At 72.1% G+C, this 57,671-nt stretch carries 37 protein-coding genes (1 of these 37 running past the window's edge); 26 read left to right on the top strand and 11 right to left on the bottom strand.

What is annotated here, in order from left to right; all coding sequences use genetic code 11:
* On the bottom strand, positions 1-393 hold the 5' portion of the coding sequence (locus tag M1203_RS12325; protein WP_249949667.1) for a DUF6368 family protein. The gene continues 240 nt to the left of window position 1, outside the view; only the first 393 of its 633 coding nucleotides appear in the window; the start codon lies at positions 391-393; its stop codon lies off the left edge, out of view.
* Between the two features lie 111 nt (positions 394-504).
* Positions 505-702 carry a hypothetical protein gene (locus M1203_RS12320; RefSeq protein ID WP_249949666.1) on the bottom strand — a complete coding sequence of 66 codons (198 nt, stop codon included), beginning with the start codon at positions 700-702 and terminating at the stop codon, positions 505-507.
* A gap of 404 nt (positions 703-1,106) precedes the next feature.
* Here M1203_RS12320 and M1203_RS12315 point away from each other — a divergent pair, with 404 nt between their 5' ends.
* Positions 1,107-2,183: a glycoside hydrolase family 5 protein gene (locus tag M1203_RS12315; protein ID WP_249949665.1), complete on the top strand. Its 1,077-nt coding sequence runs from the start codon at positions 1,107-1,109 to the stop codon at positions 2,181-2,183.
* Positions 2,184-2,462: 279 nt separating this feature from the next.
* Positions 2,463-4,388 carry a glycoside hydrolase family 76 protein gene (locus tag M1203_RS12310; RefSeq protein ID WP_249949664.1) on the top strand — a complete coding sequence of 642 codons (1,926 nt, stop codon included), beginning with the start codon at positions 2,463-2,465 and terminating at the stop codon, positions 4,386-4,388.
* Positions 4,389-4,409: 21 nt separating this feature from the next.
* On the opposite strand, the gene M1203_RS12305 is transcribed toward M1203_RS12310, so the two are convergent.
* Complete coding sequence (locus M1203_RS12305) at positions 4,410-4,928, bottom strand: MarR family winged helix-turn-helix transcriptional regulator (protein WP_249949663.1); 519 nt, start codon at positions 4,926-4,928, stop codon at positions 4,410-4,412.
* Positions 4,929-5,021: 93 nt separating this feature from the next.
* On the opposite strand from M1203_RS12305, the gene M1203_RS12300 reads away from it, so the two are divergent.
* Positions 5,022-5,444: a Rid family hydrolase gene (locus M1203_RS12300; RefSeq protein WP_249949662.1), complete on the top strand. Its 423-nt coding sequence runs from the start codon at positions 5,022-5,024 to the stop codon at positions 5,442-5,444.
* 88 nt (positions 5,445-5,532) lie between these two features.
* Here M1203_RS12300 and M1203_RS12295 read toward each other — a convergent pair whose 3' ends face one another.
* The gene (locus tag M1203_RS12295) at positions 5,533-6,858 is read right to left on the bottom strand and encodes an aspartate aminotransferase family protein (RefSeq protein WP_249949661.1); all 1,326 of its coding nucleotides are present in this window, start codon (positions 6,856-6,858) and stop codon (positions 5,533-5,535) included.
* Positions 6,859-6,947: 89 nt separating this feature from the next.
* On the opposite strand from M1203_RS12295, the gene M1203_RS12290 reads away from it, so the two are divergent.
* The gene (locus tag M1203_RS12290; protein WP_249950019.1) at positions 6,948-7,862 is read left to right on the top strand and encodes a LysR family transcriptional regulator; all 915 of its coding nucleotides are present in this window, start codon (positions 6,948-6,950) and stop codon (positions 7,860-7,862) included.
* Between the two features lie 62 nt (positions 7,863-7,924).
* Here M1203_RS12290 and M1203_RS12285 read toward each other — a convergent pair whose 3' ends face one another.
* Together M1203_RS12285 and M1203_RS12280 are read right to left on the bottom strand one after the other, a co-directional pair.
* A complete protein-coding gene (locus M1203_RS12285; RefSeq protein WP_249949660.1) occupies positions 7,925-9,337 on the bottom strand; it encodes a hypothetical protein in 1,413 nt (470 codons plus the stop codon).
* Positions 9,338-9,382: 45 nt separating this feature from the next.
* A complete protein-coding gene (locus tag M1203_RS12280) occupies positions 9,383-13,903 on the bottom strand; it encodes a peptidase C14 caspase catalytic subunit p20 (protein ID WP_249949659.1) in 4,521 nt (1,506 codons plus the stop codon).
* A gap of 77 nt (positions 13,904-13,980) precedes the next feature.
* Here M1203_RS12280 and M1203_RS12275 point away from each other — a divergent pair, with 77 nt between their 5' ends.
* Positions 13,981-14,985, top strand: coding sequence for a translation initiation factor 2 (locus tag M1203_RS12275; protein WP_249949658.1), 1,005 nt, complete (start codon positions 13,981-13,983; stop codon positions 14,983-14,985).
* An 18-nt stretch (positions 14,986-15,003) separates the two neighbouring features.
* Here the strand turns inward: M1203_RS12275 and M1203_RS12270 are convergent, their stop codons facing one another.
* Entirely contained in the window at positions 15,004-15,744 is a 741-nt protein-coding gene (locus M1203_RS12270; protein ID WP_249949657.1) for an NIPSNAP family protein, read from the bottom strand.
* Between the two features lie 128 nt (positions 15,745-15,872).
* On the opposite strand from M1203_RS12270, the gene M1203_RS12265 reads away from it, so the two are divergent.
* From M1203_RS12265 to M1203_RS12255, 3 genes are all read left to right on the top strand, one after another.
* Positions 15,873-16,850: a YafY family protein gene (locus tag M1203_RS12265; RefSeq protein WP_249949656.1), complete on the top strand. Its 978-nt coding sequence runs from the start codon at positions 15,873-15,875 to the stop codon at positions 16,848-16,850.
* A 133-nt stretch (positions 16,851-16,983) separates the two neighbouring features.
* A complete protein-coding gene (cynS, locus tag M1203_RS12260; protein WP_249949655.1) occupies positions 16,984-17,430 on the top strand; it encodes a cyanase in 447 nt (148 codons plus the stop codon).
* Positions 17,431-17,503: 73 nt separating this feature from the next.
* Positions 17,504-17,914, top strand: coding sequence for a VOC family protein (locus M1203_RS12255; RefSeq protein WP_249949654.1), 411 nt, complete (start codon positions 17,504-17,506; stop codon positions 17,912-17,914).
* A 169-nt stretch (positions 17,915-18,083) separates the two neighbouring features.
* Here M1203_RS12255 and M1203_RS12245 read toward each other — a convergent pair whose 3' ends face one another.
* Entirely contained in the window at positions 18,084-18,611 is a 528-nt protein-coding gene (locus tag M1203_RS12245; RefSeq protein WP_249949653.1) for an NUDIX hydrolase, read from the bottom strand.
* 162 nt (positions 18,612-18,773) lie between these two features.
* Between M1203_RS12245 and M1203_RS12240 the strand changes: the two genes are divergently transcribed.
* The gene (locus M1203_RS12240; RefSeq protein WP_249949652.1) at positions 18,774-19,376 is read left to right on the top strand and encodes a TetR/AcrR family transcriptional regulator; all 603 of its coding nucleotides are present in this window, start codon (positions 18,774-18,776) and stop codon (positions 19,374-19,376) included.
* A 128-nt stretch (positions 19,377-19,504) separates the two neighbouring features.
* Here the strand turns inward: M1203_RS12240 and M1203_RS12235 are convergent, their stop codons facing one another.
* The gene (locus tag M1203_RS12235; protein WP_249949651.1) at positions 19,505-20,299 is read right to left on the bottom strand and encodes an SDR family NAD(P)-dependent oxidoreductase; all 795 of its coding nucleotides are present in this window, start codon (positions 20,297-20,299) and stop codon (positions 19,505-19,507) included.
* A 360-nt stretch (positions 20,300-20,659) separates the two neighbouring features.
* On the opposite strand from M1203_RS12235, the gene M1203_RS12230 reads away from it, so the two are divergent.
* From M1203_RS12230 to M1203_RS12215, 4 genes are all read left to right on the top strand, one after another.
* The gene (locus M1203_RS12230) at positions 20,660-22,759 is read left to right on the top strand and encodes a SpoIIE family protein phosphatase (RefSeq protein WP_249949650.1); all 2,100 of its coding nucleotides are present in this window, start codon (positions 20,660-20,662) and stop codon (positions 22,757-22,759) included.
* A 23-nt stretch (positions 22,760-22,782) separates the two neighbouring features.
* Positions 22,783-23,595, top strand: coding sequence for an MIP/aquaporin family protein (locus M1203_RS12225; RefSeq protein WP_249949649.1), 813 nt, complete (start codon positions 22,783-22,785; stop codon positions 23,593-23,595).
* A 128-nt stretch (positions 23,596-23,723) separates the two neighbouring features.
* A complete protein-coding gene (locus M1203_RS12220) occupies positions 23,724-24,560 on the top strand; it encodes an alpha/beta fold hydrolase (RefSeq protein WP_249949648.1) in 837 nt (278 codons plus the stop codon).
* Positions 24,547-25,146, top strand: coding sequence for a TetR-like C-terminal domain-containing protein (locus M1203_RS12215; RefSeq protein WP_249949647.1), 600 nt, complete (start codon positions 24,547-24,549; stop codon positions 25,144-25,146). The genes M1203_RS12220 and M1203_RS12215 overlap by 14 nt, the downstream gene beginning before the upstream one ends.
* Before the next feature lie 95 nt (positions 25,147-25,241).
* Here the strand turns inward: M1203_RS12215 and M1203_RS12210 are convergent, their stop codons facing one another.
* Positions 25,242-26,495 (bottom strand): hypothetical protein, encoded by a 1,254-nt coding sequence (locus tag M1203_RS12210; RefSeq protein ID WP_249949646.1) that lies wholly within the window; start codon positions 26,493-26,495, stop codon positions 25,242-25,244.
* A 198-nt stretch (positions 26,496-26,693) separates the two neighbouring features.
* On the opposite strand from M1203_RS12210, the gene M1203_RS12205 reads away from it, so the two are divergent.
* The 11 genes from M1203_RS12205 to M1203_RS12155 all read left to right on the top strand — a co-directional run bounded on the left by M1203_RS12205 (position 26,694) and on the right by M1203_RS12155 (position 39,980).
* Positions 26,694-27,680 carry an ABC transporter substrate-binding protein gene (locus tag M1203_RS12205; RefSeq protein ID WP_249949645.1) on the top strand — a complete coding sequence of 329 codons (987 nt, stop codon included), beginning with the start codon at positions 26,694-26,696 and terminating at the stop codon, positions 27,678-27,680.
* Positions 27,677-28,753, top strand: coding sequence for an iron ABC transporter permease (locus M1203_RS12200; RefSeq protein WP_249949644.1), 1,077 nt, complete (start codon positions 27,677-27,679; stop codon positions 28,751-28,753). The genes M1203_RS12205 and M1203_RS12200 overlap by 4 nt, the downstream gene beginning before the upstream one ends.
* Positions 28,750-29,805, top strand: a complete 1,056-nt coding sequence (locus M1203_RS12195; protein WP_249949643.1) for an iron ABC transporter permease — start codon at positions 28,750-28,752, stop codon at positions 29,803-29,805. Before M1203_RS12200 ends, M1203_RS12195 begins: the two co-directional genes overlap by 4 nt.
* 68 nt (positions 29,806-29,873) lie before the next feature.
* A complete protein-coding gene (locus tag M1203_RS12190; protein WP_249949642.1) occupies positions 29,874-30,710 on the top strand; it encodes an ABC transporter ATP-binding protein in 837 nt (278 codons plus the stop codon).
* A gap of 64 nt (positions 30,711-30,774) precedes the next feature.
* On the top strand, positions 30,775-30,909 hold the full coding sequence (gene amiA, locus M1203_RS12185; protein ID WP_249949641.1) for a streptamidine family RiPP: 135 nt from the start codon (positions 30,775-30,777) through the stop codon (positions 30,907-30,909).
* Between the two features lie 117 nt (positions 30,910-31,026).
* Positions 31,027-31,902 carry a hypothetical protein gene (locus M1203_RS12180; RefSeq protein WP_249949640.1) on the top strand — a complete coding sequence of 292 codons (876 nt, stop codon included), beginning with the start codon at positions 31,027-31,029 and terminating at the stop codon, positions 31,900-31,902.
* Complete coding sequence (locus tag M1203_RS12175; RefSeq protein ID WP_249949639.1) at positions 31,899-33,449, top strand: CocE/NonD family hydrolase; 1,551 nt, start codon at positions 31,899-31,901, stop codon at positions 33,447-33,449. Before M1203_RS12180 ends, M1203_RS12175 begins: the two co-directional genes overlap by 4 nt.
* A 14-nt stretch (positions 33,450-33,463) precedes the next feature.
* The gene (locus M1203_RS12170; RefSeq protein ID WP_249949638.1) at positions 33,464-34,831 is read left to right on the top strand and encodes a YcaO-like family protein; all 1,368 of its coding nucleotides are present in this window, start codon (positions 33,464-33,466) and stop codon (positions 34,829-34,831) included.
* Between the two features lie 12 nt (positions 34,832-34,843).
* A complete protein-coding gene (locus M1203_RS12165) occupies positions 34,844-36,310 on the top strand; it encodes a nitroreductase (RefSeq protein ID WP_249949637.1) in 1,467 nt (488 codons plus the stop codon).
* Positions 36,307-38,049 carry an ABC transporter ATP-binding protein/permease gene (locus tag M1203_RS12160; protein ID WP_249949636.1) on the top strand — a complete coding sequence of 581 codons (1,743 nt, stop codon included), beginning with the start codon at positions 36,307-36,309 and terminating at the stop codon, positions 38,047-38,049. Before M1203_RS12165 ends, M1203_RS12160 begins: the two co-directional genes overlap by 4 nt.
* Positions 38,050-38,225: 176 nt before the next feature.
* The gene (locus M1203_RS12155; protein ID WP_249950018.1) at positions 38,226-39,980 is read left to right on the top strand and encodes an ABC transporter ATP-binding protein; all 1,755 of its coding nucleotides are present in this window, start codon (positions 38,226-38,228) and stop codon (positions 39,978-39,980) included.
* 57 nt (positions 39,981-40,037) lie between these two features.
* On the opposite strand, the gene M1203_RS12150 is transcribed toward M1203_RS12155, so the two are convergent.
* Complete coding sequence (locus tag M1203_RS12150) at positions 40,038-40,607, bottom strand: GNAT family N-acetyltransferase (RefSeq protein WP_249949635.1); 570 nt, start codon at positions 40,605-40,607, stop codon at positions 40,038-40,040.
* Between the two features lie 1,983 nt (positions 40,608-42,590).
* Here M1203_RS12150 and M1203_RS12145 point away from each other — a divergent pair.
* Together M1203_RS12145 and M1203_RS12140 are read left to right on the top strand one after the other, a co-directional pair.
* On the top strand, positions 42,591-55,595 hold the full coding sequence (locus M1203_RS12145) for a type I polyketide synthase (protein WP_249949634.1): 13,005 nt from the start codon (positions 42,591-42,593) through the stop codon (positions 55,593-55,595).
* Between the two features lie 53 nt (positions 55,596-55,648).
* On the top strand, positions 55,649-57,671 hold a 2,023-nt coding region (locus M1203_RS12140), incomplete at its 3' end, for a type I polyketide synthase (protein ID WP_249949633.1).

The raw sequence follows: 57,671 nt of genomic DNA, 5'->3' as shown, positions 1-57,671 counted from the left end.
GGCATGGGTCGGCCTGAAGCCGAGGATGGCCTCCACCTCGGGCTCGTCCGCGTGCTCAGCCTCGAAGAGGCTCTCATCGCCGACACCCGGCCCCATCAAGTAGACCAGGAAGGGCCGACGCCATTCCTCGCGCTGCGGATTGAATCCCACCAGGGCCGTGAGCTCCTCGTCCGTGGAGTGGCTGCCGAGGAGTGGAAGCGGGAACGGCTTTCGCCAGTCCTCCTCTCGCCTGTCCTCGACGCCCAGTCGTTCTGCGGGCACGTTGACGTCGAAGAACCCGGGCCGCATCTCAGCGAAGTGGGAGGAGAGCCCCACCATCAACGCGCGGAACTCCCGCAGCGCAGCCGGGAAGAGCGGCTCCGCCAACTCGATCACCAACGTCGGACCAGACATGCTGGGAGCCTAGTTTGATCGGCTCCGCGACCGCTCAAATTGTTCCCACACCGAGCCCAGCCGGTCCGAGCACCGACGCCGCCCACCCGGCGAACCTGTGCGGTCAGAGCACTAGCCGTCCGAATCGCCGAGTTGGTTCGAGTTCCGGCTCCGGCTCGTACGGCTCGCCCGGCGCACCGACTCCCCCGCCGCCAGGGTCGCGGCGGACACCGCGCGTACCCAGCGCGGGCCACCCCGTGCCGCCCACACGACGCAGACGCACCCTCCGAGGGCGAGCACGAGAACGCCGGACAAGATGAGCACGGTCATGCGCATCCCCTTTCCTCTGTTGCGGTGTCCGCGTCATCCTCTCAGTCCGTGAAACGGGGCCCCGGAGTGGCCCAGGAATCCGGCGCTCCCTCCCCTGATCCGCGATGCGGAGGGCTGCGCGGCCGACGGTGCCGACAGGAGGTGAAGGGGATCGTCGCAGGTCGGGTCCTGTGCGCGGGTTGTGGCGGCGGCAACGGTGGCGGCCGGAGCGGAAGTACACCCCGGACGCCACCGCGCACCCAGGGCTCTTCCCGGCCCCCGACGGCTAATTGGAAATAAACCTAACTAGCCCTTGACGGCCAACTGGAAACAAACCTAACTTTCAATAACCACCCCCCGTGGAGCGCACCACGTCCATGGACCCCCCGCCCGGATTGTCATGTCCGCCTCATGAAGGGTCAGCCATGCCCTCAACGCTCCTCAAGAGACTGCGTCCCACCGCGATCCTCACCCTGGCCATAGCCCTGTTCCTCGGCCTCGGTGTCACCGCCCAGGCCGGTGCCTCCGCCCCGGCCGTCGGTCAGGACCGCATTACCCCGGCCGCCCGCGCGGCCGACACCCCTGTCAGCATCAACGGCAAGGTCCGCGTCTGCGGCACCAAGCTTTGTAACGCCTCCGGCGTCCCGATCCAACTGCGCGGGATGAGCACCCACGGCACCCAGTGGTACGCGCAGTGCGTGACCGACGGATCGCTGGACGCCCTCGCCAACGACTGGAACGGCGACATCCTCCGCGTGTCCACCTATGTACAGGAGGGCGGCTACGAGACCGACCCGGCCAAGTTCACCGACCTCGCGAGCCGGATCGTCGACCAGGCCACCGCGCGTGGTCTGTATGTGATCGTCGACTGGCACCAGCTCACCCCGGGCGACCCCAACGCCAACACCGCCCGGGCCCGCACCTTCTTCACCGAGATGGCGCGCCGCCACAAGGACAAGGTCAACGTCCTGTGGGAGATCGCCAACGAGCCGAACGGCGTCTCCTGGCCGCAGATCAAGAGCTACGCCGAGACCATCATCCCGGTGGTCCGGGCCCAGGACCCCGACGGCGTCGTCCTCGTCGGCACCCGCGCCTGGTCCTCGCTCGGCGTCTCCGACGGCGCCAACGAGACCGAGGTCGTCAACAACCCGGTGAACGCGAGCAACATCATGTACACGTTCCACTTCTACGCCGCGTCCCACAAAACGGAGTACCTGAACACGCTCTCCCGGGCCGCGGACCGCATCCCCATGTTCGTCACGGAGTTCGGCACCCAGAACTACGCGGGTGAGGGCGCCAACGACTTCACCCAGTCGCAGCGTTACATCGATCTGATGGCTCAGAAGAAGATCAGCTGGACCAACTGGAACTACTCGGACGACAACCGATCCGGCGCCGTCTTCAAGACCGGCACCTGCGCACGCGGCCAGTGGGCCGGCACCTCGGTCCTCAAGGAGGCCGGCATCTGGATTCGCGACCGGATCCGCAGCGGCGGCTTCTAAGCGACCGAGTCCGTCCGGGGCCCTCCCGGGCGGCTGCTCAAGGGGCCCTCTCCCGGACTCGGGAGAGGGCCTTGTCCGTTGGCGCGACAACGCAGGTATGTGTCAGGCGAAAAAGGACGCCCAACTGATTGACAGTGACCTGTCAAGGCGCTTCACTTCCTCGAATAGGTACGAATCAGCCCAGGGCCCCGGTCGACTCGCGACGCCGTCGTGTGATCGATGCGCACGCACGCTCATCGGGATCCCTGCCACGAGAGTGAGGCGACTTCGATGCCGGACATGCCAGCAGACAACGTTGTCGGTCGCCGATCGCGGCGCTCCCTGCCGGGCGCGGCTGTGGGAGTACACCTGGTCAGGTTCCTCCTGGCGACCGTCGTCGCCGCCACGGTACTGGTCCCGGTATCGGCGACCGCCACCGCTTCCACCGCTTCCTCTGCCTCCACCCCTTCCGCCGATTCCGCCGCGGTGTGTGCCCTGTTCTGCGACACACGGGATCCCTCGCTCGCCCGGCAGGAGAGCTTCCCCGTGCCGGACAAGGACCTCAACGGCCGCCGGCTGGAGCTGCATGTGTCGGACGTGGACGACATGGCGTGGGCGAGCATCGACGGCGGGACCACGGGTGACTCGGTCTGGCTGGACCGTTCCTGGGACGGCGGTGCGACCTGGGAACCGCTTCTGGGCAAGGCGAGTATCCCGAGTACGTGGACCGGTACCAGAACACTGATGTACAACATCACCGACCCCGTGAGCAACCGGCGGGGCCTGGTGCGCGCCTGTGGCGACGCCAACGCCGTCGCCTGCACGAACTGGGCCTACAAGAGCGTGTGCGACACCCTGTGCGACGGCGTCGACACGGGGCAGGCCGCGGGCGACGACCAGCCCGTACCCCCCACTTCTCTGTATGGCCGCACCATCCGGCTGCATGTCGACCAGAAGAACTCCATGGCCTGGGGCAGCATCGAAGGCGGCGGCCCCGGCGACGAGATATGGCTGGACCGCTCCTGGAACGGCGGGAGCGGCTGGCCGGACGGGTCCTCGCTCGGCCGCACCGGCGTGCCGGCCGGAGCGACCGCGACCCACACCACGATGTTCGCCACCCGCGACCCCCGAGGTCTCCTCTACGGCGGCGCGGTGCGCGCCTGCGGCCGGGAGGCCAGTCACCAGGAGGGCAGTTGCACCGCGTGGGTGAGGCCGGTGCCGTCCAGGCCCCGCGCGGCGGCGGACGCACTGATGTCGTCCTACAACCCGTACGAGGGCTGGTGGAAGAGCAGTTGGTGGAACTCCGCCGCCACCCTCACCTCCCTGATCGACTTCGCCCGGCGCACCGGAACGCATGACTACGACTGGGTCATCGCGCGCACCTTCGACCAGAACAAGGGAACGTTCCCCGCCGGCGCGCGGGGCACGGACCCGATCGAGGGCCACTTCATCAGCCGGGCGATCGACGACGCCGCCTGGTGGGGGATGGCCTGGCTGGCCGCGTACGACTACACCCACGATTCCCGTTACCTGAACGAGGCCGTGACCATCACCAGTTACGTGCACCAGTACTGGGACACCAGCACCTGCGGCGGCGGAGTGTGGTGGGACCGCGAGCGAACGTACAAGAACGCTGTGACCAACGGGCAGTACCTGTGGCTGACCGCGTCACTGCACCAGCGCATCAGCGGCGACACCGTGTGGGGGCAGCGGGCGACGACGGCCGCGGCGTGGTTCCGCTCCAGCGGGCTGATCAACTCCTCGGGGCTGGTGAACGACGGGCTGAACTCCGCCTGCCGCAACAACGGTGACACGGTGTGGAGTTACAACCAGGGGCTCGCCATCGGCGGCCTGCTGGAGGCGTCGAAGGTGACCGGCGACAGTTCGCTGCTCGCTGCCGCCCGTACTTTGGCCGATGCGGCGATGTCCAGCCCGCGACTGACCACGAACGGGGTGCTCACCGAGTCCTGCGATGTCGGTCAGGCGGCCTGTGACGACAACCAGAAGCAGTTCAAGGGCATCTTCATGCGGTTCCTGAACGACCTTCAGCACGCGACCGGATCCGCCGCCTACCGTTCCTACATCCAACGGCAGGCGGACTCGCTGTGGGCCACGGACCGTGACTCGCTCAACGCCCTCGGCGTGCGGTGGGCGGGCGGCAGTCCGAACCAGACGGACTGGCGTACTCAGGCCAGCGCCCTCGGCGCGCTCACCGCGGCCTCCTGACACGCGTACCCGCGGGGGGCGTCAAGTCCCGGTGGAGTGTGAGGCCGACTCGCCCGGTCGATCACGCAGTTTGGCGGCGATGCGCACCAGTGCCTGCTGGTCGGCGGCGGGGAGTGGGTCGAGCACGTACTGCCGTACGGAGCGGACGTGGGTGGGCGCGGCGGCGACCACCACGTCGTAGCCGGCGTCCGTGAGGGCGGCGACGGTGTACCGGCCGTCGTCGGGGTCGGGCGAACGCTCCACCCAGCCCCGCTGCTCGAACCGTTTGACGACGTTGGACAGGCGCGAGAGGGAGCCGTTGGCGAGATAGGCCAGCTCGCTCATCCGCAGCCGGCGCTCCGGGGCCTCCGAGATGTGGCTGAGGGCCAGGTACTCGAAGAGGGTCAGGCCGGTCTTCTGGTGCAGCGGCGATTCCAGCCTCCCCGGGAGCAGCAGGACCAGCGAGACCAGCCCGGTCCATGCCTCCTTCTCGTCCGCGGTCAGCCACAGCGCGCTGTCGGAGGCGTCCTCGGGGGGGTCGGGGTTCGAGGTTTCGGCCATGGCGGCACCCTATCGAACGGTCGTGACTTCACGCGTGAAGTTAAATCATGGTATCTTCACTTCACGCTTGAAGTCAAGATTGAGAGGGGTGCCATGAGCGAGCCGGAGTTCTTCGCCACACCTGGATACGGTGAGACGCAGTTGGCCAACATGCACTACAACCAGGCGGTTCGCATCGGCGACCGCGTCGAGACGTCCGGCCAAGGGGGGTGGGACGATGACTGGAACTTCCCTGAGGCCCTTGAGGATGAGATCGTCCAGGCCTTTGCCAATGTCGAGCGGACCCTCAACCTGGCCGGCGCCACGTGGCGTGACGTCATCGCCGTGAACTCCTACCACATCCCCGACGCCCCCGACTTCATCGGAGAGGTCCACAACCGCGTCATGGTGGAACAGTTCCGCGAGCGCATGGGCGACCGCGCGCCCATCTGGACCGAGACCGGTGTGCCGGCCCTCGGTGCCCCGACGATGCGCGTCGAGATCCGCGTCACCGCCATCATCCGACGCGACGGCTGACCGGCACACCGGCACACCACGCCACGCCACACCACCGCATCGCGGTGGCGTCGCGCCGGAGTTCCGGAGTTCCGGAGTTCCGGAGTCCTCAGGGTCCGGTGCGGGCGCCGCCGATCGCCTCGTCCAGAATCGTCAGGCCGAGAGAGAGCTCGTCCTCGGTGGCGGTCAGCGGTGGTGCGATCCGCAGGACTCCGCCCATGCCGGGGAGCTGGACGATATTTGTGTGCAGGCCGAGTTCGAGGCAGCGTCGGGTGACCCGGCTGCCCAGTTCGTCGGAGCTCTGCTTCGTCTCGCGGTCGACGACGAGTTCGAGCCCGGCCAGCATGCCCCGGCCACGGATGTCGCCGACGACCGCGTGGCGTCCGGCGATGTCCGCCAGGCCGTCACGGAGGAACGCGCCCAGCGACCGCGCGCGCTCGTCGAGTTTGTCGGCGAGCAGGACGTCGAGGACGGTATTGCCGACCGCGGCCACCAGCGGATCGGCGACATGCGTGGTGAAGAACAGAAACCCGCGCCTGTGCGCCTCCTGCTCGATCTCGGGGCTGGTGATCACGGCCGCGAGGGGGAGTCCGGCGCCGAGCGTCTTGGACAGGGTGAGGATGTCGGGGACGACACCGTCGCGCTCGAACGCGTACCAGGTCCCGGTGCGGCAGAGGCCCGTCTGAGCCTCGTCCAGGATCAACAGCATGTCGCGTTCCCGGCACTTCTCCCGCAGGGCCGCGAAATACCCGACCGGCGGCTCGATGATGCCGCCCGAGCTCAGAATCGGTTCGACGAGGCACGCGGCCAGGCTGCCCGTCGACTGGGCGTCGATCAGGTCGAAGGCGAAGTCGAGCTGACGATTCCAGTCCAGCGAGCCGTCGGCCGCGGTGAAGTCGGGCCGGTACGCGTTCGGTACGGGGATGGCGAAGTTGCCGGGGGCGGCCGGGCCGTAGCCCTTGCGCCCCGTGCTGTAGGTGGCGGACGCGGCGGCCTGTGTCATGCCGTGCCAGGACCGCGCGAACGAGACGATCTCGTGTTTGCCGGTGACGAGCTTGGCCATCCGGATCGCGGCCTCATTCGACTCGGCGCCGGTGGTCAGCAGCAGCGCTTTCTCCAGCGGCGCGGGCAGTGTGTCGGCCAGCCGCCGGGCGAGGTCGACCACCGGACGGCTGAGCATGCCGCTGTAGAGATGATCAAGGGTCGCGACCTGTCGCTGGACGGTCGCGACGATCGCCGGGTGCGAGTGGCCGAGGAGCGCGCTCATCTGGCCTGAGGTGAAGTCGAGGATCTTCCGGCCGTCCGCGGTGAACAGGAAACTTCCGGCGGCGCGGTCGATGATCTCGCGGGTGAACTCGCCGCCGTAGCGCACGAGGTGCCTTTCGGCATCGGACCAGAAGGATTCGGCGGACGGCGGGGCGGTCGAAGCAGCCATGCCTCTGACGGTAAGTCGCGCCGAGCGACACGTCCATCTCGCGATTCCGGCTTTCCTGTTCGGTGGAACCGCACAACAATGGGCGCGTGATGAACCCGTGGAGGCTACGGCTGCTGAGCCGGCTGGACACGCTGGGCACCGTTCGGGCGGTCGCCAAAGCCGCCAACCTGAGCCCGTCGAACGTCTCCCAGCAACTCGCCCTGTTGGAGGCCGAGACGCGTACCCAGCTGCTGGAACGAACGGGGCGGCGGGTACGGCTGACCCCGGCCGGGCTGATCCTGGCGCGACGGGCGCGGGCGATACTCGATCACATGGACGCCGTCGAGGCCGAGCTGCGCGGGCTTGGCGAAGAACCGGCCGGGCTGGTGAGGATGGGGGCGTTCCAGAGCGCCATCCACACCATGTCCGTGCCGGCGGTCACCCGCCTGGCGCGCGAGTATCCACGCCTCACCGTCGAGCTGCTGCAGCTGGAACCGCACGAGAGCATGCCCGCGCTGCGCGGTGGCGACGTGGACATCATCATCACGACCACGAACTTCGACGAGCTGCCCCTGGGGCCGGACCTCGACCTCGTGCCGCTGGCCACGGACCCGATCCTGCTGGTGACACCGCCCGGGCATCCCGCGGCCGGCCGCGGCACCGTGGACATCGCGGCCTACGCCGACGAGCCATGGGCGTTCGACATGCCCCAGTCGTACATGGCGAATCTCGCGCTTCGACTGTGCCGTCAAGCGAGTTTCGAGCCACGGGTGGTGTGCCGGTTCAGCAACTACATGATGACCTTGCAGCATGTCGAGGCCGGGCTGTCGATCGCGCTGCTGCCCGGCCTGGCGGTCGACCGCCGGTATCGCGTCGCCACCAGGGCACTCGCGACTCCTGTGACGCGCACGATCACGGCGGCGATCCGCCGCAGCGGCCGGAGCACACCACCTCGCGCGGCGGTGCGTGTCGTGCTGGACGCGCTGCGGCACAATCCGCACCCACCGCTGCCGGGGCATGACTGATCGACCGACTCCGGGTGGCAGGTGTCCCTCCCACCAGCGGGGCACCCTGCCCTGGACGATCCTCACGCCGCCATGAGCGTGACCACCTCCCGGCACACCGTGCGCGGGCGCTCGGAGACCACTTCCAGTACCCAGGTCCCCGGACCGCCCTCCAGCTCCGCGCGGAAAGCCTCACCGTCGGGGACGAAGGCGACAGGATCGCCGTACGGAACATCGTCCCGGCGCAGCACCGCCCGCAGATTCCGGTCAGCGAGACCCGATCCCACGGCCCGCACCTCGAACGGCTCGCCGGCCGCCGCGCACTCGGGGACCTCAAGGCCGAACTCCTCGTCGGCCGCGAGCATGTCGCCGGCCGGCAGGCCCTCCCTGATGACGGCGAGCTGGTGGCCCACAGCACCACCGCCGGCCATGTCGGCGTGCCGGTAGCCGTTCCAGATCCCGTCCTCCTTGTAGTCGAGCGCCCAGCCGGCGAAGGCGGATTCCTGCGGCACCGTCCCGTCACCGGACCACGGACGGCCGGCGTCCAGATCCGTGGTGAACCGCAAGCCGTCGGGCGACAGTTCGACTCCGTGCACCGTCGGGTGTGCCATTCCCCCGAGGCAGTGCACGCGGTAGGGCAGTCGGCCGCCCGCGTCGCCGCGGCGATTGGCCTCGCGGGCGTCCCGGAACTCGTCGTGGAAGGCGAAAGCGTCCTTGACCAGGGCCGTGGGCAGGTCCGGCACCGGGTGACGGGAGTCGTTGAGGTGGCGCCGCCGGCTCTTGCCCGGAATACGGACCGCGTCGTACACGGGCAGCAGCTGGGCCACGGAGGGCAGGGTCAGGGCGAGTTCGCGCAGCGTTTCGTTGACGACACGGCCGGTCGCGCCGAGTCCCAGCCGGCGCAGTCCGCCGTCACCGGGCAGCGGTCCCACGCCGTTGCCGGTCAGGAACCGGACGGCCTTGGCGGCGCCGCGGTGCGGCGTGCCCAGCGTGACCAGGGTGCGGGCAGTCTCCCGGCCGCCCAGGCACTCCAGGTAGTAGCGGCCGATCAGACCCCCCATCGAGTGACAGATCAGAATGACCTTCGGTTCGTCGGGGTGGCCCGGGTAGTGGTGGCCGGCCTGCTCGCGCCACCGGGCGAGCTCGCGCTCGACACGTGCCTTCAGATCCTGGGCGGCCAGCCGGTTGGAGAGCCGCCAGTCGTATGCGAAGGGCACGTACTGTCCCTCGGCCATAGCGCCGAGCGCGGCCCTGACATCCGGGTACCCCAGACAGGAGAGCAGCCCGGGCATGGCGTCCGGGGACTTCAGCAGTCCCTCCGCCACCAGCCGGTGCTCCTCGTCGGGACGGTCGTCGCCGATGTCCGGCGGCAGGGCCATACCCGCCATGGCCCGTCCCGGCCGCCGGAGCTGGAACAGAGCCTGCCTGGACTGGTTCCAGACGTCCCTGCCGTCCCTGGTCAGCCGACTGCCGAGGATCCCCGGTACAAACACCACGAGGTCGTGCTTCACTGTCCGCTCTCTCTCTTTTCTGTCCGTGCCTCACGGCTGTTCCGACGTGCTGTCGGTCGTCATCCGGTCCGCGAAGAAGGCGTGGGGCAGCCGGATCAGGTCGCAGCGGTGGTCTCCTTGCAGGGCCACCACCAGACCGTCGGGGTCCGGCGCGGCGTCCGCCGCCCGGACCGCGTAGCCGCGCGGGGGCACCCCGTCGCCGTGCGGCCGTCTCCTGTCCCGCAGGTCCCACACCGCCGGCGCGGCGCGTTCGTCGCACACCAGCAGCAGTGGCCGTTCCGGGGCACCGCCGAAGACCAGAGAGGTCACTCCCCGTACCGTGCCCGGAAGGTTCTGCCATGTCTCGACCCCGCCCCAGAACTCGGCGACCTTGACCTTGCCGCCGTCCACCCAGGCCAGCAGTGGGAAGGACTCCTCGTCGTCCGGGTCGTACAGCTCACCCAGTGCGAGCCGGGTGGGCTCGGCGTCCTCGTCCCGGCCGGGCAGCGCGATGCGCGCGGTCATCTCCAGTCGGCCCTCCCGGTGCTCCCACAGCAGTAGTTCGTCCCCCACGTCCGCGGCCAGCCATATCGTGCCGTCCCGCATCCCCCGGGCATCGACCGCGCAAGAACGCAGTCCCGCCGGAACCGGCTCGCCTCTGAGCCACCCCCGCGAGGCGTCGACCGGCATCTCCGCGTGATCGATGCGCTGCCGGTCCGGCGCGTAGATCCGGAGCCTGTCGGCGGCCCGGTCGACGACCAGGCCGAGCGAGGGCACCCGGTTGCCGGCGTCGCCGCCCAGCGTCAGATCGTGCTCGGCCCGTACGGACAGATCGTCGGCCAACCGCCAGAGCCGTACGGTCCGCCGCGCCGCCGCGACCACGATCCAGGCGTCGGCGCAGCGCACCGCGCGGACCGCGGTCACCTGCGCGAGGTGAGTGAGGACCTCGGCCGGGCCGGTGGCGGGAGCGCCGTCGCGGGGCCGGGACACGAGGATCCGCTCGCCCCACACACGGCACAGCAGCGGCGGTCCTTCGGGCGCCCCCGCCAGCGCGACCAGCGGCTTCTGGTCGTGCGGGCGCCCGGGCAGGCCACTACTCGGCGCCATCACCGGTCCCACCTCCAGCATCCGGATGTCGGGACCGTCGGCGAGGGCCAGCACTCCCTGTCCACCGGGTTCGAAGGCCATGGCCTCGTCCCTCGGTTCACTCAGCCGGAACCGCGCCTCGTACCGCTGGTCCTCGACGTCGAGGACGCGGACCGTGAGGTTTTCGAGCAGGGCCAGGAGCGTGCGATCGCCATGGTGCCCGAAGGCCATGCCCCGGGCCGGGGAATCGAGGAGCCGCACCCGGTTCACCACGGGCAGCGCGGACGGCGCCCGGTCGTCCGTCTCGCACCGCCAGACCCGGACCTCGCTGCCGTCCGCGACCGCGAGCCAGCCGAGCTTCCCGCCCTCCCTCGCCGACGGCGCGCCCTCGGGTGCCGCGGTCGCGGCGGCGGCCAGCGCGGGCGCCGTGAGGTCGCCGAGATCCGTGCCCTCGGTCAGCAGACCGCCGGTCCGACCGGTCCTCCGGTCGGCCTCGTACAGCATCGCTCGCTGCCCCACCACCAGGGCGAACAGCCGGGATCCCAGCACGAGCGCGGCCAGCCGCTCGGCGTCGGCCATGCTGATGTCCACCAGGCTCTCGTCCCCGCGGTGCGTGGCGCCCCGTTGCCAGCGCCACAACCACACCCGCCGGCCGTCGGCGGCCAGGACAACGGTTTCCTTGGCCCGTTGGGCGGCGGCGAGGCTGCGCACCGCGCCGCCCCAGTGATAGACGTACTCGGGCAGCCGGGAGTCGGACCGCCAGAAGTAAAGCGCCCGGCCGTCCCGGGCGACGGTGATCCAATGCGGCCCCGTGCCCACCTCCCGCACCTCGGTGAGCGCGTCGCCCCGCTCCCGGTCCGCGCCGTGCGTCCGGCGGGTGAGGAGCCGTCGGCCCGACTCCGGATGCAGCATCAGCACCTCGCCCCGGCCCCCCGCGGCCAGGGTGTCCCCGGACAGCGGTTCCGCCGGCCCCGTGCCGCCCCGCCAGCTCAGCGCCCTCGCCCCGCCCAGCGGAGCGGGCCTGCGCCACTCGACCGGGTCGGGCAGCATGTCCGTCCAGTACTCCCGCCACGGCAGAAACCCGTCGATCCGTTCCAGGGTCCGGTACGACCGTTCGCGGTGGCTGACGAACGCGGTCGCCCGTAACAGCGCCTTGCGGGCCGTGAGGTCCGCGGTGTCGCGGAAGGCATGGGCGACCCGCCCGTACAGGGCCGCACCGTCGCACTCCCGGGCCAGGGTGGACGCGAGCGGCAGCATGACGTCCGGACTGGTCCGGAGAAGGAACTCGACGTCCTCGAACAGCGCCCGCAGTTCCTCCACTCCGACCTGCGCGGCGTGCGCGCCGAGATAGTGCAGCGTGTACGCGTCGGCGTCGGACCAGCCTTCCCCGGCCCGCGCGCGCAGCGCCCGCACCACGGTGCGGTGCGCCTGGGGCGCGTCGAGGCGGGCCTGCCGCAGGAAGTACGCCCCATAGCTGGGGTGGGCCAGGTGATGGACGGTGTCCTGGGTGTCGGGCGCGGGCTGGGCGGTGACGATACCGCCCGCCGCGCTCAGCACCACGCGTCGCAGATCCCCGGCCGTCAGTTCCGGACTGCCCGCGTCGCGCAGCGCGTTGGCGAGCATCAGCCACGGTCCGCGACGGGACAGCCCACGCCCCTGGACGACGGCCAGCGGGCGCAGGAGTTCCTGGGCGCGCTCCGCGTCCAGCTGGGCGGTGAGATGTCCCACCTCCTCGGCGAGGCGTTCGCTCAGGGCCATCCCTCCTTGGCGCATCCACTCGGCGAGTTCCGCCTCGGTCACCGCCCGGAGCCGCCGGGCGAGTTCCCGAGCGGCGAGCCGGGCCACCAGGAACGAGCCACGGCTCTCGGCCGCGACGCGCCCCGCGATCCACTCCCGCTCGGAGCTGTGCTCCTCCCCGTGGTAGGGCGAGCCCACGCGGTCCAGGACGGAGGCGGCCATGCCGGCGATGCTGTGCCTGGCCTCCTCGTCGTCCCCCAGGACGAGAGGAGCGACGCTCTGATCGAGCGTGTCCAGCAGTGTTTCCTCCAACGTCCGCGCGCTGGTACGGCGCCGGGGCTGGGGGCGGGTGGCGACGACCACCCGGACGCCCCACAGTGCGGACAGGGGGTTCAGCAGATGCCGGGCGATGTCGTGCGCCTGCTCGGGCATCGCCTCGTCGAGGGCGTCGAAGAGCAGATTCAGGGAGCCCGCACGCTGAACGAGTTCGTCGACCGCCGCGCGGCACTTCTCCGGTGTCACCGCGGTGCCCGGCAGTGGGTCCATGCCGTCGAGCCGGGACAACACCTGCCACAGCGCCGCCGTGAGCGAGTGCAGCGACTGCCCCCGGCAGGACAGGGCCGCCTGTACCGTTCCCGCTCTCGGCAAGGTCGAGGGCACCAACTCCGGTCCGATGGCCTCACGCCACCCCGGAAGCGAGGTCAGGGCGAGGCGGCCGAGCAGGGCCGTCTTGCCGGCACCGGCGGGCCCGGTCACCGCGAGCAGCCCCCTCGGATGGGTGTCCATCCAGCGCACCACGCGGCCGAGGGCTCCATGCCGTCCGGCGAAGTGGCGCCGCAGATGGCTGTCGTCCTCAAGCCCGAACTGCTCGGCACCCAGCCATGGTTCACTGCCGCGCAGCAGCGCGGGGGTGTAGACGCGCCGTTTGCCGTCGACGAAGAACGGGTTGTCCAGGAAGCTGTTGGGCAGCGACCGTACCTCCGTGTGGCCCGGGCGCTGCGCCGGCTCGTCGAGGCCCGAGGTCGCCGCCGCGGCGGCGACCGCCTCGATCAGATAGGGGACGGGCAGATACAGCGCGGCGCTGTCGAAGGGGCGGGCGTGGTCCGCCGCGACGAAGTCCGGGGTGGCCAGGACATCCTCCAGCCATCGGACCCAGCGTCCGTCGGGCACCGACACATCGATCCCGGACGTGCCGATGACGACGAACCCGGTCCTTCGGTTCCTGCGCGCCCACCGCACGCTCGCCCGTTCCGACGACAGGGCATGCTCCAGTGCGTGGGACAAGTGACCGTGCGAGAAGCAGGCGTCGACGATCAGCAGGGTGTCCGTCTCACAGTCCGGTCGCAGGAGCCGGTCCACGAGATCGGTCAGCGCGATCGCTCGCTCCGGGTCGAAGAATCCGTCCGTTGCCGAGTCCTCGCAGGCGAGGAAGTAGCCCTCGCGGCGCATGTCGACCCCGTGACCCGTCCAGTAGAGGATCTTCCGCTCGGCGTCATGGGCGAGAAAGCTCTCCAGCCCCTCCCAGAGCCGCCGCCGGGTGGCGCCCTCCTCGTCGATACGGACCGCGTCGCCGAAGTCCAGCCTCTTCCGGGCGACTTCGGTGAACCGTCGGCGCACCTCCGCCACGTTCCGCAGGTCCGGCAGCAGCGCACGGCCGCCCGGGGGATGGGCGTACCGGGACACCGCCACCGTACCCACCAGAGCGGATGCGCGTCGCTCGGATCTGATCAATGCCAGGGGCTCGGCCACAGCACGTCCGTATCATGTCCGGGTCTGGTGTGCGGATACATGCAAGCTATCAACTCGTCTGCTGCAAAGGATTATTGATGACTCCTCGGGTGCATCGGGACAGATTCACCGTGGTCGGCCGCGAGACGGACTGCCATATCTACGAGGGCGACGGGACCCGTCCCATCAAGGAGGACGACGTCCGCGTCAAGTACCGGCCGCAGCGGGTGGAGTTCCCTGAGGAGATCGGCGGCTGGCGCCATGCCATCCAGGAGGCCGAGGAACGCAAGGAGGCCCTCGGCCGGCCGCATCGCTGGAACAACACGCGCTTCGCCGTCGAACGCGTCGTCGTGACCCGTACCCACCTCGCCGAAGACCCCGTCGTGACCCTCACACTCCAGGACGCCGACTACTACGACTTCCTCACCACGTCGATCAACCTGGACCGTACGCAGCAGAACGGGCTGACCCTGCGCGAGCAGTATCTGGAGAGCCGGGACCCGGTCCTGGCACCCCCCTTCATGAACTGCAGCTTCGGTGTGAACGTGGCGCTGGAGACGGGCCGGGACGGCAAGATGCTCTTCTCCCACCGCAGCGCCCAGGTGGTCGGGCCGAACCGCTCACGCTGGAACTCCTCCGCGAACGAGGGCATGGCCCGGGATCACGATCTCCCGGACGACGGCAGCCCGATCAGCCTGTACGCCGTCGCCCGGCGGGCCATGTTCGAAGAGCTCGCCGTGCACACGACCGACACGCTCGACCTGGAACTCCTGGGCTTCGGCCTCGACCTGCGCAACAACCAGTGGGCGGCTTTCTTCCGCGCCGTGCTGCCCGACCTGGACGAGAAGACACTGCGGCTGCGCTGGACGCGCGGCGTGGGCGACAAGTGGGAGCACGACCGCTTCGCCTTCGTCACCGCCGACCCCGAGTCGGTACTCGACTTCATGGCGGAACAGCCGGCCGAGACCTGGACCCCCTGCGCCCCCGCCCTCTTCTATCTCGCCCTGGTACGGGGTGCCGTACGGCGGGCGGGAGGCGACCCGGCGGCCCGCTTCGAGGTGGAGGAGGCGGAGGAGCGCGTCATCGAACGCCGGGGTCTGTGACAGCCGAGGCCCTGGCAGTCAGGAGATGAGCGAGCGGCCTGTGGGCGCCAGGCGCAGTATCCGGGGGGCCGCTGTCTGCTCCCGCTCGATGCCCGGCAGGATCTCGTCCCGTACGAGGGGATGGGCCTGTACATCGGCGAGGTGCCGTCGGTAGGCGCTCTCGTCGGGGTACGAGGTGAAGACCACGGCGACGTTCTCTCCGGTGCGGACCGGCAGCCTGGAGAAGGTGTTGTGTGCCGTCTCGGTGATGAGGGTCGCGAGCGGCGCCGGTCCGGTCTTGTGGAGCACGGGGAGGAGACCGTCCCGGATCAGTTCGATGCCGTCGTGTCGTCCGAGAGGGAACGACCAGACAGTGGCGGACACGAATCGCTCCGGTTCCGGAGCGCCGGCCCGGGGGCGCTCGGACGGCGAGACAGCGAAGCCGCCCCCGTCCGACAGGGGACGCAGGAGAAGGACATCGTCGGAGTCGATCATGGTGGCGTTGGCTTGGGGACCGTGCTCGGCCCAGACGGGGCCGCCGTAGAAGGCCGTCAGCGCGTGGTGCCGTTCCGCCATGTCCTGGAACCCGCGCAGCCAGACGAAGCAATCCGGATCGTCGAGGTCCCGGAACTGGCCGAGCACGACCATCCCGGTCGTCTCCTGGGTTTCGATGAACTCCCGGTCGAACAGTTCGATGAGCTCGTCGCGCCGACCGGATCGCAGCGTGTACCGGCGAAGCTCGATCACGGTGGGGCGGTCGACGGGGTGGGTGGGAGGCACGGGGGGCTCCTGTTCAGTTCTCTTCCGGGGGCGCGCGTCCCCGGCTCGTTCGGTCGGAGCCGGGCGCGGGGGCCAACGGTAGGGGAGCCGTGTGACAGGTAGTGTCAGGGTTTCCGGGGAGGATGCCCATGTCTGCCAGTCGATTGCTGTCGGTGCTGCTTCTGCTGCAATCCCGGGGCCGTGTGTCCGCGCGAGAGCTCGCCGACGAGCTGGGCGTGTCCGTGCGGACCGCCTACCGTGACATGGCGCGTCTCCAGGCCGCCGGGGTCCCGGTCTACGCGGAGCCGGGTCGCGGAGGCGGTTATCAGCTGGTCGACGGCTATCGCACCCGGCTGACGGGGATGAGCGAGGGCGAGGCGCGGGCCCTGTTCTTCGCCGGGCTGCCGGGGCCCGCCGCGGACCTGGGGCTGGAGGCGGAGATGACGGCAGCACGGCTGAAGCTGCTGGCCGCGCTCCCGACGGGACTGCGCGAGGAGGCGGTGCGGACCGCGGCGGTGTTCCACCTGGACGCTCCGGGCTGGTACCGGGAGCCCGAGCCGACCCCGTATCTGCCCGTGTTCGTCGACGCGGTGCTCAGCCAACGTGAGGTGGACGTGCACTACCGCCGCTGGCGCGCGCCGCAAGAGGTGCGTCGCCGGCTTCGGCCCTACGGCCTGGTGCTCAAGTCCGGTATCTGGTACCTCGTGGCCGCCGCGAGGAACCGGATCGCGACCTATCGCGTGACTCAAGTCCTCGACGCGGTGCCGAGCGACGAGCGGTTCAGCCGACCGGGGGACTTCGACCTGGGCGCGTACTGGACCTCGTACCTCGATGACTTCCAGGCACGCCGCTACACCGGCACTGCCACCATTCGCCTGTCCCCACGGGGACGCCGGCGACTGCCCGACAACGTCTCCCCGGAGGTGGTGCGGGCAGTCGACACCACCGCGAGCGCCGTGGGCGACGACGGATGGGTCGAGGCGGTCATCCCGACCGAGAGCACCGAGCACGCGTGCGGTGAGCTGCTGCGGCTCGGTGTCGACGTCGAGGTCGTCGCGCCACCCGAACTGCGCCGAGCCATGGCCGACACGGTAGGCGTACTCGCCAGAGCCTACGGATCCGGCTGATCCGGGGATCCGTTCCCCGTGGTGGCCGTGAGGGCCCCGGTCCCGCGTCGGTCGCTGACAGGTGGCGGCGGTGAGCGTTCTCCTACTCTGGTGTGACGTGCGACCAGGACCACCGTCGTCAAGGGAGATGCACATGCTCAGTAAGCGGGAAGCCGCCGAAGCCGTACGCCAGGCCAAGGTGAAGACCGGGGTCACCTGGGCCCAACTGGCGGAAGCGGTCGGCAGGCCGCTTGCCTGGACCACCGCGGCCCTGCTCGGCCAGCACCCGATGGGCGAGGAAGAGGCGGCCACGGCGGCGGCACTGCTCGAACTCGGCGAGGACGCCGCCCTTGCTTTCCAACTCCAGCCGACCCGGGGCGCCCTGGACGCGGCCGTCCCCGTGGATCCCACGATCTACCGGCTCTATGAGGTCGTGCAGGTCTACGGGCCCACGATCAAGGAGCTGATCCACGAACAGTGCGGCGACGGCATCATGAGCGCGATCAACTTCCGGCTCGACGTCCGGCGTGTTCCCGACCCGGCGGGCGATCGGGTCGTCATCACACTTGACGGGAAGTATCTGCCTTACCAGTGGGAGTGAACAGCCGGAATGCGGGCCTCCGCTGTCAGGAGCCGAGAAGCGCGGTTCACGGGGCCGCCTTAACCTGCCCCACATGGACATCAGCATTCACACGAGTTCGCTCCCGCACGACGACCCGGACGCGTCGCTCGCCTTCTACCGCGACGTTCTCGGCTTCGAGGTCCGCAGCGATGTCGGGCAGGGCAGGATGCGCTGGATCACGGTCGGCCCGGCCGGTCAGCCCGACACGTCCATCCTTCTGGCGCCGCCGGCCGCCGACCCGGGAATCACCGAGGACGAGCGCCGCACCATCGCCGAGATGATGGCCAAGGGCACCTATGGCTGGATCCTGCTGGCCACCAGGGATCTCGACGCCACGTTCGCGCGGGTGCAGGCCGGTGATGCCGAGGTCGTACAGGAGCCGACCGAGCAGCCGTACGGCATCCGCGACTGCGCCGTCCGCGACCCCGCGGGCAACCTGGTCCGCATCCAGGAGCTTCGCTGAGCCGTGCGGGTATCGGTGCGGCCGTGCGGGTCGGCATCTCGACCGTCAAGCCGGCGTTGTACAAGCGCCGGGGCCCGGCCAGGGGGCCTCGGCGTCCGCGCCGACGGCACCGGCCCCGTCGACGGCACCGTCTCGCACCGCATCGCCCTTGGCGGCACCGCCGGTCCCCTCACCGACTCGGACGGATTCGCCCGGCAGGCCGCCGTACGGCGACGCGGTAGCGACTGAGCGCTTCCAGGCTGTCCGGTGTGAACGGGTGCTGGAGCATGAACGGGTGGAGCTCGGTCTCCGGCAGCCAGCCGTGCCACATCACCTCGTCCGGATCCGGATCCGGAGGGGTGAGTACGACGGCCTCGTGAATGCCGAGCCAGTGCGGGCTGAGGCCGCTCCGGTTGAGGAACTTCACGACGAAACGGACGGGTGTCCGGACTCTCAGTTCCTCGGCCAATTCCCGGCCCGCGGCCTCCTCGTACGTCTCGCCGGCGGTGACGGCTCCGCCGACCATCGCTTCGTAGTGTCCCGGGAACCGTGGGACGTGCTCGGACCGACGATGCACAAGGATCCGCCCCTCGCCGTCCCGGCACACCGTCGCCGCGATCCGATGCAACCAGCCACGGCGGACAGCCTCGCTCCGTCCCACCACCGCCAGTACCCGGTCCTGTTCGTCAACACGCTCGACCAGTTCGTCTTCGTCCACGAGCCCACGATCCCAGACCTGGCCGGCCGGGTTCCCGTCTTCGAGGAGAGATCTCGGGCGCTTGGCTCCGACGTGGCGTCATGGTTTTCGATGGCGATACGCACCGCACAACCGCAGGGTGCGGGCGCATAATGGACTGAGGAGTCCAATCTGGGAGGTGCGATGAGCGGTGTGCTGACGGCGAAAGGGCAGGCCACCAGGGCTCGGATCATTGCGGGCGCTGCCGAGGTGCTGCGGGAGAAGGGGGCCACGTACACGACGCTGGACGATGTGCGAGCGCGCACCGGTACCAGCAAGAGCCAGTTGTTCCACTACTTCCCCGAGGGCAAGGATCAGTTGCTGCTCGCGGTCGCGCGCTTCGAGGCGGACCGGGTACTGGACGATCAGATGCCGTACCTGGGGTGCCTGGACTCCTGGGATGCCTGGGAGCAGTGGCGGGAGGTGGTCGTGAAGCGCTATGAGGAGCAGGGGGACCACTGCCCGCTGGGCTCACTGACCATGCAGGTCGGGCGCTCGACGCCGGGCGCGCGGGCCATCGTGGTGGAGCTGCTGCGCCAGTGGCAGGAGTATCTGGCTGTGGGCATCAGGGCGATGCGGGACGCCGGACGACTGCCGGCGTCGTTCGACGTCGACGAGAGTGCCGCGGCGCTGCTCGCGGGCATCCAGGGTGGCGTATCGATCATGCTGTCGACCGGCCGGTCGACGCATCTGCGAGCGGCGCTGGACAACGGTATCGGACATATGCGCGCGGCCGGAGAGGGCTGAGGCCGCCGCTCGGCACGGCCGCCCCGCGGGCCGTCGGGTTACCCGGTGGTGTGCGGAGCGGCCGCGTGGTTCGCCGAGCGCCGCGTGGCCCTGACGGTCCGTCGGCGGGGCGGCGTCCCGCGTCCGGGTCACACGTCGTAGGCCCCGCCGTCGATGTGCAGGGTCGTGCCGTTGAGGTAGCCGGCCGCCGGGGCGGCCAGGAAGGCGACCAGGTTGGCGTACTCGTCGGGCCCGGCGATACGGCCGACATCGTTGGGGGCGAGCGCCACCGTCTTCGGTTCGATCTCCGCCCATGTCTCTCCCCAGCCCTGGGCCCTGCCCATTCCGACCAGGAAGTCCTGTGTGGCGGGGGTGAGAATGCCTCCCGCCGCGACAGCGTTGGAGGTGACACCGGAGTGCTTGAGCTCGCGGGCGAGTGAGGCGGCGAGGTTGTTCCGGGCGGCGTTGGTGGCGGCGTAGTGCGGCTGGTTCGCCGACGGACGGTGGCCGGTGACGCTGCTGATCTGGATCACCCGTCCCCAGCCGCGCTCGCGCATACCCGGCAGAAGGCGCTGGACCATACGCACGCTGGAGATGACGTTGACGTTGTAGACCTCGGCCCAGGCGTCGGGCGGGGTGTCGCCCCACCGCGCCGCCGGATGGTAGACGCCGACGTTGTTGACGAGAATGTCGATGGGCCCGTCCTCGACGGCCGCGGCCCGGACTTCCTCGGCGCCGGTATCCGTGGCGAGGTCGCCGATGGCGATACCGGCGACACCACCGTCCTCGCGGATGGACTTGGCCACCGCCTCGGTCCGTGCCCGGTCCCGCCCATGCACCACGACAGCGGCGCCTTCGGCGGCCAGGCGCCGGGCGATCGCCTCGCCGAGGCCACTGCTCGATCCGGTGACCAGGGCCCGCTTGCCGACGAGTTGAAGATCCATTGTTCTGATTCCTTTCATGGGGATGAGACGCCTGGGGCGGGGAGCGCCGTCGGGGCGGACCGGGTCTCCGCCGGACAGTGCAGACCGTAGGTCGACAAAAATGGACTAGCAAGTCCAGAAAGCGGTCGGTTCGCAGGTGGCCCGAGCAGTCGGGAGCGCCTTCCGATAAGGGGTTATTAAAGGCATTGAACAAATTTGATTTACCTTTGGAGTGAAAAGTGGCATGTTCGACCCTTTCAGTGGTTTTGCCGATGTCACGTGAGTGAGGGTGGGCGGAGACCGGGGGCGCGCACGGACAGAAGCCGACGCCGGAGGCGCGGCGTCGAGCGATGACCAGAGGGGACCGAGGAAGTGCGGAAGGTGACTGATCGGACCGAGCTGGTGGCCGTGGTCAGGCCCGATGGGACCGTGGCGCTCTGGACCGAGGCCGCCGAACGCCTGTGGGGCACTCCCGCCGAAGAGGCACTGAGAAGGCCCGTCGGCGGATTGCTCTCCGGTGCGGACGTACCGGTGCCTCCCGGTACCCCAGGGGCCTCCGCGGAGTGGTCGGGGCCGGTCGAGCTCAGGCGACATGACGGCGGCAGCGGCAGCGGCAGCGGCGGCAAGGTCCACCTCCGCGTCTCCCCACTGCCCGTCGGGGAATCGGGGGGCGACTGGCAGGTCTGGGAGGCCGGTCCCGTCCAGCCGTCCGGGGCCTGGCCGGACCCGGCGATGCTGCGCACCCTGTACGGGCACGCTCCGCAGGGCGTGATCGTCTGGGACAGGGAACTGCGTTGCTACTGGAAGAACGGCGCGGTCGACGGCATGGGCCTCCTGGTCGACGGGCCTCACCTCGGGCGCCGGGTCGAGGAACTGTTCGTCCCGGGCCGCCCCGAATCGCTGGAGATCGCTCTGCGCCGAGTCCTTGACGGGGCGTCACCGTCGAGCAATCTCGAATGGGTGGTGCCCGACGCGACCGGGCGCGGGGAGAGAGTGCTGTCGCTCTCGCTCCTCCGCCTCGACGCCCCGGACAGCCGGGCGCCGGGCGTGTGCCTGATCGCCGTGGACGTCAGCGAGACGGCGGTGTGGCAGCGGCGGAATCTGCTCCTTGAGGCGGGTACGAGGATCGGCACCACGCTGGACGTCATGACCACCGCCCAGGAGATGGCGGACGCCGCGGTGCCCGCCGTCGCGGACTACGTCACCGTCGACCTGGCCGACACCTTCACCCCTGACGACGAGCCCCTTGACCGCCTCGAAGCGACCGACACCCGGATCCCCGCGTTCTACCGAGCGGCAGCCGCCTCCGTCCGCCCCGATCTGCCCGAATCCCTGTGGCCGCGCGGCGAACCGGTCTATGTCCCCCCGCAGTCCCCCTTCACGGCCGTCCTGCTGTCCGGCGCGCCCCACTTCGAACCGCTCCTCGACACATCCCCCGGAGGCTGGCTCGACAAGGACCCCGATCGGGCCCGGGTGATCCACGCGACGGGGATGCACTCGTTGATGGTCGTTCCCCTGCGGGTCTGCGGGACGCTGCTCGGCGTAGCGGTCTTCGTGCGCACGACGAACCCGGTGCCGTTCGCCAGAGCCGACCTGGCCCTGGCACAGGACCTGGCGGCGCGCACGGCGGTCAGCCTCGACCACGCCTCACGCTACCGCCGCGAGCACACGGCCGCCCTCGCCCTGCAACGTGATCTGCTGCCCCACAGGCTGCGCGGCGGTGTCGCGGTCGAGGTGGCGTCGCGCTATCTGCCGGCGGACCCCCGCAGTGGTGTCGGCGGCGACTGGTACGACGTGTTCCCGCTCTCCGGTGACCGCGTCGGGCTGGTGGTCGGCGATGTCGTCGGCCACGGCATCCACGCGGCGGCGACCATGGGGCGCATCCGTACCGCGGTCCACACGCTCACCAATCTGGAGTTGTCGCCCGATGTGTTGCTCGCGCGTCTGGACGAACTCGTCGACGAACTGGAGCGCGACCAGCTCGACGACGGACTGATCACGACCAGTGTGGGGGCCACCTGCGTATACGCGGTGTACGACCCGGCATCCCGGCGGTGCACCATGGCGAGCGCGGGGCATCTGCCGCCGGCGCTCGTCTCGCCCGGGGGCGGTGTCGAGTTCGCCGACGTGCCGACCGGGGCGCCCCTCGGCGTCGGACTGGGGTGCTACGAGTCGGTCGAGGTGGACGTGGCCGAGGGCAGTGTGATCGCGCTGTACACCGACGGGCTGGTCGAAACGCGCGAGGAGAGCATCGACCGCGGGCTGGACCGGCTGCGGGCCGCCCTCACCCTCCCGCGGACCACGCTGGAGGACCTCTGTGTCGAGGTGACCGACCGGATGACGAACGGGCAGCGCTCCGACGACGACATCGCGCTCCTGCTGGCCCGCACCCGCGCCCGTACGGGCGTTCTGGCACGAGACATGTCGTCCACCAAAGCGAAGCCGTCCACCAAAGCGAAGCACTCGACTGACGGCACTTGATCGAGGCGGTTGAGAACAGTCCCATGCACCGCTTTTCCCGTTCCCGCAGCCAGGCGTCCACCGACCCCGCGCGGGCGATCACACCGTCGGTGATTCTCCGGCACAGCCTCCTGGAACTCCTTCTGACCCTGCTCCTGCTGTTCGGAGTGACCACCATCGTGCGATGGGTGGTGGGGCCCTCGCCCATCTCCTCGGCGATCCCGTCGTTCGAAGTGCAACTGCTCATCGTCGGTGTGGCGGTGGGGGTGCTTCTCTGCGGGCTGATCGTCAGTCCGCTCGGCAGGGTCTCCGGAGGCCATATCAACCCCGCGATCACCCTGACCATGTGGCGCTTCCGGGTCTTTCCCGGTGTGTCGGTGGTGCCGTACATCCTGGCCCAACTGGCCGGGTCGCTGCTCGGCGTGCTGGCCGCCCGCGCCGTGTGGGGCCCGGTGACCGACAACCCTCCGGTGAGCGACGCCTCGCTGAGCCCCGCCCCGGGCTGGTCGAGCTGGGCCGTCTTCCCGGCGGAGGCGGCTTCCATGGCCGTCATCGTGCTGCTTGTCGGCTGGTTTCTGTCGGTGCCGAGACTGGCTCCCTTGATGCCTGCCGTGATCGGCCTTCTCGTCGGCCTGGGTATCGCCTTGCTCGGGCCGATCACCGGGGGTTGTATCAACCCCGCCCGCCAGTTCGGGCCGGCGCTTGTCTCGGGTCATCTGGGCTTTCTGTGGGTCTATCTCCTCGCTCCGATGGCCGGCGCCCTCCTGGCCACCGCGTTGCACAGGCGCCTGGCTCGTCAGCCGGTTCTGACCCACAGGCTCTGCGGCACGCACGCGGACGGCTCACCGCTGCGATGACCTCCGGGGCCGTCAGAGGGGGAGCCCGGCCGCGGTCATGGTGAGGTGCTTGGACGGGGCTCTGTTGCGGAGCTTGGCTAATGTTGTTAGCTTATTGGCTACTGAACAGAACCAAGGGGGTTCGCATCATGGTTGGGACCGCACACGCCACCCAGTTCCTCGCCGTCGACGGCGGCCGGATCGCCTACGACGACACCCGGGGCGACGGCCCGCTGGTGGTCTGCCTGCCCGGGATGGGCGACAACCGCTCCACCTACCGTTTCCTCGCCCCGGTCCTCGCCGAGCGTGGCTACCGGGTCGTCACCGCCGACCTGCGCGGCGCCGGCGAGTCCGATGCCACGTTCGCCGACTACTCCACCAGCGCGGTCGCCGCTGATCTGCGCGCCCTGGTCCGGCACCTGGACGCCGGGGCGGCCGTCGTGGTGGCCAACTCCTATTCCGCGGGCGCCGCCGTGATCGCGGCGGCCGACGAGGCATCGGCCTTCGCGGGCCTCGTCCTCACAGGCCCCTTCGTACGCGACCCGAAGAAGCAGGGCGCCGCGGTCCGGTTGGCCATCGCCGTCGTCGGGCGCTTCCCGCGCGCCTGGACGGCCTTCTGGGGAACGCTGTTCGCCAGTGCGAGGCCGGACGACTTCGCCGCGGCCCGCGCCCGGTTGCTCGGGCAGTTGCGCGAACCGGGGCGGATGGCCGCGCTGCGCGCCATGGCCGCGGGCGGGCACGGCGCGAGCGAACGACGGCTGGGCGAACTCGCCGCGGGCGGGCCGCCTGTGCGGATCGTGATGGGCGGCAAGGACCCGGACTTCAAGCCGGACCCGCGCGCCGAGGCGGACTGGATCGCCGAACGGACCGACGGGGACGTGGTGATGGTCGAAGGCTCGGGCCACTACCCGGCCGCCGAGAACCCTCGGGCCACCGCCGACGCGGTGCTGCCCTTCCTGGCAGGGGTCGCCGGTGCCGCGCAGTAGGACGGGGGCGGGCAAGTCCGGTGTCAGGGCGGGGCTGAGCCCGGCCGCGGTGGTGGACGCGGCGCTCGCCACGGTCGACGAACAGGGCCCGGCCGCGCTCACCCTCGCCGCCGTCGCCGCCCGTACCGGGGTCGCCGTGCCCTCCCTCTACAAGCATGTCAAGGGGCTGCCCGAGCTGCGGCTGATGCTGGTGAAGCGGGTGTTCGGGGAGCTGGCGGAGCGACTGCGGGACGCGGCGCTGGGGCGCAGCGGCGACGACGCGGTCGCCGCCGTGCTGCACGCGTATCGCGACTACGCCCGCGCGCACCCCGGGCGCTACGCGCTGCTGCCGCAGGGCGCGGGCCCGCAGGCGAGCGAACTCGGCGCCGAGGTCGTGGAGGTGATCTTCGCCGCGCTGCGCGGCTACGGCCTGGCCGATGCCGATCTGGTGCATGCCACCCGCTGCCTGCGTGCGGCGGCGCACGGCTTCGCCGCCCTGGAGACGGCCGGCGCCTTCGGCCTCCCGGACAGCGTCGACGCCTCCCACGACCACCTCGTCACCACGTTCACCTCGGGCCTCGCCACCGCCTTCCGTATCGGCGCCTGACGCGGCGCCGCCCGGCCCGTTCGCGTACCCCGAGCAGATCGCCCGCCGTCACCGGACGGTTCACAACGGGCCGCTCCGTGGCGGTGCGGGACGTTTCACCGGCCGACCGTGTCGATATGGGCTCCGTCGCCGGGGACGAGGAGGGCGAGGTGGCCCCCGTCGTCGAGCGGTGTCGGGACGGTGAGCGTGGTCAGTTGGGCCGCTCGCTCCGCGTCGAAGAGGTGGATCTCGCCGTGCCCGCCCCGGGAGACGGCGACCAGCGGGCCTCCCGGCGAGCCCGCGATCGCCCGGCGCTGGACACCGTCCCACGGTGTGCCGCCGCGACGAGGGGCCCCGCTCATCTCCGGCAGCGGGAGCCGCGCCGTGACAGACGGACGCTTGCCGGGTCCGGTCGGTGCCGCGAGCAGGACGAGTTCGTCGCCGTCGGGGTGGACGCGGGCGTAGGCGATATGGCCGGCGGTCACCGCCAGTCGGAAGACGAGGCCGGGGCCGAGGTCCAACCGGCCGGTGCTCTTGGTGTCGAGGTGGTGCCACCAGGCGTCGTTGGTCCAGTCCGGCCACTGCTCGGGATCGGCGGGCCCGCCCCGCACGCAGGACCACAGCGTCCGCCGGACGGGATCGAGCCGCAGATAGAAACCCCGTCCGCCGGTCCGGCCGTCGGCCTCCCAGGGCAGCGGTGGCTCGGCGACGAGCCGGTCGCCTTCCCGCCGGGCGCTGTGTACGCCTGAGCCCGCCGCGGCGAACAGCCGACCGGTGACCGGATCCAGCGCGTCCCCGTGTCCGTCGTCGTCCGGCAGGGGGAGGCGCTGAACGGCTTCCGCGGGCGGGCAGGCGGGGGCGGCGGCCATCAGGTCGCCGTGCCGGTGGACCGTCAGTTCGCCCGGTTCCCGGTGGCGCAGCACAACAAGCGGCTCCTGGCCGCCGACGACGGTGACTCCCGGCTCGCCGGTGCGTGTCCGTACGCGCACGGCGTCGGCGCGTCCGGGTGCGCCGAGGTCGACGGCCGTCAGCAGGTCGGTCCACGCCTCCCCGTTGCGCCCGAGACCGGTGGTGACGGCGAGGTACCGCCCGGTCGGGTCGGCCGACAGGTGTTCGGCCGGTGTGGCGACCGGCACCGAGGTCTCCAGCAAGGGGCGTCCCGCGTCGGGGCCGTAGGGATCGAGGACGAGCAACTCACCGGCCCGGTCGTCGACGAACGCGGTCCGGTCGCCGCGCAGTGCGAGGAAGCCGGCGTGCTCGGCGAGGTGCCGCCCGCTCATCGCCGTTCGTTCCGTGCCATCGGGAAGGTCCAACAGGGTTATTCGGCCTGCTACTTGGTCGGCGACCAGCAGGCGTGGGGGCAGGGGCATGGCGGTCTCCTGTGTCGAGGCGGCCGGGATCGGCGCGGTTGCTGCGGGGGCGGCTGGTGTGGGCGGTGACCCGGGGAAGTGGTGGATCAGTTATTGATAATGATTATCATGACTGCATCTTGGTCCGAAGGGGGAGCGCCGGGCCCCTGCCGAGACGCCTGCCCTGCCCCGGGACGACAGAACAGAGGAACCCATCCCATGCCACGCACACTGCTGAGAGCCCGTCGATGGGTCGCGACCGCCGTACTGGGAGGCCTGCTTGTCGGTTGCGGCTCCGGAGCCCCGGGCGGCGACGACTCCGCGGGCAAGGCCGAGAAGAGTGACACCGCACGCACGAGCGTCGACGTACGGCCTATCGAGAGGGCGACCAAAATCACCGATGCCAAGGGCGTCACCGTCTCCCTGGCGAAGCCCCCGGAGAAGGTCGTCTGCCTGGTGGCGCTCTGCGACGACATGCTCGTGGAACTGGGCATGACCCCGGCCGCCACCAACTCCGCGTTGCCGGCGCATCCGAAGTTCCTGGGCAAGGAGAAGGCGGCGAGGATACCGGTTGTGCCGGGCGGCTTCCTGAGCCCCGAGGTCGAGGCGATCCTCTCGTACGAGCCGGACCTGGTGATCGGTCTGGAGGACACCCACGGCAAGCTCGCGCCCGCGCTGAAGGGCGCCACCACCTTCTGGCCGGTTCAGCCCGGCTCCTGGCAGGACAGCGTCGGCTATCTGCGGAACCTGGCCGCCCTGACCGGGCGCACAGAGCAGGGGGAGAAGGCGGAGCGTACGTTCCGTACCCGCCTGGCCGAGGTGGAGAACGACAAGAGCGACAAGACCGCCCTGATCATCTTCGGCAGTGACGAGAACTTCGGCGTCGCGACCCCGGAGACCGATGTCGCGGCCGGGCTCTTCCCGAAGTTCTCCCACTATCCATGGAAGAGCCGCGGCGTGGACGGTACATACAGCCTGGAGGAAATCCTCGCCCGCGACGTCGACGTGCTGTTCGTCGAGACTCTCTCGTTCGGCGCCCCCGACGGCAAGCTGTCCGACAGGCTCGCCAAGAACCCGCTCTGGTCGCGGATTCCCGCTGTCAAGAACGGCAAGGTCATCGAGGTCGACTCCGAGGCGTGGGCCAAGGGGCGCGGAACCCGCTCCCTGGGCCTGGTCCTTGACGAGGCGACGGCCGCGCTCCGGTGACACGACGGCCGGTCGCGCTCGTCTGTCTGCTGACGGCGGCCCTGGCGAGCGCTGTGTGTGCCCTGTGTCTGGGAACGCCGTACGTGGCACCGACGCGGATCGCGGCGGCGCTGGGAGGAGACGGTCCTGAGGGTGTCATCGTCGGCCAACTGCGGTTGCCGCGGCTGGTGCTGGCGATGGTCGCCGGGGCCTGTCTGGGCGCCGCGGGGCTGGTGCTCCAGGAGGCGTTGAGCAACCCGCTCGCCGTCCCCGAGATGCTCGGCGTCTCCTCGGGCGCCGCGCTCGGGGTGGCGGCTCCGCTGGTGCTCGCCGTGTCCGTGCCGCTCGCCGTGGAGCCGTTCCTGGCTCTGGGCGGGGCGGCGCTCGGCGGGCTGCTGACCCTGGTCGCCGCGGGCCTCGGACGGGGCCCCTCGGCGGTGTTGCTGACCGGAGCCGCCGTCGCGGCGGCGCTCCAGGCGGGCCTGTTGGTGCTCATGGTGCTCGCCGACCAGCTCGACCTCCAGCTCATCTACCGCTATCTGCTGGGCAGTCTGTCCGCCCGGACCTGGGACGACGTCACGGGGCTCTGGCCGTGGCTCGTCGTGGCGCTCCCCGCGCTCGTGCTGTGTGTGCCGGTGCTCGGGGTGCTGCGGCTGGGGGACGACGACGCCCGCGCACTGGGCGTACGGGCCGGACGCGCCAGGGTGGCCGCGCTGGCCATCGCCGTCGTACTGATCGCTCCGGTCGTGGCGGTCTGCGGACCGGTGGCCTGGGTCGGCTTCCTCGCGCCCCAGCTGGCCGGACGGCTGCGGCCGGACGGTGACGCCGCGCGCCGTCTCGTCTGGTCGGCGGCGTGCGGTGCCGTCGTGGTGCTCTGCGCCGACCAGCCGGCGCGACTGGCCCTCGCTCCCGTCGAGACGCCGGTGGGCGCGTGGACCGCGCTGGTCGGGGTGCCCGTCGGGGTGGCCCTGATGAAGCCGGGGTGGCGACGCTCCCGGACCGGGGTACGCGCGGAACCCGTCGCGCGAAACGAGGCGGAGGCCGATCCGGTACGGGACGCCCCGCCCGCCCTCATACGGAAGGCGGAACGATGAGTGTGCCAGGGACCGTCGCGGCGCCGGTCCACCGCGCGGTACGGACCGGGCCCGCCAGGATCACGGCCCTCGCGCTGCTCGTCGTCGTGGTCGGCTGCGCCGATCTCGTCGCCGGGCGTGCCGTCTCGCTCGCCGATGCCCGGGACGTCCTGCTCGGCGGCGGCGACCCGATGGCCCGGCACATCGTGCTCCAGCTCAGGCTGCCCCGGCTGCTGGTGGCGCTGGTCGCGGGCGCGAGTCTCGGACTGGCCGGGCTGGTGCTCCAGTCGGCGTTGCGCAATCCGCTGGCCGGGCCCGAGGTCACCGGCGTCACCCCGGGCGCGGTGCTCGGCGCCGTGACCGCCACGGGGCTCGGCCTCGCCGGCTGGGAGTCCCCGGCGGCAGTGGTCGTGGCGGCGTGTCTCGGCGGCTTCGCCGGAGCGGGACTGCTCTGGCTGCTCGCCGGACGGGAGAGGGGCGATGCGGAGCAGACCGCGGTGTACGGCGTACTCGTCTCGGCGGTGCTCGCCGGATGCACCGCCATGGTGCTGCTGGTGGCGCCCGGCGAACTGGGCAGTGTCGTCCAGTGGCTGGTCGGCTCCACGGAGGGGCGGGTGTGGCAGCACTGGCACCTGTTGTGGCCCTGGGCCCTGGTGTGGGCGGCGGTGGCCTGGCTGCTCGCCGGACCGCTGACACTGCTGCGCTGCGGCGACGAACAGGCCGCGGCGGTCGGGCTCGACACCGGCCGGGGCCGGGCAGCGGCCCTGGTGTGCGCGGTGGCGCTGACGGCCGGTGCGGTGTCAGCGGTGGGGGCGCTCGGTTTCGTCGGGCTGCTCGTGCCGCATCTGGCGCTGGCCGTCTTCGGCGCCGAACTGCGGATCGCACTCCCGGGCGCGGGGCTGCTCGGGGCGGTCGTGGTGTGCGGGGCCGACGCCGGCGCGCAGACGCTGTCCCGGTCGCTGGCCGAGGCACTCGACTCGGACCGCTTCACCGTCCCGGTGGGCGCGCTCACCACCTGTGTCGGCGCGGGGCTGCTGTTGATCGTGGCCGGCCGACGTACGGACGAGCGATGAACGGCCGACGCGATGACCCACGAGGGGCGCGCGGTGCGGGTGGGAGAGAGGGCGGGAGAGGAAGCGACATGATCACTGGGGATTCCGGTGCCGTCCGGGCGGAGGGCCTTCGGTTCGGGTATCCGGGGCGCGAAGTCCTGCGCGGCGTCGACCTGCGTATCGGAGCAGGGGAGCTGGTGGCCCTGATCGGGCTGAACGGCTGCGGCAAGAGCACCTTCCTCAAGCTGGCCGCCGGGCTGCTCGCCCCGAGCGGGGGCCGTGTACTGCTGGCGGGGGACGAGGTGTCCGGGCTGACCAGAAGGGCTGCCGCCCGCCGGGTCGCGCTGCTGCATCAATCCGCCCCGGCCGTACCGGGGCTGACCGTACGCCAGTTGGTGCGGCAGGGGCGGTACGCCGCCCGGGGGCCGCTCGGCATGCTCCGGAACGGGGACGACGAGGTGAGTGCCCGGGCGCTCGCGGATGTCGGTGTCACGGAGTGGGCGGACCGTCGGGTGGACGCGCTGTCCGGGGGCGAGCGCCAACGCGTGCGGCTGGCCATGGCGTTGGCCCAGGACACCCGGGTGCTCCTCCTCGACGAGCCGACCACCTATCTGGACCTGAGGCACCAGCTGGACGTGCTTCAAACGGTGGTGCGGCTGCGCGAGCAGCGTGGCTTGACGGTGGTGATGGTGCTTCATGACCTCAACCACGCGGCCCGCTTCGCGGAGCGGATCGTGGCGTTGTGCGACGGCCGGGTGGCCGCCGACGGCACGCCGCACGAGGTGGTCACACCGGGACTGCTGGCCGAAGTGCTGGGTGTCCAGGGCCGGGTGGACCGGGATGCCGAGGGCGGCTGGCCGGTCTGTTACCCAGATCACCCTGTCGAACATCGAAAACCATTGCAGAATGAAAATCATATTCATTAGTGTCTGTGGTGCGGCCGGACGACAGCCGCGACCATCAACACGAATCAAATGGAGGCATCAACTCATGGAGCGCGACAAGGTGTTCAGCCCGATCGCCGACCAGGGCCAGCTCGCCCACCTCTCCGCCACCCACTCGAACGCCCTCGTCGAGAACCCCTTCGACGACGCCGTCGAGGCCGACACCGCGGCTGAGAAGTAGCACGCCTCCTGCTGACAACAGCAGGTAGCGAGAACGCGCGACGGGCCCGCCCGGCTGTGATACGGGCGGGCCCGTCCCGTTCCTGGCCCTGACAACGACCCACACCCGGAGGTTTCCGTGCCCCCCAGTCGACTCGCTCCCGGCACCGGGATCGTCAACGTCCCAGGTGAAGGACTGGCACTCCGCACCGCGGACGGGGAGTTCCTGCGCATCGACACCGGCCGTGCCGACGGCGAGGCACTGACCCACCGGCTGGTCACGGGAGCGGGCGGGAAAGGTACGGAGACGAACGACGAACTCGCCCCGCTCGTCGAGGCGTTCGAGGAGGCCGGCTACGCCGTTCCGGCGACCGCGGACCCCCGGCCGGGTCCACTGCGCGGACACACGGTGCTCCTCCTGGGCGACACAAGCCTCACCGCGCCGCTCGCACGCTTCGCCGCCGCCGAGGGCGCCGATCTCCGCACGGCGGAACCGGCACAGGTATCCGAACTCGTGGAGGGACACGCGCCCGACGTCCCGACCGCGGTGGTCTGGTGCCTCGACTCGCCCGTTCCCGAAGGGCTGTGGGACGAGGCCGACCGGCTGCCCGCGGTGCGCGTCGGCTGGCTGCGCTGCCACCGCGAGGGCGCCCACACATGGATCGAACCGATCGCCTCGGCCCCCGGGGACATCACCTCCGCCCACATACGTCTGCGCAGGCTCGCCGCGACCCCCGCCCACCGCGAACTCGCCGCCTACTGGGCCGGCCACCGCACCCCCGACACCGGCCCGCGCCCCACCGAGGCGTCCGCCGCGCTCATCGCCTCACTGCTCACCGCCGACCTGGTCGCCTGGGCGGCCGGAGAGCGGTACAGGTCCGCCGCACTGCCCGTTCGCCGCAGACTGCGGCGGGTGGACCTGAGGGATCTGACGGTCACCGACCATCCCGTCCTGCCCGTGCCCGCGGTCGCCCCGTTGCCCGCCTCCGCCAAGCCGGTGGGCAGCCGGCCATGACCGCCCGGACTCACCACGTCATCGCGCCGGACGGCGTCCGGCTGGCCACCGACCTGTGCCTGCCGCGATCCTCCGGGCCCCACCCCACCGTAGTGATCAGGACCCCCTACGGCCGTACCGCCCACCGCGCCGAGCTGCGCGGCTGGGCGGCCCACGGCTTCGCCGCCGTTGCCCAGGACGTACGGGGCCGGCACGGTTCGGAAGGGGAGTGGCATCCGTACGGGAACCATGAGGACGAGGACGGCGCGGCGACCCTGTCCTGGGTGCGCGGCCATCCGTGGAGCGACGGCCGGGTGGTCGCCGCGGGAGCGTCGTACGCCGCCTACTGCGCGCTCGTCACCGCCGTGGCCCATGACGGCGACGGTGACGCTACGCCGGACGCCGTGATCGCCGCCGTGCCCGCCCTCGGCCTCGCCGAGACGGCTCGCGAGGCCACCGGACCCGAGCGGCTCCGGGCCCGGGCCGGATGGTGGGCGGCGCACGGCGACCGGCCCGACTCCGACCCCGAAGCGCTGGGGACGGCCCTGGCCAGGGATCCCCAGCTGCTGGAACACCTCCCGGTCGTCGGATTGGGCGACCGGCTGGAGCGTGAACTCCCCTCATGGCCCCGGATATGGGACGACCGCCGGCGCGGAAGGCTGGTCCTGGACGGGTCGGCCGCCCGGCTGCCGCTCCTCGCGGTCGGCGGCACCCGCGACCCGTTCGCCGAGGACACCCTGGCGCTGTGGCGAGGCTGGGGCGGCCCGTCCCGACTGCTGCTCGGACCGTGGGGCCACCGTCTCACCGCCGGGGCGGCACCGGCCGCACCCGGCCGGATCAACCTCGGCGCGCTGTACGTACGGTGGGCGAAGGCGGCCCTCGCGGGCAGGCTTGAGCACACCCGGCACGGCGTCATCGCCCTTGGTGACAGCGGCCGCTGGTACCGCGCACCGGGCGGGCGTACGGCACCGAGTGGGATCGGGGACGCGGTATCCACCCGGCCCACGGTCTGGGCCTTCGGTACCCCCACGGGCCTGCGGCTGCTGCACGGCGCGGAGTTCACGGCCGACCCGGCCCGGCCCGTGCGCTCCGACGATCTCATGGTCCCGGTGGACGGCGACGGCGCCGACCGCTGTGTGCTGCTCTCGCCCCCGCTGCCGCGCCCGCTCGATCTGGCCGGGCACGCGGAGGCACGAGTCAGAGGCGTCACCGACGGGCCGTGCGCCGACTGGGCGGTCCGGGTCACCGCTCTCGACCCGTCCGGCCGCGCGGAACCACTCGCCTTCGGCATCGTCCGGCGCACCGACCCGCCGGGCGGGACCGCGGACATCACCGTGCCGCTCGGCACCCTGGGCCGCCGGCTCGACGCCGGAACCAGACTCCGGGTCGAGATCGCCGGACACCACTTCCCCGCCCACGCGCGCAACCCGCACACCGGCGAGAACCCGGTGACGGCCACCCGGCTCGCACCGTCCCGCAGGACCGTACTGACCGGGGGCGGCGCCCTCGTCCTGCCCGTCACCGCCCGACGTCGCTACGTCGAGCCCGTACCGGAGATATGCCGTTGAGCAGCGTTCTGCCGATGAACACCGTTCTGCCGATCGAGGCCCTTGTCGATCCCGTCTGCGGGCTGATCCGTGATGTGGCACCCGTTGAGCACCCGGACGGCGCACCGCCCCGCTACATCGCCATGACCGCCAATGTCGCGGACGCCCGCCGTCTCGGCGCCTGGCCGGCCGACCGGGTCTCGCTCGGCACCACGTTCGGCGACCCCGACGGCGCGCGGATCGCCGCCATCGCCGAGGCCGTCGAGCGCTACTGCGGCAATCGCCTCCCGCCGCCGGGCCATCCGAACGCGCCCCGGCGGGCCACCGCCGACCAACTGGCGGCCGAGGGGCTGCGACTGTACGGGCCGGGAGAACTGCCCTCGTACGCCTCCTGGCAGTACGAACGCCAGGGATTCCCGTACGCCGAACTCCGGCCGGAAACCCCCGCGCTGTGGACACCGGGTACGGAGGACCGGCGGGAGTGCTGGGCGCCGGTGGCGCTGACCCACCTCAACTGGCGTCAGGGCGAGCTGCGTTCGCTCCCGCGCACCCATCACCTCAACTACGCGGGGATAGCCACCGGGCAGGGGTTCGACGACGCCGTCGAGCGCGGTCTCCTCGAAGTCGTGGAGCGTGACGCCCTGGAGCTGTGGTGGCATCTCGACGGCCCCACCCGTGGCATCGACCCGGCGACCGTGCCCGGCCTCACCAAGGATCTGGCGGGCGCGGACCTGGAGGTCCACATCGTGGAGATGCCCTCCGAGTTCGCCCCCTGCGCGGCGGCGCTGGTGCGTGATCCCCGGCGGGGCATCCACGCGGCCGGATTCGCCTGCCGCTACGACCCGGCCGAAGCGGCCCGCAAGGCGGTCCTGGAGGCCGTGCACACCTGGGTGTTCACCCAGGGCGCGGTGGACGCCGACGGCTGGGTGTTCCAGGCCGTGGAGGCCGGCATGCTCGCCCGCGGTCTCTACCTCGACCACCGGGCCGACCGGCGCTATCTCGACGACTGCGGACCGCGGTTCGCCGCCGTACGCGACCTCGGCGCCCATGTGCAGGTCTGGCTGGACGACCGGATGGCCCCTCTGGCGCGCCGCTTCACCGAACCCGCCCTCGGCACCGTCCCCGTCACCGAGGTCGCCCACGGCAGCCGGGAGGCGCTGGACGCCGCCCTCGCCGCCGGCGGACACCGTGTGATCACCGTCGACCTGACCACCGAGGACATCGCCGAGACCTCGCTGCGCGTGGCCCGCGTCCTGGTTTCCGGTCTGATCCCCAACGCCCCGGCCGCCTTCGGCTACTTCGGCAGCCCGCGCTTCGCCGAGGCCGCGCTCGGCCGAGGGTGGCGGGCCCGACCACCGGCCGCGCCCGCGGACTTCACGCTCGCCCCGCCACCACACATGTGAAGGCACCCGTTCATGACTCGCACTCCCGTATCCGCCGCCGACCAGGCGCTGAGGCATGCCCTCGCCCACGCCAGATCCGCCCACGTGCCCGCCCGTGCGGCCCTCACGCCGTACCGCTCCTTCCCCTGGGCCGGTGAGTCGTTCCCCCTCGGGCGGCCGGGCGAGCCGGGTGGCCCCGGGCAGTACGGCGGCCCCGGACAGATGTCCCCGGGCGGCGAACGGGTGGACCTGGACCGGCTGCTGCGGCTGTCGCTCGCGGTGCCGGGCGGCGGGGCGGGCTGGCGTCGCCCCGTACCCTCGGCGGGCGCCCTGCACCCGGTCCGGCTCCATCTGCTGCTCGGTGCGGGCTGCTCGCTGCCGCCCGGACGGTATGCCTACGCGCCGCACGCCCACCGGGTCCATCGCCGCGGCCCGGCCCCGGCCGACGCGCCGCCGGGAGCGATCGCCGTACTCACGGTCACCGCCGGGACCACCGTCACCCACTACGGTCACCGGGCCTGGCCCCTGCTCCTACTGGACGCCGGCCATGCCGCCGCCGCACTGGTCCTGGCAGCGGAAGGGACAGCTCCGACGGTCTGCCTGGACGCGGACGGTGCCACCCTCTCCGCAGCGGCCGGGCTTCCGCGCGCGGGTGACTGGAAGACCCTCTGGCCCGGCACCGAACCGGAACAGCCACTCGCCGCCGTCCGCCTCACCCCCCGAGAGGCCGGCCACTTGGACGACCCGCTGTCGCTCTGGGCCCGGCTCCCGCTCGCGGACGTTCCCGCCGCCCGGCCCGGTGCGGACGTCATGCCGCCTGTCGCACTCGCCGAGACCCGGTATCTGCTGGAGATCCTCGGCGCCGGTGAGCGGACCGGGGCCTCCTGGCACACCGCCAGGCGCCCCGCGCCCGTCACGGACAGCGTGCTGCCGCAGCGCCGGAGCGCCGACCCGGCGGATCTCACACAGCCGCCTTCCGAGGAACTGCTGGCCCGGATCCTCACCACGGCGGTCGACGCGTGGCCGGATGGACCGACGTGGAGTGCGGCCGTCGGCGGCCCCACCCCCGGGCTGCTCACCCTGGCCGCACCGCCCGCCATGCGCCCGGGACTTGCTGTGCGAGCCGCGTCGGCCGTGCGAGCCGCGCCGGTCCTGCGCGTTCTGGCGACCGGAGAGGCACGGCCCACCCTCGCCCACTGGGCCGCCGGGCAGGGCTGGATCGCCGAGGCGGGCGCCGTACTGCTGGCCCACGGCTGCCCCTCCGACGCCCCCGCCGCCAGGGTCGGACTCGACCACCTCGCCGCCGGATACGCCGCCGGAATGGCGCACGCCCACGCCGCGGCGGAGGGACTCCCGTCACGGCCCATCGGCTCCTGGCAACAGGCCGACCTCGGCGCCGCGCTCGGCGAGGCCCCCGGACGCGACTGGATCGTGCACGGTCTCGCCCTCGGCGGCCCGCCCGCCCCGACCACTCCGCCCCGCGAGGAAGAACGCCCATGATGCTCCACCCGGAACTTCTGCGGGCCGCGCGCGGCGCGGCCCGGCCACTGGCGGGCGCGACCGCCCTGCTCGTCGTGGTCACGCTCACCCACCTCGCACAGGCCGTACTGCTCGCCGTCGTGCTCTCCCGGATCGCCCGGGGCGATCTGAGCGGACTCCCTTCGCTGCTCGGGGCGGTGTTCGCCGTCGTCCTGGCGCGCGCCGCGCTGGGCAGGACACAACGACTGACAGCGGTGAAGGCGGGAGCGAACGTCCGGGTCCGGCTCCGCGACGACCTGCTGAAACGCCTCGGACAACTGGGGCCGACCGCGTTCACCGGCGCCCGGGCGGGAGCGGTCCGGGCGACCGTCGTCGACGGCGTCGAGGGCGTGGACGCCTATGTGTCGCGCTACCTTCCGCAGTTGCTCATCACCTGCACCGTGCCACTCCTGCTGCTCGCCTTCGTCGCCCGGGTGGAGCCGAGCGCCGTTCTGGCCCTGGGGCCCGCCCTGCTGCTCGCGCTGTTCGGGCCGCGCGCGTGGGACCGGCTCCTGGCGCGTCGCGGCAAGGAACACTGGGACACCTACGAGGCTCTGGCGGCCGACTACCTGGAAGCGTCGCAGGGCATGGCGACGCTGCGTGCCACCGGAGCCGTCGGCCGCACCCGGGAACGGCTGGAGCGGCGTTCGGCGGCGCTGCACCGCGCCACCGTGGCCAAGCTGCGCGTCTCGCTGGTCGACACCGGTCTCACCGACCTGGCGGTCCAGGGCGGAACCGCGGCGGCGGTCCTGGTCGCGTGCGCCTCCGCGACCACCGGGCGCACCACCGACGTCGGAACGTACCTCCTGCTGATGCTGGCATCGGAGTGCTTCCGCCCGGTCCGTGATCTCTCCCGCGAATGGCACGCGGGCTATCTCGGGGTCTCCGCGGCCGACGGCATCGCCGCGCTGCGCACCGCCGAGGGCGGGGTGGCCGACCGCGGCACGGCTGCCGCGGAGTGGGACCGGGCCCCCGAAGTCAGCTTCCAGGATGTGAGCTTCACCCACCCCGGGGCGGAGCTGCCCGCCCTGAGCGCGGTCACCTTCACCGCCGCCGCCGGGCGCACCACGGCCATCGTGGGGCCCTCCGGAGCCGGAAAATCGACTCTCCTGAGCCTGCTGCTGCGTCACCGTGACCCCGACAGCGGCCGGATCACCGTCGGCGGGATGGACACCACCGCGTACGCGCTCGACTCACTGCGCCGGGGCGTCGCGGTGGTGGCACAGGAGACGTATCTGTTCCACAGCACGATCGCGGACAACCTGCGCCTGGCCCGGCCCTCGGCGACGGACGCCGAACTGCGCGAAGCGGCACGCACGGCGGGCATCCACGACGAGATCGCCCGCCTGCCCGACGGTTACGCCACTCTCGTGGGCGAGCGCGGTGCCACGCTCTCCGGCGGCCAGCGCCAACGGCTCGCGCTCGCACGGGCGTTGCTCGCCGACGCACCGGTCCTGGTCCTGGACGAGGCGACCAGCGCGGTGGACGAACGCGGCGAGGCCCGGATCGTGCGGGAACTGCCGGCGGCGAGCCGCGGTCGCACCTGCCTGGTCGTCGCCCACCGGCTCGACGCCGTACGCCACGCCGACCACATCGTCGTCCTCGACGCCGGTCGCGTCGAAGCGGTCGGCGATCACCAGAGCCTGCTGGCGGGCGGTGGCGTGTACGCCTCGCTCGTCGCCGCGGGCAACAGCACCGCTCCGGAGGAACAGGCCGCGTGAAGCCGACCGAGCAGCGACCGGACGAACCCCGCGAAGTCCCTGACGAATCTCACGAAGTCCCGGACGAACCCCGCGAAGTCCCGGACGAACCCCGCGAAGTCCCGGACGAACCCCGCGAAGTCCCGGACCAACCTCGCGAAGTCCCGGCCGGGCACGGGGAAGAGCGGTCGGGTGCCCTGCGCTCCCTGCTGCCCGTTCTCGGCGCGCACCGTGCGATGGTGGCGCGTACCTGCCTGGCCGCCCTGATCGACCAGGCGGCGCTGGCCGCTCTGGTCACCCTCGGCGCGTACGCCGTGGGTACGGCGGTGATCGAGCACCGCCCGCCGTCCGCCGCCACGGTCACCGCACTCATCGTGCTCGTCCTGGTCAGAGGAGTGTCCACCTGGCGGGAGATGGACCTCTCGCACGACCTCGCCTACCGGGTCCTCGCCGAACTGCGGGTACGGATCTTCGACGGGCTGGCCCGCAGCGCGCCCGCCCGGATCGCGGGCCGCCGCAGCGGCGACCTTGCCGCGACCGCGCTCGGGGACGTGGAGGCGCTGGAGTTCTTCTACGCCCACGCCATCGCCCAACTCCTCGCCTCCGCAGTGGTGTTCGGCTCGGCCGCAGCGGTGCTCGGCACTCTCGAACCCTGGCTGCTCGCCGCCGTACTGCCCGTCGCGCTGCTGCTCGTCTGGGCGCCCGTCCTGGACGGACGCGGCCGTGCCGCGCGGGGGGCCCGCACCCGAGCGGCGCTGGCCGAACTCTCCGCGGAGAGCGTCGAGACCGTCGACGGCCTGCGCGAACTGTTGATGGCCGGAGCCCTGGACCGCAACCGGGCCCGGCTGCGGTCCTACGGTCGCCGGCTGGCCCGGGAACAGCGTGCCGAGCAGTCCTGGGAAGCCGGCGCGGGGGCCATCCGCGATCTGCTGATCGTCGGCGCGCTGATCGGGGTGGTCGCCGCGACGGCGCACGTGGTCGCCGCGGGCCGGCTCGGCGGGGCCTGGGCCCCGGCCGCGATGGCCCTGGCCCTGGGGGCCCTGGCACCGGTCGCCGACTCCGCGGCGTCACTGGGCCAGGCGGGCAGCCTGCGTGCCGCGGCCGTTCGGGTCCGTGCGGTGCTCCAGGTACCGGCGGGCGCGCCGGAACCGGCGACTGCCCGCCCGCTGCCGGCCGGCCCGCTCGGGATACGGCTGCGCGGCGTCCGGTTCGGGTACGGCGCCGAGCCCGTTCTGGACGGCCTGGACCTGACGGTTCGGCCGGGGGAGACCGTGGCCCTCGTCGGAGCGTCGGGCGCGGGCAAGACGACCTGCGCACACCTGCTCGCTCGCTACTGGGATCCCGAGAAGGGGTACGTCGAGTTGGTGCCGGAAGCCGATGCCGAACCCGCCGACCTGAGGGATCTGCCCGAACGTGACCTGCGTGCCGCGATCGCCGTCGTCGGACAGGAGGCTCCGCTCTTCCACGGCACGCTCGCCGAGAATCTGCGTCTTGGAGCCCCCGACGCCACCCCGGAGCGGTTGCGCACCGTGATCCGTGTCTGCGGCATCGATTCCATCGTCGACGCCCTCCCCGAAGGGCTCGGCACGGCGGTCGGCGAACGGGGGGCCACCCTGTCAGGCGGACAACGGGCCCGGGTGGCCCTGGCCAGAGCGCTGTTGAGCGACCCCCGGGTGCTGGTCCTCGACGAGACCACGGCACATCTCGACCACCGGGGCGACGCGGAACTCGCCGGGGCCCTCGCCCGGGTCTCCGCCGGCCGCACGACCCTCGTGATCGCGCACCGCCCCGCCACCGTCCGCAGGGCCGACCGTGTCGCGGTGCTTGAGGAAGGGCGGATCGTGGAGGAGGGAACGTGGGACGAACTGACCCTGTCAGGCGGTGCGTTCACGCGCCTGTTCACCCGCGATCCGGCTCACGGGTCGGTGGTCGCCTCGAAGCCCGCGCCGTAGATACGCGGACAGCTCCCGGCCGCAGCTCTCCTGGGCCTGCCGCCGCTGTCCCACCCTTCAGGGAGTCATGGAGAACCGGCGGCAGACGTGAACCCGGCTGAATTCGCTTCGTAGTTGGGTCTCGTCCGCGAGTTCCGCGTGCAGGAACGCGGCCATCAGCCGCAGACGGGGCCGCGGTTCGAGGACGACGCGGTCAGGCTCGTCCGCGGCGGTGTAGGCATGCGCGAAGACGTGGAGGTAGTGGTCACTTTCCTCGAAACCCATCGCCCGGTACCAGCGCAGGGTGTCCGGGTCGTCTCGGGTCCACGCGTCGAGCGTGGTCACCCCCACGTCGCCGATCCGGGAGCGCGTTTCGCGGAGGAGCGCACGGCCGAGTCCGCGATGCTGGTGATCGGGGTGGACGGCGACGGTGTCGATGGTGGCCAGCGTGTCCACGACCATGGTGTCCATGATCCCCACCACGGTGTCCGTCCGATCGACTGCTACCAGTTCGAGGCCGGGAACCGGGATGGCGGGCTTGGCGCGATCGACGTCGTCGTAGTAGGCGGTGTTCAGGAAGGAGAGCACCCGGCAGCGGAGCCAGGAGCCCTCGTCGGCGCGGGTGTATGCACGGATGGTGTAGGTCACGGTCGTGATCCTCACAGGTTTTGAGGTCGAGGCCGGTTGCGTAAGAACCCGTCGAGAGGGCCGGGAGCGGGTCGACATGCCTGAACTCCTCTCGGAGATCGATCTTCGCGGGCCGCCGAAGCCGCCGTGCTTCTACGACGATCCGGTGAACAAACGGGCGCCGCAGGATGGCGTCCATGGCCCGATGGAGGCGCCGCGCGCACGTCGCCATGGTCCTGGCCCCCCGTCATCCCTTCGTTGTGTTCAGCCGTTCCTTCGCCGTGTGGGGGCGGGAAAGTCCGCCTCGCGGCCGCCGGAAGGGCGTCATGGTCGGGTCGTATCAGCCATCGACGCCCGCCGCGGCGGCGTGCGTCGCCTCGGAGTGGGTGACGACGACGTAACGAGCGTGCGTGGGCGCGTAACCTTCCGGATTCCCTACCGCCGCCGGACCTGGCGCGCCGGGGGCCTGTACGGGTCCGCGACGTCTGCGGGGGTGTCGCGGCTGTTGGGTCGTGGGCCCATTCGGGTGTGCCGGACGTGTGAGATGAACCGAGGCGAGCGGGAACGGACCCAAAGCGGGCAGCAAACGGAGCGCGAGGGTGGTCAAACGGGCACGACGTGTTCATGGACGCCCATAAATCGGACACGGTGTGCGGTGTGTCGAACGTGAAATTCTCATGTGTCGCGGACACGGACGACGCGGAGCAATGCCAGGTGACGGAGGTTCGGCGATTCGCGTTGGCATATGCTTCGGCGCATTCGCGTCGTAAGGTGGCGGGTTCCATGCGCCGACGGTGACGTGTTGTCTCGCATCCCATAACCACAAGCGAAGAGCCTGGTGCGGGCAACGCCCATTCCGATAGCCTGAACCAGGCGCTGGAGCATGGCGGTATTGCATTCACTGTGGCTTTGCGTGAATCCACTCGCGTATTCAATCGGGCTTCCCGCGGTTCCTTTCGCTTGGCGCGCCCAGTCGGGCCGGACGTCCAGTGGCTCGTGGTGCGGGATCCGGTATACGCGGCGTTCCTGTTCGGAGTTGCCACGTGGATACCGGACTGGGCTGTGATGAAGCCCACTATGTGCCGAACGCTCTGCGGCACTCCACTCAGGCGGCGCGAATCTCGGCGCGGGCCTGCGTTTCATTAGGATGAACAGAGCGTTTTGGGAATACGTTTCCACGTCTCTGCATACATTATTCAGCGGCCCCTCGCGGGCGTGATCTCACCGGTCGCCTCGCCGCCATGGCCGCCCACCGGGCCGGCGGGGGATGAGTGGCGTGACAGTTGGCCGGCCGGGTGCTGAGGCCGATTCGCCCAAGCCCGTGGCTCACCTCTTGACCAGCGGCTGAGCGCTGTGATTCCCGGATGTGCGGTTCATTCAGGCCATCGCCGTTGGGGTTTCCGCCATCCAGCTCGTGGTCCGCGTCCCTTTCGGCCGCCGAGGCATCGAGTTCCGGCCGGGTTTCGTCGCCGCCGTGCGAGCACCGCTGCCCAACCGACCCCCTCTCGTGCCCCTGGCCTGCGTTTACCGGTGTTCTCGGCGTGGGCGCGTTCTCCCGGGGTTCGTAAAGATTTCATTGAGTGGAAGTCATTGGCAGGCAGGTCGGGCGGCATTTCGGGTGTTCGTGTGACCTCCGACTCATCCGGTCGGTGAGCTGGTTTCGTCGCCGTATACAATCGGCTCTTCGCGCGGACATATACGAGGGTCGACGCGCGGGCAAGGGCCGCCCCGGTCATTTCCTGGAGGCGTCGATGGCCGGGTTAATTTCTCAAGTTCGCTCGGTAAAGTCCGAGAGTCCATGAGCCCCGACCTACATCTGTGCGTCCCGTCGGGCATTCCCGGCCGGTGCGCGAACCGTCAACGCAGTCGGTCATGCATTGGTTGACAATTCTCGGGTCGCTGGCTTGAATTGCGGCCGTTATGGCGGCGGCGTCGCCGAGAAAGCGTTTCGATTCTGGTGGACGACTGACGAGAGCAGAGGCTGCCATGTGCGAATCAGGACGAGTGGACACCGGCGCTGTCGCCGTCATCGGGGCCGCGCCCGCGGCGCCCGTACGGACGGAGCGCGACCCCGGCGTACTGGCCGAGCTGACCGGTGTGCCGCTGCCCGCGGACCATGCGGTCGAACTGGAGTTTGCGTGGCTGGCCTGCGAAGACGCGGGCATCGGAGCGGACGACCTCGCGGGCGTCGGCGTCTACCTGGCCGCCGACGGAGCGGGCGGGGACGACGCGAGCGAGACGGCGCGTGTGCTCGGCCTCGCGGGCCCGTGCCTGACCGGGCACGACCCCGTCGCCGATGCCGTCGCCGCCGTGCGGTCCGGTGAGTGCGACCTCGCACTGGTCGGAGCCGACGGCGCCTTCGCCGTCCTCACCCGCGGGGACAGCGCGCGGACCGCGACCTTCGCCTACCGGCTCGGCGCCGACGACGAGTGGCCCGACAGCGTTCCCGCTCTGGTCGAGGCCGCGCTGCTCTCCGGCCGGCCCGAGCCCGGCCGCGCCGCGCCGGACGGGCCCGCCGTCCCGATCACCCTGTCGGCACACAGCGAGGACGCGCTACGGGCGCGGGCCGCCGACCTGCACACCCTGCTCGATACCGAGCCGACCGTCCCGCTCGCCGATGTCGCCTTATCCCTCGCCTTATCCCGCTTATCCGGTGCCACGGGCCGGCCCTCGCTCGCCCGGCGCGCCGTGTTCGTCGGCGCGGACCGCGCGCGGCTCGCCGGCGAACTGCTCGCCGTCAGTGAGGGCCGGCCGGTGCCGGGGCTCCTGACCGGGCATCCCGCACGGGCGGCGGAGAGCGCCGCACTTGTGTTCCCAGGGCACGGGCCGCAGTGGCTGGGCATGGCCGACGAACTACTGACCGCGTCGCCGGCCTTCGCCGAGCAACTGCACGCCTGCGCGGAAGCCCTCACGCCATTCGTGGACTGGCCCGTGATGGACGTGCTGCGCGGCACGGCTGACACACCGTCGCTGGACCGGCCGGACGTGGGGCAGCCCGCGCTCTGGGCGATGATGGTGTCCCTGTCCGCGCTGTGGCGGTCCTGGGGCGTGCTGCCCGGCGCCGTGATCGGCTCCAGCATGGGTGAGATACCGGCCGCGACGGTCGCGGGCGCGCTGTCCGTCGAGGACGGCGCCCGGGCCGTGGCCCTGTTCAGCCGGGCGCAGGTCCATCTGCTCGAACGCGGTGTGATGCTCTCCGTACTGGCGTCCGCCGACGAGGTGCGCGAGCGGCTGACCCGCTACGACGGGCTCGACCTCGCCGCCGTGCACGCCCCCGGCTCGGTCCTGGTCTCCGGGACCGAGGACGAGGCCGAAGAACTGCTCGCCGAGCTGGCCGCCGACGGCATCAGAGCCAGGAGCATCGCGATCCGCCTCGCGGCGCACGGCCGCCAGGTCGACTCGGTGCTCGACATGGTGCGCGCCGATCTCGCCCCGATCACACCCCGACCGACGGACGTGCCGATCTACACGGCCACCACGGGCACGAGAGTCGATCCGCTCGCGCTGACCGCGGACCACTGGTGCCGCAACATGCGCGGCACCGCCGACTTCGAGAGCGCCACGCGCGCCGCGCTGGCCGCGGGGCACCGTCTGCTGCTGGAGTCGAGCCCGCACCCCGTCCTCACCAGAGCCGTGCAGGAGACCGCCGAGGACGCCGCCGTGGAGGCCGCGGTCGTCGGCACATTGCGCAGGGGACGGGGCGGCGTCGACCAGGTGGTCGCCGCGCTGGCCGAAGTGCACGCGCACGGAGTGCTCCCCGACTGGGAGGCGGTGTTCGAGGGCCGGGACGCGCGCCTGGTGCCGCTGCCCGCCTATCCGCTGCACGCGGCGCCCGCCGCCGTCCTCGCCCCGTCGCTGGCCGACCGGCTCGCGGACGCCCCCGACCGGATCGACCTCCTGCTCGACCTGGTCCGCGCGCAGGTCGCCGCCGTCGTCGGCGGGGACGTCGAGTCCTCCGCTCACGACGACGCGCCGCTGCTGGAGCTGGGCGTCGACTCGGCGGGCGCGGTGGCGCTGCGCAACCTGGTGAACGGGGCCACCGGCCTGAACCTGCCCGTGTCGGCGGTGTTCGACAACCCGACCTGCCGGGGCCTCGCCGTCCTCATCGACCGGGTTCTGCTCGGCGGGCCCGTCGAGCTCGACGAGCCGATCGCCCCCGCCGCGGCGGCAGGGGACGACGAGCCGATCGCGGTGGTGGCGATGAGCTGCCGCCTGCCCGGCGGCGTGCGCAGCCCCGAGGAACTGTGGGAGCTGCTGTCCGCGGGCGGCGACGGCGTCACCGCCTTCCCCACCGACCGGGGCTGGGACCTGGACGGACGCTATGACGAAGACGCCGAGCGGGCCGGCGGCTACTACCAGCGCGAGGCCGGATTCCTGCACGACGCCACCCAGTTCGACCCGGAGTTCTTCGGTATCTCGCCGCGCGAGGCGCTGGCGATGGACCCGCAGCAGCGGCTGCTGATGGAGATCGCCTGGGAGGCGATGGAGCGGGCGGGCATCGACCCGACGGAGCTCCGGGGCAGCCGGGCCGGCGTGTTCGTGGGCGCGATGACCATGGACTACGGACCGAGGCTGCACGAGGCGCCCGCGGATCTGGAGGGCTACCTGCTCACCGGCAACACCGGCAGCGTCGCCTCCGGCAGGCTCTCCTACGCGTTCGGGCTCGGTGGGCCCGCCATCTCCGTCGACACGGCGTGCTCGTCGTCGCTGGTCGCCCTGCACCTGGCCGTGCAGTCGCTGCGACGCGGCGAGTGCCCCCTCGCGCTGGCGGGCGGCGTCACGGTCATGCCGTCGCAAGGCCTGTTCGTGGAGTTCAGCAGGCAGCGCGCGCTGGCCCCCGACGGTCGGTGCAAGGCGTTCTCGGCGAGCGCGGACGGGTTCGGCCTCGCCGAGGGCGCCACGATGGTGCTGCTTGAGCGGCTGTCAGACGCGCGGCGCAACGGGCACCCCGTGCTCGCGCTGATCAGGGGCACCGCGATCAACCAGGACGGCGCGTCCAACGGCCTCACCGCCCCCAGCGGCCCCGCGCAGCGCAAAGTGATCCGGCAGGCGCTCGCCGACGCGGGCGTGTCGGCGAGCGAGGTCGACGCCGTCGAGGCACACGGCACCGGCACACGGCTGGGCGACCCGATCGAGGCGGACGCGCTGCTCGCCACGTACGGCCGGGAGCACCCGGCCGACCGGCCGCTCCTGCTCGGCTCGGTGAAGTCGAACATCGGCCACACACAGGCGGCGTCCGGCGTCGCGGGCCTGATCAAGATGGTGCTCGCGCTGCGCCACGGCGAGCTGCCCAGGAGCCTGCACATCACCGAACCCACCCCGCACGTGGACTGGTCGTCGGGCGCGGTGTCCCTGGTCACCGAGACCACACCGTGGCCGGAGGTCGCCCGGCCCCGGCGGGCCGGTGTGTCCTCGTTCGGCATCAGTGGCACCAACGCCCACGCCGTGCTGGAGCAGGCCCCCGACGAGCTTCCGGCCGACCCGCCGTCGACATCGCGGCCGGTCCCGCTGGTGTTCTCCGCACGCTCGCAGGACGCTCTGCGCGCCCACGCCGCCCAACTCGCCACCGTCCTGGCCGGACAGGCGCCGGCCGACGTGGCGGACGCCCTGCTGTCCCGTTCGGTGTTCGACCACCGGGCCGTGATGGTGGCGGGCGGCGCCGAGGCACTGACGGAGGTGGCCCGAGGCGCCCAGTCCGCCCGCACGGCGGTCGGCGTCGCGCGCCCCCTGGGCAAGGTGGCGTTCGTCTTCCCCGGGCAGGGCTCGCAGTGGCTGGGCATGGGCGCCGCGCTGGCCGAGTCGTCGCCGGTGTTCCGCGACGCGCTCGACGCGTGCGCCGACGCGCTCGCCCCGCACGTGGACTGGTCGCTGTGGGACGTCCTGGCCGACGGCGCCGAGCTGGACCGTGACGATGTCGTGCAGCCCGCGCTGTTCGCCGTCATGGTGTCGCTCGCCGCGCTGTGGCGCTCCTACGGCGTCGAGCCGGACGCGGTGGTGGGGCACAGCCAGGGCGAGATCGCCGCCGCCCACGTCGCGGGCGCGCTGTCACTGGCCGACGCCGCCAAGATCGTCGCGCTGCGCAGCAAGGCACTGCGGGCGCTGGCGGGCCGCAGCGGACTCGTGTCGCTGGCGGAGACACTCGACGACGTACACCAGCGGATCGCGCGCTGGAACGGACGGATCACGATCGCCGCGGTCAACGGCCCCCGCTCGGTGGTCGTGGCGGGCGACATCGACACGCTGGACGAACTGATCGAGTCGTGCGACGAGGGCGTCCGGGCCCGCCGGGTCCCCATCGACTACGCCTCACACTCGCCGCACGTCGAGCCCATCCGGGAAGCGCTGGCGACCGTGTGGGCCGGGATCGAGCCGATGCCCGCACGGGTGCCCATGCTGTCCACCGTCACCGGTGAGTGGCTGACCGGGACGGACGCGGACGCCGACTACTGGTACCGGAACCTGCGCCAAACCGTGCTGTTCGAGGACGCGACCCGCGGCCTGCTCGACTGGGGCGCCGGTGTGTTCGTCGAGTGCAGCCCGCACCCCGTGCTCACCTACGGGGTGCGCGAGACGCTCGACGCGACCGATGGCGAGGCCGTCGTCATCGGCACGCTGCGCCGGAACGACGGCGACCTCGACCGCTTCCTGCTCTCCGCGGCCGAGGCGTACGTGGAGGGCCTGCCCTTCGACTGGCGCGCCACGGTGCCCGCCGGGCGGCGCGTGGACCTGCCGACCTATCCGTTCCAGCGCACGCGCTACTGGCTCGCCGGGACGGCCCGCCCGGTGGCGGGCGGCGACCCCGTGCTGGAGGAGTTCTGGACCGCGGTGGAGCGCGGCGAACTCGCCGCGACACTGGACGTGCCCGCCGACGCGCCACTGACCGACGTCCTGCCCAGCCTGGCCGACTGGCGACGCCGCAGAGTGGAGCGGTCCGCCGTCGACTCGTGGCGCTACCGCGTCACATGGCGCCCGCTCGGCGCCGCCGACGCACCGACCCTGACCGGCACCTGGTTCGTGGTCGGCTCGCCGTCCGAGGCGGAACACCCCTGGCACGCGGCGGCCGTCGACGCGCTGCGCGCCCACGGCGCCGACGTCCTGGAGGTCGACGGCTCGGCTGAGTCGCTGCGCGCCGCGGGCGTCCTGCCCAGTGGCGTGCTGTCCCTGCTGGCACTGGACGAACGGCCCGACCCCGCGTCGCCGGTCGTCCCGAGCGGACTGTCCACCACTCCGGCGCTGGTACGGGCGCTCGGCGACGCCGGCATCGGCGCGCCGCTGTGGCTGGCCACGACGGGCGCGGTGTCCGTCGGGCGCTCCGACCCGCTGACCAACCCGGCGCAGAGCCAGATGTGGGGCCTCGGACTGGCCGTCGGCCTGGAGCACCCGGACCGCTGGGGCGGCATCGTCGACCTCCCCGTGACCCCCGACGCCAGGACCGCGACACGGCTCGCCGCCGTCCTGGCCGGGCAGAGCGACGAGGACCAGCTGGCGATCAGGGCCTCCGGCGTGTCGGTGCGACGCATGACCCCGGCCCCCGCACCGGCGGAGGCATCCGCCTGGCGCGCCGACGGCACCGTACTGATCACCGGTGGCACCGGCGCCATCGGCGGCCATGTCGCCCGCTGGCTGGCGGCAAACGGCGCCGAGCACATCGTGCTGACCAGCCGCAGCGGCGCGGACGCGCCCGGTGCGCGCGAGCTGGAGGCCGAACTGACCGCGCTCGGCGCCCGGATCACCATCGCCGCCTGCGACGCCGCCGACCGGGACGCACTGGCCGAGCTGTTCGCCCGGCTCGACGCCGACGGCACACCGGTCCGCTCGGTCTTCCACGCGGCGGGCACCGTCCCTTCCCTCCCGCTGGCCGAGACCGGCACCTCGGACCTCGCGTACGCCCTGGCCGCGAAGGCCGTGGGCGCGGCCCACCTCGACGAGCTGTGCGCCGGGCGCGAGTTGGACGCGTTCGTGCTGTTCTCCTCCGGATCCGCGATATGGGGCAGCGGCGAGCTGGGGGCGTACGGCGCGGCCAACGCCTACCTCGACGCCCTCGCACAGCGCCGCCACGCCGCCGGCCTGCCCGTCACCTCGGTCTCCTGGGGCATGTGGGCGGGCGAGGGGATGGGCGCGGGCGACCTGGACGACCAGCTGCGCCGCAGAGGCATGCGCCCCATGCGGCCGGAACTCGCCATCGGCGCGCTCGCCACCGCCCTCGCGACGGGCGAGACGACGCTGACGGTCGCCGACATCGACTGGGCCCGCTTCGCCCCCGGCTTCACGGCGGCCCGCTCGCGCCCGCTGATCACCGAGATCCCCGAGGTCGTCGCGCTGGCCGCGCGGGACGAGGTGGAGCAGCCCACCTCCGGCGGGGCGCTGGCCGACCGGCTGGCCGGGCTCACCGAGGCCGACCAGCACCGGCTGCTGCTCGACCTGGTCCGCGGCCACGCGGGGGCGGTACTCGGCCACGACGGCCCCGACGCCGTCACACCGAACCGCGCGTTCCGCGAGCTGGGCTTCGACTCCCTCACCACCATCGAGGTACGCAAGCGGCTCAACACCGCCACCGGCGCCCGGCTGCCCACGACCGTCATGTTCGACCACCCGACGCCCGAGGCACTCGCCCGTCATCTGCACTCCGTGGTGCTCGGCGAACGGCAGAGCGCCGCGCCCGGCCGGACCGCGACCCGTGACACCGACGAGCCGATCGCGGTGGTGGCGATGAGCTGCCGCCTGCCAGGCGGCGTACGCGGCCCCGAGGACCTGTGGTCGCTCATCGTGGCCGGGCACGACGCCATCGGACCGTTCCCGGACGACCGCGGCTGGGACACCGACCGGCTGTACGCGGCCGACGCGGAGGCCCAGGGCCACAGCCGCACCCTGGAAGGCGCCTTCGTCGACGACGCGGGCGGGTTCGACGCGGGTTTCTTCGGCATCTCGCCGCGCGAGGCGCTGGCGATGGACCCCCAGCAGCGGCAGGTGCTCGAACTGGCCTGGGAGGCCTTCGAGCGCGCGGGCATCGCGCCGTCCTCGGCGCGCGACAGTCTCACCGGCGTGTTCATCGGCGCCTCGCCGCAGGGCTACGCGGGCACCCTGGAGCAGGCGACGCCCGAGATGGACGGCTACCGGACGACCGGTGACGCGCTGAGCGTCGTGTCCGGCCGGGTCGCCTACTCGCTCGGCCTGCGCGGACCCGCCGTCACCGTGGACACCGCCTGCTCGTCCTCGCTGGTCGCGCTGAACCTCGCGGTGCGTGCGCTACGGCAGGGGGAGTGCTCGATGGCCCTGGCGGGCGGCACGGCGATCATGGTGACGCCGACGCCCTTCGCCGAGTTCAGCCTCCAGGGCGGACTGGCCCCCGACGGCCGGTGCAAGCCCTTCGCCGACGCCGCCGACGGCGTCGGCTGGGGCGAGGGAACGGGCCTGGTCCTGCTGGAACGGCTCTCCGACGCACGGGCCAACGGCCATGAGGTGCTTGCCGTCGTCCGGGGTTCCGCGGTCAACCAGGACGGCGCGTCGAACGGTCTGACGGCACCGAACGGGCCCGCGCAGCAGCGGGTCATCCGCGCTGCCCTCGCCGACGCGGGCCTGTCCGCCTCGGACGTGGACGCCGTCGAGGGCCACGGCACGGGCACCCGGCTCGGCGACCCCATCGAGGCACAGGCGCTGCTGGCCACCTACGGCCAGGACCGCCCCGCCGACCGGCCGCTGCTGCTGGGGGCGCTCAAGTCGAACATCGGCCACACCCAGGCCGCGTCGGGCATCGCCGGCGTCATCAAGATGGTGCTGGCGATGCGGCACGGCGTACTGCCGCGCACCCTGCACCTCGACCGCCCGTCCCGGCACGTGGACTGGACGGCCGGCGCCGTGGAACTGCTGGCCGACCACCGGCCGTGGCCGGAGACCGGCAGGCCGAGGCGGGCCGCCGTCTCCTCGTTCGGCGTCAGCGGCACCAACGGGCACGTCATCCTCGAACAGGCCGAGCCCAGCCCCCCGCCCCCGGTGGCGGAGCCCGACGGCCGCATGCTGGCCTGGACGCTGTCCGCCCGCGACACCGCGGCGCTGCGCGAGCAGGCCGCCCGCCTGGCCGCCACCGTGGACGAGCGGCCCGAGCTGTCGCCGGTGGACATCGCCACGACGCTCGCCGTCGGGCGGGCCGCGCTCGACCACCGTACGGTCGTGCTCGGCGCCGGCCAGGCCGAACTGCGCGCCGGTCTCGACGCGTTGGCCGAGGGAGCCGACGACCCGGCCGTGGTGCGGGGCGTCCCGGACGCCGGCAGGCTCGCCGTGCTGTTCTCCGGCCAGGGCTCCCAGCGCATCGGCATGGGCCGGGGCCTGTACGAGGCGCACGCCGTGTTCGCCGACGCGCTCGACGAGGTGTTCGCCCACCTCGACCCCCTGCTCGCCGTGCCGCTGCGCGAGGTGGTCTTCGGCGACGACCAGGCCGTACTGGACCGCACCGAGTACACCCAGCCCGCGCTGTTCGCCGTCGAGGTCGCGCTGTACCGGCTCTGGGAGTCCTGGGGCCTGCGGCCCGACGCGCTCGCGGGCCACTCGATCGGCGAACTGGCCGCCGCGCACGTGGCGGGCGTGTTCTCGCTCGCCGACGCCTGCGAGATAGTCGCCGCGCGCGGCGCGCTGATGCAGGAACTGCCCGCCGGTGGCGTCATGGTCGCGGTGCAGGCCACCGAGGACGAGATCGCGCCGGAGTGCTCCGAGTACGTCGGCATCGCCGCCATCAACGGTCCGGACTCGCTGGTCCTGTCCGGCAGCGAACTCGAAGTGGTCGAACTCGCCGACCGCCTCAAGGCGCAAGGACGCAAGGTGACCAGGCTGCGGGTCAGCCACGCGTTCCACTCGCCGCTGATGGAACCGATGCTGGCGGACTTCCGCCGCGTCGTGGCCGCCGCGACCGCCAACCCGCCCACGCTGCCGATCGTGTCCACACTGACCGGCGCGCCGGTCGACGCCGAGGAACTGGCCTCGCCGGACTACTGGGTACGGCACGTACGCCAACCCGTCCGGTTCGCCGACAGTGTCACGGCACTCGTCGCGCAGGGCGTGACGACCATGGTGGAGGTCGGGCCCGGCAGTGTGCTCACCGCGATGGGCCAGGACAGCGCCCCCGACGCCGTGTTCGTACCCACACTGCGCACCGACCGGCCCGAAGCGGACACGCTCACCCTCGCCGCCGCGCGGCTCCACGTCCGGGGCGCGATACCGGACCCGGCCGCCGCACTGGGCGGCCGGGGCAACCGCGTCGACCTGCCCACCTACGCCTTCCAGCACGACCGGTACTGGCTGACCGCGGCCGTCGCGCCCGCGGGCGACGGGGCGACAGCCGCCCTCGGTGTCGCCGCGGGCGACCACCCGCTGCTGCGCGCCGCCGTCGCGCTGCCCGACTCCGACGGCGTCGTCTTCACCGGCAGACTGTCCACCCGGACCCAGCCATGGCTCGCCGACCACGGCGTCGGCGACCGGGTGCTGTTCCCCGGCACGGGCTTCCTCGACCTCGCCCTGCACGCCGCGGGCCACTGCGGGCTCGACACGGTCGAGGAACTGACCCTGCACGCCCCGCTGGTCCTGCCCGAGCGCGGCGGCGTCGCCCTGCGGGTCGCGGTCGGCACCGAGACCGACGGCAGGCGGGGCATCCGGGTGCACTCCCGTGACGAGGACGCCGACCGGGACGCGCCATGGACCGAGCACGCGACCGGCACGCTCACGGCGGGCGACGCGCCCGCCGCCGAGCCGGCGGCCTGGCCCCCGGAGGGCTCGACGCCGATGGACGTCGACCACGTCTACGACCGCTTCACCGAACTCGGCTACGACTACGGGCCCGTGTTCCGCGCGCTGCGCGCGGCCTGGCGCCTCGGCAGCGACGTATACGTCGAGGTCGCCCTGCCGGACGGGACCGGCGGCGAGGGCTTCAGCGTGCACCCCGCCCTGCTCGACGCCGCGCTGCACGCTCCCGTGCTGCGCGCGCTGGACGAGATCGGCGGCGGCCCCCGGCTGCCGTTCAGCTTCACCGGGGTGCGGCTGCACGCCGTCGGCGCCTCCGCGCTGCGGGTGCGCTGGTCGCCCACGGAGCAGGACGAGATGTCGCTGGCCATCGCGGACCAGACGGGCAGGCCCGTGGCGACCGTCGAGTCGCTGGTGATGCGACCGGTGGAGCTACGGCGGACCGTCTCCCGGACCGCCGACGCCCTGCTCGCGCTGGAGTGGGCGCCCGTCGACGGAAGCGGGGACAGGCCGGTCGGACTCGCCGTGCTCGGCGCGAACGACCTCGGTGTCGACGCGCCGACCGTGTCCGACTTCGGCGCCCTCGACGGCGTGAGCGACCTGCTCGCCCCCTGCCCCCGGCCGTCCGAGGCATCCGAAGTGCGCGACGTGGACGGGAAGACGGTGCGGGAGGCCGCGTCCTGGGCACTGGCCCTCGCCCAGGACTGGCTCGCCGACGAGCGGACCGCCCACACCCGACTGGTGTTCGTGACCCGCGGCGCGGTCGACACCGACTCGCCCGACCCGGCGCAGGCCGCCGTATGGGGGCTGGTGCGGTCGGCGTATACCGAGAATCCCGGGCGGTTCGCGCTGGTCGACCTCGACGACACCGACGCATCCGCACGCGCCGTGCCCGCCGCGCTGGCCTCGGGCGAGCCCCAGTCGGTCGTACGAGCCGGCCTGGTGACGGCGCCCCGGCTCGTCCGCGCCACCCCGGACGGCCTGCTCATCCCGCCCGCCGACGGCCCCTGGCGGCTCGACAGCGGGCCCGGCGGCTCGCCGGACGACCTCGCCCTGGTCCCGCACCCCGACGCCGTCGCGCCCCTCGCCCCCGGCGAGGTACGAATCGCCGTCCGGGCCGGGGGCCTGAACCAACGGGACGTGGGGATCGCCCCCGGTGCCCACCCCGGCGCCGCCGAGTCGGCCGGTGAGGTCGCGGGCGTGGTGACCGAGGTCGGCGCGGAAGTGACCGACCTGGCGGTGGGCGACCGCGTGCTGGGCCTCGTCACCGGCGGCTTCGGGCCGCTCGCGGTCACCGACAGCAAGCTGCTCGCCCCGATGCCCGCCGGATGGTCCTTCGCCCGCGCCGCGTCGGTGCCGCTGGCGTTCCTCACGGCCCACCACGCCCTGCACGACCTGGCGGGCCTGCGCCGAGGCGACTCCGTGCTGATCCACGCCGCGGCGGGCGGCGTCGGCATGGCGGCCGTACAACTCGCCCGGCACTGGGGCGCCGAGGTGTTCGCGACCGAGGACCCCGCCCAGTGGGACACCGTACGGGCGGCGGGCGTGCCCGACTCGCACCTGGCGTCCCCGTACGACGCCGACTTCGCGGCGAAGTTCGCCACCGAGACCGGCGGTCGCGGCGTGAACGTGGTGCTGAACTCGCTCGCGCGGGAGACTGCGGACGCCTCCCTTGAACTGCTGCCCGACGGCGGGCGGTTCATCGAACTGGGCAAGGCCGATGTCCGCGAACCCGACGAACTGCCGCCCGGCGTCGAGTACGCCACGTTCGACCTGACACGGCCGGGCCCCGACCGCCTGCGGGAGATACTGGTCGAGGTGCTGGCGCTGTTCGAGGCCGGCGCGCTGAGCCCGCTGCCGGTGCGCGCCTGGGACGTCCGCCGCGCGCCCGAAGCGTTCCGCCACCTCGGCGAGACCCGTTACACCGGCAAGGCCGTGCTGACCGTGCCCGCGCCGATCGACCCGGACCGCCCGGCCCTGGTGACCGGTGGACTCGGCACGCTCGGCGCACTGGTGGCCCGTCACCTGGTCGCCGACCTGGGTTTCCGGAACCTCGTGCTCGCGGGGCGCAAGGGACTCGCGACCGAGGGCGCGGAGGACCTGCACGACGAACTGGTGGCGCTGGGCGCCGAGGTGTCCGTGGCGGCCTGCGACGTGGCCGACCGCGACTCGGTGGCGGCGCTGCTGGCCTCGCTGGACCGGCCGCTCGGCGCGGTCGTGCACGCGGCGGGCGTCGTCGACGACGGAGTGCTTGAGTCACTGACACCCGAGCGGGTCGACCACGTACTCGGCCCGAAGGTCGACGGCCTGCTGCACCTGGACGAACTGACCAGGGACGCCGACCTGTCCGCGTTCGTCGTGTTCTCCTCGGGCGCCGGGATCCTCGGCACCGCCGGCCAGGCGAGCTACGCGGCGGCGAACACCGCGCTCGACGCGCTCGTGCGCCGCCGCCACACACTCGGCCTGCCCGGCGTCTCGCTGGCGTGGGGCATCTGGGCGGCCGCGAGCGGCATGACGGCGGGGCTCGACGCGGGCGACCGGGCCAGGCTCGGCCGCTCCGGCATCCTCGAACTGCCCACCGAGGACGCGCTCGCGCTGTTCGACGCCGCAATCGAGGACGACCGTGCCGCACTCGTGCCGGTCCTGCTCGACACCGCCGCGCTGCGCGCGCAGGCGGCGGACGGCACACTGCCCCCGATGCTGCGGGGCCTGGTCCGCGCCCCCGCCCGCCGCGTCACGGCGGCGACCACCCCCGTGGCCACCGCGACATTCGCCGACACCATCGCCGGCCAGTCCGCCGCGGATCGCGAGCAGACAGTGCTCGACCTGGTCTGCGCGCAGGTCGCGGGGGTGCTCGGCCACTCGGCCGACACCCAGGTCGACCCCGGTCGCGCCCTGCGGGACCTCGGGTTCGACTCGCTGACCTCGGTGGAACTGCGCAACCGGATCACCGCGGCCACCGGTCTGCGGCTGCCCTCGACGCTTGTGTTCGACCACCCGTCGGCCGCCGCGATCAGCCGGCACGTACTCACACTGCTCCCGCGCACCGAGCCCGAGCCGGAAACCGGCGTGCTCGACCAGCTCGACCGGCTGGAGAGCGCGCTCCTCACCCTCACCAACGACGGCACCGCCACAAAGGTGGACCTGCGGCTGCGCGCCCTCCTCGCCAGGTGGGGCGACGCGCGGGCCGGTGACCCGGTCGAGGACGTCGAGTCCGACCTCGCCTCCGCCACCGACGACGAACTCTTCGGCTACCTCGACAACGAACTTGAGACCTCGTGACCAGGCCGGACCGCGTCGATCCCGTCCGCACCGCCGTAAGGAGCACACGCCAGATGGAGAACGAGGACAGGCTCCGCGACTACCTCAAGCGGGCCACCACCGATCTGCGCACCACACGCCGACGCCTGCACGAGGTCGAGGAGCGGGAAAACGAGCCCATCGCGATCATCGGGATGAGCTGCCGCTACCCCGGTGGTGTCGAGTCGCCGGAAGACCTGTGGCGGCTGCTGGTCGACGGCGGGGACGCCGTGGTGGAGTTCCCCGCCGACCGCGGCTGGGACGTCGACGCGCTCTACGACCCCGACCCTGAACACGCGGGCACGTCGATCACCCGGCACGGCGGCTTCCTCCAGGGAGCCGCGGGCTTCGACCCGGCGTTCTTCGGGGTCAGCCCGCGTGAGGCACTGGCGATGGACCCGCAGCAGCGGTTGCTCCTGGAGACGTCGTGGGAGGCGTTCGAGCACGCGGGCATCGACCCGGTGCGCGCCAAGGACACCAGGACCGGTGTGTTCGCGGGCGTGATGTACAACGACTACGCCGCGCGGCTCCCGCAGGCGCCCGAGGGGTTCGAGGGCTTCCTCGCCAACGGCAGCGCGGGCAGCATCGCGTCCGGCAGGATCGCCTACACGCTCGGCCTCGTCGGGCCCGCGGTGACGGTGGACACGGCCTGCTCGTCCTCCTTAGTGGCGCTCCACCTGGCGATGGTGGCGCTGCGCCGCGAGGAATGCTCACTGGCACTCGCGGGCGGCGCCACTTTCATGTCCACGCCGCGCACGTTCGTCGAGTACAGCAGGCAGCGCGCCCTGTCCCTGGACGGCCGCTGCAAGGCGTTCTCCGACAGCGCCGACGGCACCGGCTGGGGCGAAGGGGTCGGGATGCTGCTGGTGGAGCGGCTGTCCGACGCCCGCCGCAACGGCCACACCGTGCTGGCAGTGATCCGCGGTTCCGCGGTGAACCAGGACGGCGCGTCCAACGGCCTGACCGCACCGAACGGACCGTCCCAGCAGACGGTGATCACCCAGGCGCTGGCGAGCGCGCGACTTACTCCGTCCCAGGTGGACGCGGTCGAGGCACACGGCACCGGAACCACACTCGGCGACCCGATCGAGGCACAGGCGCTCATCGCGACCTACGGCGCGGAGCGGACCGGGGACCGGCCGCTGTGGCTCGGGTCGCTGAAGTCGAACATCGGCCACGCCCAGGCGGCGGCCGGCGTCGGCGGCATCATCAAGATGGTCATGGCGATGCGGCACGGTGTGCTGCCCAGGACCCTGCATGTCGACGAGCCGAGCAGCCATGTCGACTGGTCGGCGGGCACCGTGGCGCTGCTGACCGAGGGGCAGCCGTGGCCGGAGACCGGCGAACCGCGCCGCGCGGGTGTGTCCTCGTTCGGCGTCAGCGGCACGAACGCCCACATCATCCTGGAGGAGGCGCCCACCGCCGATCCGGAGTCCACGGTGGACGCCGGCCCGCCGGCCGACTCCGCCGCGCCCGCCGCGCCGTCGCCGTGGCTGCTGTCCGCCCGGACCCCCGACGCGCTGCGCGCACAGGCTGACCGCCTCCGGTCCGCCGTGGAGGGTTCCGCCGACTTCGATCCGGTGGGCGTCGGCTTCTCCCTGGCCACGACACGATCCCTGTTCGAGCACCGTGCCGTGCTGCTGGCCGAGGACCGGGCCACCACCACCGACCGGCTGGCCGCCATCGCCGAGGGGCGTGGCGGGCCGGGCGTTGTGGTGGGAGAGGCGACGCCGCACCGAGTGGGTTTCCTGTTCTCGGGTCAGGGTTCGCAGCGGCTGGGGATGGGTCGTGAGTTGGCGGGGCGGTTCCCGGTGTTCGCGGAGGCGCTTGACGGGGTGTTGGGTGAGTTTGATCCGGTGGTGCGTGAGGTGGTGTTCGGTGAGGATGCCGAGGCGCTGAATGAGACGGGGGTGACGCAGCCGGCGTTGTTCGCGGTCGAGGTGGCGTTGTTCCGGTTGCTGGAGTCGTGGGGTGTCCGGCCGGATGTGGTGGCGGGTCATTCGATTGGTGAGTTGGCGGCGGCGTATGTGGCGGGTGTGTGGTCGTTGGCTGATGCGG

The organism is Streptomyces sp. 35G-GA-8 (genome assembly GCF_023534745.1).
Lineage (GTDB): Bacteria > Actinomycetota > Actinomycetes > Streptomycetales > Streptomycetaceae > Streptomyces.
This window is presented reverse-complemented; position numbering and strand designations above follow the sequence as displayed.

What these genes read in the sequence shown, in the direction of transcription:
- M1203_RS12190 (WP_249949642.1), top strand. Translation starts at nt 29,874, where the DNA reads ATGATCACTGGGGATTCCGGTGCCGTCCGGGCGGAGGGCCTTCGGTTC.
- M1203_RS12160 (WP_249949636.1), top strand. Translation starts at nt 36,307, where the DNA reads ATGATGCTCCACCCGGAACTTCTGCGGGCCGCGCGCGGCGCGGCCCGG.
- M1203_RS12235 (WP_249949651.1), bottom strand. Translation starts at nt 20,299, where the DNA reads ATGGATCTTCAACTCGTCGGCAAGCGGGCCCTGGTCACCGGATCGAGC.
- M1203_RS12175 (WP_249949639.1), top strand. Translation starts at nt 31,899, where the DNA reads ATGACCGCCCGGACTCACCACGTCATCGCGCCGGACGGCGTCCGGCTG.
- M1203_RS12300 (WP_249949662.1), top strand. Translation starts at nt 5,022, where the DNA reads ATGAGCGAGCCGGAGTTCTTCGCCACACCTGGATACGGTGAGACGCAG.
- M1203_RS12275 (WP_249949658.1), top strand. Translation starts at nt 13,981, where the DNA reads ATGACTCCTCGGGTGCATCGGGACAGATTCACCGTGGTCGGCCGCGAG.
- M1203_RS12305 (WP_249949663.1), bottom strand. Translation starts at nt 4,928, where the DNA reads ATGGCCGAAACCTCGAACCCCGACCCCCCCGAGGACGCCTCCGACAGC.
- M1203_RS12310 (WP_249949664.1), top strand. Translation starts at nt 2,463, where the DNA reads ATGCCAGCAGACAACGTTGTCGGTCGCCGATCGCGGCGCTCCCTGCCG.
- M1203_RS12240 (WP_249949652.1), top strand. Translation starts at nt 18,774, where the DNA reads ATGAGCGGTGTGCTGACGGCGAAAGGGCAGGCCACCAGGGCTCGGATC.
- cynS (WP_249949655.1), top strand. Translation starts at nt 16,984, where the DNA reads ATGCTCAGTAAGCGGGAAGCCGCCGAAGCCGTACGCCAGGCCAAGGTG.
- M1203_RS12195 (WP_249949643.1), top strand. Translation starts at nt 28,750, where the DNA reads ATGAGTGTGCCAGGGACCGTCGCGGCGCCGGTCCACCGCGCGGTACGG.
- amiA (WP_249949641.1), top strand. Translation starts at nt 30,775, where the DNA reads ATGGAGCGCGACAAGGTGTTCAGCCCGATCGCCGACCAGGGCCAGCTC.
- M1203_RS12290 (WP_249950019.1), top strand. Translation starts at nt 6,948, where the DNA reads ATGAACCCGTGGAGGCTACGGCTGCTGAGCCGGCTGGACACGCTGGGC.
- M1203_RS12295 (WP_249949661.1), bottom strand. Translation starts at nt 6,858, where the DNA reads ATGGCTGCTTCGACCGCCCCGCCGTCCGCCGAATCCTTCTGGTCCGAT.
- M1203_RS12320 (WP_249949666.1), bottom strand. Translation starts at nt 702, where the DNA reads ATGACCGTGCTCATCTTGTCCGGCGTTCTCGTGCTCGCCCTCGGAGGG.
- M1203_RS12210 (WP_249949646.1), bottom strand. Translation starts at nt 26,495, where the DNA reads ATGCCCCTGCCCCCACGCCTGCTGGTCGCCGACCAAGTAGCAGGCCGA.
- M1203_RS12220 (WP_249949648.1), top strand. Translation starts at nt 23,724, where the DNA reads ATGGTTGGGACCGCACACGCCACCCAGTTCCTCGCCGTCGACGGCGGC.
- M1203_RS12315 (WP_249949665.1), top strand. Translation starts at nt 1,107, where the DNA reads ATGCCCTCAACGCTCCTCAAGAGACTGCGTCCCACCGCGATCCTCACC.
- M1203_RS12205 (WP_249949645.1), top strand. Translation starts at nt 26,694, where the DNA reads ATGCCACGCACACTGCTGAGAGCCCGTCGATGGGTCGCGACCGCCGTA.
- M1203_RS12255 (WP_249949654.1), top strand. Translation starts at nt 17,504, where the DNA reads ATGGACATCAGCATTCACACGAGTTCGCTCCCGCACGACGACCCGGAC.
- M1203_RS12165 (WP_249949637.1), top strand. Translation starts at nt 34,844, where the DNA reads ATGACTCGCACTCCCGTATCCGCCGCCGACCAGGCGCTGAGGCATGCC.
- M1203_RS12170 (WP_249949638.1), top strand. Translation starts at nt 33,464, where the DNA reads ATGAACACCGTTCTGCCGATCGAGGCCCTTGTCGATCCCGTCTGCGGG.
- M1203_RS12265 (WP_249949656.1), top strand. Translation starts at nt 15,873, where the DNA reads ATGTCTGCCAGTCGATTGCTGTCGGTGCTGCTTCTGCTGCAATCCCGG.
- M1203_RS12225 (WP_249949649.1), top strand. Translation starts at nt 22,783, where the DNA reads ATGCACCGCTTTTCCCGTTCCCGCAGCCAGGCGTCCACCGACCCCGCG.